The sequence below is a fragment of the Flavobacterium sp. ZT3R18 genome (assembly GCF_007097385.1).
Classification (GTDB): Bacteria; Bacteroidota; Bacteroidia; order Flavobacteriales; family Flavobacteriaceae; genus Flavobacterium.
This window is the reverse complement of the sequence record NZ_VJZS01000013.1, coordinates 57672-115342: the sequence shown is the minus strand read 5'-3', so window position 1 is coordinate 115342 and position 57671 is coordinate 57672. Positions and strand designations below refer to the sequence as shown.

The window sequence follows — 57671 nt, the reverse complement described above, 5'->3', positions numbered from 1 at the left end:
GCCAGGACAAGCTCATCATGCCGGACAGTGGAGTCGTAGCTTTATCCATGTTACCGATTTAATGCCTACAGTGCTTGAACTCACAGGGGCAAATTATCCGAAAAAGTATAAAGGCAATACGATTCATCCTCACATAGGCAAGTCTTTGATACCGGTTTTGAATGGCAATTCTGTTGCTATACACGAGAGTGACGGACAAGGATGGGAACTTTTTGAAATGAAAGCCTACATCAAAGGAAAATGGAAAATACTGCGACTTCCACAACCGATGGGGACAGGAGAGTGGCAACTGTATGATATTGAAAAAGATCCAGCAGAAACCACAGATCTTTCAACACAATTTCCTGACATTAGAAAGAAGTTGATTAATGAATGGAATGATTATGCCCGTAAGAATGAAGTGTATGATCATAAAGGACATTTTGATGCTCTTTACAGAAAAAGTTTTGTTCCTAAAGAGAACCATTAAATATTAATTTTTCATTACTTTATGAGCAAGATAAATTCGATAACCTGTAAAAACTGTGGAAATCATTTCGAAGGCAACTATTGCAACATCTGTAGTCAACGTGCGGAAACTTATCGTATTACTTGGTATGAATTAGCTCATCATTTGCCTCACGCGCTTTTTCATGCTGATAAAGGTTTGTTTTATAGTATAAAAGAATTAGTGCTAAGACCAGGACATTCCATCCGTGATTATATTGCAGGAAAAAGAGTTTATCACTTCAACCCACTTTTGTTTTTGATTCTCATGGGAAGTCTTGCCACTTTGCTTTTTACCACATTCCATTTAAATCCTCCGAATGAAGAAATTGAATTGATAAAAATTGAAAGTTTTAGTGCTACGCTTGCCCATAAATATTTCGCAGCTGTTGGTTTGCAATTTATTATCCTACTAACCGTTACCGACTTTATTTTTTATTATAACAAGAAGTATTCGCTGCCCGAAATAGTAATATCCAACACTTTTCAGGCAGGACAGATAATGGTTTTTACGATTATGATGTTGCCGATTTTACTTGTTCAAAATTACTTTTTTCAAAATTACGATGAAAATATTGAAATGCGTATGCTATTGAAAGCTGTCAGTATTGGGTTCTTGTTTTTTACGCGTTACCAATTCTATGAGGCAAAAGGCAATTACTGGTTGGTAACCAAAATTGCAATTCAAATCATTCTGGTTTCTGTTCTATATAACCAGGTGATTGCAAGAATGATAGTTTGTTTGCAGGGTTAGCAATTTTTCTTTAGAAGAATCTCCGTTCTTCTGTTGTTGATCCTTTAATTAGGATTATATTACCTATTATTGATTTCGTTTTCTTCAATTAAAACTGGGTAAGGCTTGTTTTTGAAAAAAATGAGTTTCCTTTCCAAAATATTGTTTCTTGATTTTAATGGGTTTTGGAGCGGTAATGCAAAAAGACTGTGATTTTTTTCATTATTCTTGACAGTCGAAAATAAAACTTCTTCTTTTTTGACTGTATACAAATTCCCAGTAGTCTAATTTTTTTTCCTCCTCTACTCGCATTTAATGATACTAAAGCACCTTTCCAGTTTTTTAACGGAGCACATAAACGGCTATTTATAAAAATCTTACGTTAATTTAAGAGGTATTTCTTAAATAAAAAGTAAAATATTTTTATATGTAGCGATATATTTAATAAAATAATTCTACATTTGGTCATTTTTTGTATAGATAAACTTACATGTAAATCAGCCCCATTTTTTTACATAATAAACTACCTACTTATTAACGTCTAAAAAGGAGAATTAAGAATTTATTTTATATATATTCTTAGTTTTCTAGAAACTTATTTGGGAATAACCTTGTTATCAAAACAGTAATTTGTTTTGTGGTTATTTTCTTTAATTTAAAATAAATAAAGTGGAGTCTAGAAGCACTTAAAAAACGGGGAGTAACTGAAAATCCATAAGAGTAAGATCAAAATAAAATTTATGAAACTAAAAAAAGTATTATTTGCAATGTTGGTTGTAGCAAGTTCAAACTGTTTTGCACAATCGAATAAAGATGTAAAAGATGTAAAATACCGCAGAAGCTCATTGCATACGATCCTAATCGAGTCAGACAATTTCCCGAAGAAAGAAAGCGTAATTAAATCATATAATGCCGCTCCGTTTCCAGAGAAATATGATAATCACAGCATTGGAGAAAAATCTTTTGATCCAAAAAAATATGGTGCTACTAAGGAACTATCTGATGATGAGATGGCTGTTGTAGTTGCAAAATACCTGAAAGATAATAAGGTAGGGAATAAACTAGTTGCCAAATGGTTTGATAGAAAAGCCAACGGTTTTTTTGATATTGATTTAATTAGCCAAAGAGGATTAATCAGTGCCTCTTTTACAGATATTAAAACCGCTGAGGCTTCTGCCGAAGGGAAAGCATTGTTACAAACGGCTGGTTTAGACTTGATTAACAATACTTTTGTTGTCGTTTCTAAAATGAAATTTTATGAAAATGAGCCTGTTGCAAGAGCAGCGAGAGAAGCAGCTGTACTGGCTGCGGGTAAACTGGGTATGGCTGTTTTACGTGATAAGGCAATGGATGTTGCTAACAAAGGGTACGAGAAAGCTAAAGAAGGTTATTCTGTTTGGACAACTTCTTACTTGTATAAACTAAAATGGGACGATACAACTAGTAATACATTTTATCAAGATTTATGGATAGATGCATCAACAGAGGGTAATGTTGCAGAGAAAAAAGCCAATTTTGATAAGTCAGATTTGTTTCAATTAGAATTTATTGGTTCCGAAAATTCAACGAGCTTGGTTACTTTCTCTCTTTCAGAAAAAAGAACCGAAGCACAAATTATCAATCTTGCGGTTACTAGAAACGTAGATAACGTATATGCTAAACTTCAAAAAAAGTATGACGTTTTCAAAACCAAAGTGCCTTTGTTTACAGGTAATCCTTTGACAGCCAAAATCGGAATGAAAGAAGGTTTAGAAGGCGGAGAGAAATTTGAAGTTTTAGAAGCTAATATGGATCCAAAAACAGGAATTATCGAGTATAAAAAGAAAGGAACTATAAAAGTAGACAAAAATTTAATTTGGGATAACCGTTACAATGCAGGTCTTCCTATTACCGACGAAACAGGAGCTGAAATTAAGAACCCACTAAACGGAACAACATTTGAAGGTGGAAGTAAGTTTTACCCTGGAATGTTGATTAGACAAGTTAATTAATTGCAGATCCTTTCGATTTATCAAAACAGTCAAGGGTTGATTAGTCGAATAGTTTAAATCTAAATCGCTATTATTCAGTGTTTAGTTGCAACGAACATAGCGATTTTAGATTTTTTTTAGAATAATTATGAAATGGTCGTGATTTCAAAATACAAACTAGCATAAAGAATGGCTATAGTTCGGGAACTATTGGGATTCAACAAAAAAACAAAATGCATTATGAAAATTATTAAACACATTTTTGCTCTATTATTTTTAATCGCAGTGTCTAATGTAGGACTTGCGCAATCTCAAAAAAGAGCAGACAAAGACACCGCAGCATGGAGATACGAAATTGAAGCGGTTCAGACAGGAGTGCAAGGGACGTACTTGATAAAAGTATGGTCGTATTCTAAAAAGCCAGAAGTAGCAACAGAGCAATCTAAGAAAAATGCGATTCATGGTGTTATTTTCAAAGGATTTACGGGGACAACAGGAGTTCCTGGTCAAAGTCCTTTGGCTAATAATGTAAATTTAGAAGATGAAAAAGCAGACTTCTTCAAGCCTTTTTTTAGCGAAGGTGGAAAATACATGAAGTTTGTTTCGCTATCAAATGACGGAGCTGTTGCAGCCGAAGACAGAATGAAAATAGGAAAAGAATACAAAATTGGCTTGATCGTAGCCGTAAATGTTGCCGAGCTACGAAAAGATTTAGAAAACGCAGGAGTAATTAAGTCGCTTTCTAGTGGTTTTTAAGGTTTTGAAATTTAATAAAAAAATAAATAAATAGTATAATAATGAAAAGAATAGTTTTAATAGTTGCCTTTTTCTTAGGCACAACAATGACGATTAATGCGCAGGCAAAGAAACCAACGATTATGGTTGTGCCAAGCGATGTTTGGTGTAATCAAAGAGGATTTATGCAAGAATTTGATAATCAAGGAACGTATGTAACGGTGCCTGATTATAAGAGAGCCTTGCAAGAAGATGCAGCCTTGCTGATTGCCATTAGTAAAATTAATGAGTTAATGGCTGCCAGAGGTTTTCCTCTAAAAAACTTAGAATCGGTGCTAAAATCATTAGAAAGTGAAGCCGCAGAAGATGCTATGTTGACCAGCAAAACTAGTGGTGCAGCAATTGCCGAAAGCCCTATCGATAAATTAAAAAAAGTAGCCAAAGCAGATATAATTATGCAAATGACTTGGAATGTAAATAATATGGGGCCAAAACACTCTATAACTTTCAATCTTCAAGGATTGGATGCTTACACAGACAAGCAAGTTGCGGGTGCATCTGGAACAGGAAGTGAGTTAATTGGGTCTAATTTGCCAGTAATGTTAGAGACAGCAGTTTTGTCTCAGATCGATAATTTTAATGTGCAATTAATGAGCCATTTTGATGATTTATTTGCAAATGGTAGAGAAATTGTTTTAAGAATGAAGAAATTTGATTCTTTTGCTGGAGATTTTGAAACAGAATATGGCGGAGACGAACTAGGGAATCAAATCGATACTTGGATGAAAAACAATACGGTAAAAGGACGTTTTAGCGCAAGCGATGCAACGGAGAATATGATGCTTTTTGAGCAAGTTAGGATTCCGCTTTTTGATGCAAATGGAAAAGCAATTGATGCAAAAGGATGGGCAAAAGGACTTCAGAAATACCTAAAAGAAACCTACAAGATTGAGTCTAAATTGATGACTAAAGGATTAGGTCAAGCCTCTATTGTTGTTGGAGAAAAATAATTTTAATAGTAAAATAAGATGAAATCGCCATGACAGCAGTTGTCGCAACCACCAATGAAGATCTGGCGAAGCATACCATATTCCTTTAAAAAACAAATATTATCTACACATGAAAAAAATAATTTCAATTCTATTTTTGTTTGCAATTGTGGCTGTAGAAGCTCAAAATCAGAGCAAAGCTGCCGCTACTACTCTAATCGAACTCAATACTTATATTCCTGAGCAAATAGAGGGTCTTACTGAGATTGCACAAAATAATCTGGAGAATAAATTGTCGCAAATTGTTACTGCCAATGGTATGGCGGTTAGTTCTAATAGCTCTAGATTTATTATTACGGCAAATGTTGTAGTATTGTCTAAAAACATTACACCTACAGCGCCGCCTATGCAAGCTTATACATTGGGCGTGAATCTTTATATTGGTGATGGTATGGAGGGGATTAAGTTTGCTACCCATTCGGTTACTTTAAAAGGAGTGGGAGAAAATGAGACCAAAGCTTATATGGCAGCTATAAAAACATTGAAAGTTAATGATCCTCAATATCAAGTTTTTATAGAAAAAGCCAAAGCCAAAATCGTAGATTACTACAATCGCAAATGTGACATCATTATAAAAGAAGCCAAAGCATTGGCCAGTCAGAGTCAATATGATGCAGCATTGTTCAAGCTATCGACTATTCCAGAAGCCTGTAAAGTTTGTTATGACAAAAGTGCTCCAATTGCGAGAACATTCTACAAACAACAGATTGACTATGATTGCAAAGTAAAATTAGCTGAAGCTAAAAACAGCTGGAATGCCAGTCAAAACGAATATGGTGCTACAGCAGCAGGAGAGTATTTGATAGAAATAGATCCTAAAGCAAGTTGTTATAGCGAAGCACAAGCTTTTACGAATAAAATTGCGGCTAAGATTCTTGCTGATGATAAAAGAGAATGGAACTTTAAAATGAAGGTTTACCAAGATGAAGTTACTGCAGAAAAAGCGGCTTTGAAGGCGGAGAGAGACATTGCTCTTGCTTATGCCAAATCAGAATCGGTTAATTATACCATTGTAGGTTGGTGGTAATATCGATTATGGATTCAATGTGAAACAATTCGGTATTACGTGAGATGTTTTTTCGAATTATTTTATATTGATAAAACAAGCATACTATTTTTAAAAAAATCCTTAATTCTATTTTAATATGGAATTAAGGATTTGTTTTTTCTACGTTTCTTTCACCGAAATGATTTTTACCGGACAGGCTTTGGCAGCGAGTTCGCAACTTTCGACTATGGTGTGGTCGGGTGATTTTAAAGTGTAAAAACCTTTGGCGTTTACACTTTTAATCAACACCGATTTTCCGTCTTTTTTGGACATTTGAAATTGAACGGGTGCCATTTCTACACAATAATTACATCCAATGCATTTGTCTCTTTGGAGCGTTACAATGACCATTAGGCTTCTACTATTTTGTATAATTTGTCGGACATACGAATTCTGAAAGGCAATTTGAAGGTACAATCGTCCCCTTTTGTGGCTTTGTCCGCCGTCACATCATTCACGTACATTTCCTCGATAATCATTTCTTGAGCTCCAGTGCTTGGACCTGTAACTAATATTTTATCTCCAATTTTAATATCGTAGGCTTCAATTTTGAATTGACCTATGGCTGCTTTTGGGAAAAAATGAGTTCCTTTCCCAACATATACTTTCTTTTGAGTCGCTACCGAGCCAGATACATCACTCCATTCTCCTAGTTCCTGACCGAGATAATAACCTGCCCAAAAACCACGATTGTAAACCGTATTTATGGCTTCCATCCAAACGGCAATTTTTTCTTTAGAAAAAGAACCTTCGTAATAACTGTCGATGGCTTCACGATAGGTTTTAATTACGGTTGCAACATATTCCGGAGCACGACCACGACCTTCTATTTTCAGGACTTGAATACCTGAATCAATCACTTGGTCCAGGAAATCAAGGGTACATAAATCTTTTGGAGACATCAGGTATTCATTGTCCACTTCGATTTCAAAACCAGTTTCTTGATCGATAACGGTGTATTTTTTGCGGCAATTTTGTTTGCAGGCACCACGGTTGGCGGAGGAGTTATTCGAATGTAAACTCAAATAACATTTTCCTGAAACTGCCATGCATAAAGCACCGTGACCGAAGATTTCGATTTCTACCAATTTGCCATTTGGCCCTTTGATTTGTTCTTTTTCGATCTGAGCGGTAATGCTTTTTACTTGACGTAAGCTCAACTCTCGGCTCAAAACCATAGTGTCTGCAAATAAACTGTAGAATTTAATGGTTTCGATATTGGTGACATTCAATTGGGTCGAAATATGGACTTCCATTCCGATTCCTCTTGCCATGGCAATCACGGCTTGATCCGAGGCAATGACGGCGGTAATATTAGCTTCTTTGGCTTTGTTCAGCAATGTTTTTACAACCGATAAATCGTGATCGTATATGATGGTGTTCAATGTCAAATAACTTCTGACGTTTTTGGCTTCGCAACGATTGGCAATTTCCTGTAAATCGTCCATCGTGAAATTTACCGAGGCACGAGCGCGCATGTTCAATTGCTCAACGCCAAAATACACAGAATCGGCACCGTTGTCTAATCCAGCTTGCAGGGATTCGAAATTCCCTGCGGGAGCCATTAATTCTATTTTGTTATTTGTTGTCATTTTGATTTGTATTGTCTTCAACGGTTGATCCCGATAATTATCGGGAGTTGGCTATGGTATTGTGTTTGTTTGTGTTTTTCAACTATAGCCCACGGTTTCAACCGTAGGAAACGTATTGTTGGGTATTTTATTTTCAATATTAGGCTTCCTGTATTGTCTCCTATGGTTTTATGATTGTTTGTGTTTTTCAACTATAGCCTCCAACGGTTGAAACCGTTGGCTATAGTTTTGTGTCTACATTCGTTTTAATTTGAAATAATAGAATATGGTTTTATGTTTATATCCATTTTCAACTATAGCCCACGGTTTCAACCGTGGGAAACGTATTGGTTTATCATCCATCGGAATTATTCAATCCATGTAATTTTATAAATTCATCAAATTCATCTTGACCATTTTTCTTAAGATGGTGTTGCTTTTGATTTTTTATATAATTATAAACAATTTCTAACTGGGATTCACTCACTGAATAAGCAGCAAAGCCCGTTTGCCAGGCAAATTTTTCAAGAATTAGATTCTCTCCATTGATAGAATGAGAAGAACTTCCTTTTATTTGCTTTATCACATCTGTAATTGATTTTTGTGGATTCAGTAAAAACAATGCATGTATATGATCAGGCATGCCGTTAATAATTCTAACGGGGCATCCAAGGTCAATTAATTCCTCTCGGATATAATCATATACTTTTTTCTCTATCGAATAATCAATTAATTCTTGACGATTTTTGGTTGCCCAAATAGCATGAATCCATAATTTATTAAAGGAATGTGACATATAAATTAGTTTGAAATTGCTACTAATTTATAACTTTATATAATTTATCCGACAATCTAATTCTAAAAGGAACTTTAAAAGTACAAGTGTCGCCTACTACCCCTTTTGCAGAAGCGATTTCATTGACAAACATTTCTTCAAGGATGAGTTGTTGTTCGCCAGTCGTTGAACCTTTGATTAAGATTTTATCTCCAATATTAATTTCGTTTTCTTCAATTAAAAACTGGGCAATACTTGGTTTTGGAAAAAAGTGAGTTCCTTTTCCAATGTATTGTTTCTTTATTTTTGGTTCTTTTTTAGCAACAGTTTTTGATTTTATCAAATCGCTAAGATTAGGAACAGCTGCTAACGGGTCTTGATTATTCTTGAAAGTCAGTACGTCTGATTTTCCTTTTTTGAAGATTTTATTTCCGTTTTTAATACCTCTTCGAATTGCTTTTTGTTCTTCTTCTGGCAAATGGATTACGGTTATACATTCATCTGAACAGCAGCCTTCCATTTTTTCCTTGCAAGAATCACATTGGATGAAAAGCAAATGACAACCTTCATTGATGCAATTGGTATGCACATCACAAGGTTCTCCACATTGATGGCATTGCGAAACAATATCATCCGTAATTCTTTCGCCCAAGCGATGGTCGAAAACAAAGTTTTTACCAATGAATTTACTTTCCAGTCCTTCGGCTTTTACTTGACGGGTGTATTCGATAATTCCACCTTCGAGTTGGTACACATTCTCGAAACCTTTGTGTTTGAAGTAAGCACTGGCTTTTTCGCAACGAATCCCTCCTGTACAATACATCAAGAGTTTTTTGTCTTGTTTGTGTTCGGCTAATTGTTCTTCGATAATAGGCAATGACTCTCTAAAAGTATCGACATCAGGTCTGATGGCTTTGGTAAAATGACCAATTTCGGATTCGTAATGATTTCTCATGTCGACCAAAATGGTATTGGGGTCTTCAAGTAATTCGTTGAATGCCGCGGCTTTTAGGTGGATTCCGATATTGGTTACATCAAAAGTTTCGTCAACCAATCCATCGGCGACTATCTTGTCGCGGACTTTTACGGTGAGTTTCAAAAAGGAATGATCGTCATGCTCTACGGCAATGTTCAACCGAATACCTTTCATGAAATCGTATTGTTCTATGGTGTTTTTGAATTCGTAGAAATGATCTGCCGGAAGCGATAGTTGGGCGTTGATCCCTTCGTGGGCAACATAAATTCGGCCCAGTACCTCGAGTGGGTTCCATGCCAGAAATAATTCGTTACGAAATTGTGTTGGATTTTGAATTTGCGCGTAGGCGTAAAAAGACAATGTGAGACGTTGCTTTCCGGCATCGTCAATCATAGTGGCTCTTTCCTCTGCGCTTAAAGTGTTGTACAGTTGCATGCTATAAACTATTTTAAGTTGAGAAAATATAAGTTGATTCTAATTTACGGTTCCAATTATTTTGGGAATACGTGTTTGAAATCGGGCGCAAAATTAGTGAACTTTTGGGATTTTCGGGTGTTAATTAGCGGAATATTATGATTTACCAATTTTGATGATGGCCTACGGGTTTGGGTGAGTGATAGCAGCTAGCTATCAAAGCAGGATGAATAGCCTGATAGCAATGTCATTAAGTTAAGGATTTATTTCTAGACTTTTTCTAAATCTAGCTCTCGCAAAGGCGCTAAGACGCAAAGAAAACGGTTCTGAACTTTGCGTCTTTGCGTCTTCGCGAGAAAAAATGGAACTTAACCTTAATTGCATTGAGCCAGACAGCAGGTGCTACTTTCTAATTATTTTTTGTTGCTTCGACTACTAAATCATCTACAGAAACAAAACGGCTGATGTGGCCTAAAAGTGATTCTAGTTTTTCGTCACGCAAAATATCACGGACCTCTGAGCGGGCTTCGGCAATTTTTAGCGAAATGTTTTTAACTTTTAAATCTAAAAAAAGATGTTTTAAAAAGCGTGCACCACCAATATCGATATGAGGAGAGGAATTGAGATCTAATATTATTGTTTTTACTGGATTAGTTTCGCTGTTGATCTTTAACCATATTTGCTCTTTGATGTATTCAGAGTTAAAATACAATATAGCCGATTCGACGCGAACTATCAATATGCCTTCGATATTTTCGTTGTCGGGATGGCGCTCTATGTCAGAATAGCGTTTGGTGCCGGGGATTCTGCCTAAAAAAGCAACGTTTGGGTTTGAAGTTCCTTTTATCAATAACAGTAAAGTTACTATGGCTGCCAGTAAAACTCCCCTTAAGATTCCCCAAATGAGCACTCCGACAAGTGCAATCATGGCAACGTAAAATTCCTGTTTGTTTATTTTATACAGATGTTTCATTTCCTTTAGATCGAAAAGGCCTCTGATGGCTACCAACACAATGGAAGCCAAAATTACTGTTGGGAGATTTTGAAGAAATCCAGTTAAAAATAATAAACAGATTGCAATGGTTGCCGATGCAAATACCAATGAAAGTGGTGTTTTGGCGCCAGCGGTGTCGTTTACTGCCGATTGGGATAATCCGCCTGCAACTGGATAACCCTGACCGAATGCTACGGCAGCATTGGCAATTCCAAGCGCCAGTAATTCTTGGCGTGTATCGATGATGTATCCGTTTTTTTGTGCCAATGTTCTGGCTGCCGAAACACTTTCGATATAGGATAATAGAAAACAGGCCAAAGCGAGCGGCAGTACTCCATCTACATCTTTAATGCGCAATGATGGCAAATGAAATTCAGGCAATCCAGTTGGAATAATCCCGACGGTTTTGAATCCGTGAAGGCCTAATGATGTTATCGAAATGAGCACAATGGACAGAATTACAATTAGGATTGCTATTGGTTTTCCCGGTGCCATTTTTTCACCAACAATTAGAATAATAATGGCGGCAATACCAAAAATAAAAACGGCAGTATTAGTGTCGGGAAGTTGTTGAAAAAGAGTAATTATGCGGTGTAAAAAATTTTCGCCACCACCTTTGACTCCAAATAATTTGGGCAATTGTGTTAAGCCAATCGTTATAGCAGCCCCGGCTTTGAAACCGACCAAAACGGTTTCGCTAATAAAATTGATAATACCACTCAATCGCAAGAGATAGGCAAGTATCGCCATGCAAGCAAATACCAGAGCCGTGAGTGAGGCGATATCTGCCCATCGTTGTACATCGCCATGAGCCATATCAGCAATGGTGGTGCCAATAAGTAAGGAAATTGCCGATGTGGGTCCAATGGCCAGTTGCTTGCTAGTTCCCAATAAGGCATAAAACAATCCGCCAATAAGATAGCCGTAAATTCCATACTGAGGAGGTAGTCCTGCAAGGGTAGCATAGGCAAGCGATACGGGGATTCCATAGGCTGCTAATGTTATTCCGGCAACAAAGTCACTTTTTAGAGTTTTTGTCTTGTATCCTTTAATCCAGTCGGTTGCAGGGAAAAGTTTAGAAGTCATAATTCGAAAATTAAATGATATGTATGTAGCTATTCCGTGATTAGTGAATAGTTCTTAGTGATTAGCTTATTCGTCCTAATTTATCACTCACTTATGGTTATATGTATCGGAAAATAAAATAATTGTATTTACTTTAATTGGGAATCCTCTGTTTCTATTATACTTAAGGGCTAATCACTTTTTACTAATTACTATGAGCTGCGTTAGTCTTTCTCGTCTAGCAATGCTTGTTTGATAGCGTGTAACTCGGCTATTTTGGCAGCACTTACTTTTGGATATTCTAAATCCATTTCATCTAATGCGGTAATTATTGCCGATGCAATGGCGATACGAGCATAAGATTTATTATCGGCTGGAATCACATACCAAGGAGATTTTATGGTCGAGGTGTTCTTTATTAATTCCTCGTAGGCATCCATGTAATCATTCCAATATCCTCGTTCTTTTGCATCAGCGGCATTAAATTTCCAATTTTTATCAGGATTGTCAACGCGTTCTATAAAACGTTCTTTTTGTTCTTTTTTAGAAACGTTAAGGAAAAATTTGAGTACGATGGTTCCGTTTCTATTCAGGTATTTTTCGAAGTTTCGAATGTCTTCAAAGCGATTCTCCCAAATGTCTTTGGTAATTAGTTTTTCGGGAAGTTTTTGGCTTTTCAAAATTGCTTCGTGTACGCGTACGACCAACACTTCTTCATAATAGGAACGATTAAAAATCCCAATGCGTCCTCGTTCTGGTAAATGTTTTTGGCAACGCCATAAAAAATCGTGGTCCAACTCCTCAGGGCTTGGTGCTTTGAATGAGGAAACTTGGCATCCTTGTGGATTGACACCAGACATCACATGTTTGATAGCCCCGTCTTTGCCAGCAGCATCCATAGCTTGAAAAACGAGTAATAAAGACCATTTATCTTGAGCATATAACACATCTTGCATGGCAGCCAAGGCTTCAACACCTATTTGCAAGGTTTGATTTACCAGAGGTTTCCCTTCATCGCCTAAGTTAAACCCGGCTTTGGTTTCATAGTCTTTCAGTTTAAAACCATCGCCATTGCCAACGCAATATTGTTTTGAGAAATTTTTGGCTCGTTGTATCAGTTCTTTTTTACTTAAAGCACTTAGGTCAATTATTCCTTCCTTAAAGTCATTCGAGTCTTTCTTGTTTGATTTAAGCATAATTGGGAATTTTGTTGTTAGTGGCATGGTTGTTGAAAGTTGGTAAGTTCTGTTTTTTTTTGATGAAAAACGGAATTGAATCGACTGTACTAATTTAGTGAAAAAAAATATCAGAAATTGTTTTTATTAGGAATGATGGAGGGATCAGGAGGTTTAATTTGAAACAGTAATAAATTTTCTATTTTTATATTAATTATTAAGAGTTATCCACTTGTTTTTTGTAATTTCCTGCCACTGAAAAGTTTAGTCAATATTTTTGTTTCTATTAATTTAATAATAATTTTATGAATGCACTGAAAAAGATTAGAATTTTACTTTTTGTTTTAGCTTTCTCGGCTTTATGGATTTCTTGTAAAAAGGAAGTAGCACCAGAGGCCAAACCCCTCGAAATTTCGGTTGTAAAAGTGCTGCAACAGGATGTAAGACTCGAATCGGAATTTACAGGGCAAACTTTTGGACAATCGGATATACAGATTAACCCTAGAGTTGATGGTGTGATTGAAAGCCTCAATTTTAAAGAAGGAAATGTGGTAACTAAAGGACAGCTGTTATATACTATAGACCCTTTGCCTTTTCAGGCCAAAGTAAATCAGGCTGAAGGGTCCTTGGCAGAGGTGGAAGCTAGATTGGCAAAAACCAAATCAGATTATGATATGATGGTGCCATTGGCCAAAATGAATGCTGTTAGCCAAAGGGAATTAATAGCGGCAAAATCGGCTTATAATGCGGCAACAGCCTCCATAAAAGCAGCGATGGCAAATTTGCAAAATGCAAAAATAGAATTAGGATATTGTAGAGTTGTTGCTCCAATTTCAGGATTAATAGGGATATCAAAAGTTAGGGAAGGGGATTATGTTCGACCAGGAGCGGCCTCTGTTTTAAATACCATTTCAGACTTAGGAGATGTGCGTGTTCGATTTACGATGAGTGAACAGGAATACCTTCGAATTTTTAGAGAATTTACAAAGAAAAATTCAAGCCTAGTAGGAATAGGGAAGTCAGTTTCATTAGTATTATCTGATGGGTCAGTTTATTCAGAAACCGGTAAAATAAGTTTTGCCGATAGACAAATAGACCCAACTACAGGAGCAGTAACTTTTGAAGCTGCATTTGCTAATCCTGACCGATTAATTCGACCGGGTCAATTCGCTAAAATTCTGGTAGTTACAGATGTTCGTAAAAATGCATTACTTATCCCTCAACGTTCCGTTATTGAAATGCAAGGAATTTTTCAGGTTTATGTGTTAGACAAAAGCAATAAAGTGGAGATGAAAATGGTGCAAATTGGTCCAGCATACAAAGATTCTTATGTTGTTACAGGTGGATTAGTTGCCAATGATAAAATTGCCCTTGGCGGAACTTCCTTGTTGAAAAGTGGTAGTGTTATAGTTCCAAAGGGTATTAACTGGACTCCAGGTAAATCAGAAAATTAAGCAGCGCTAACTAAATAATTTAGAAACATCATTATGGGAGAATTTTTTGTTAGAAGACCAATTGTAGCCATGGTAATCAGTATCATCATTGTGATACTCGGATTGCTGGCATTGCAAAAAACGCCAATATCACAATATCCAGATATCAATCCGCCAGTTGTAAAAATTAGTACCAAATTTACAGGAGCTAATGCTTTAAACGTAGAACAAGCTGTTGCTACTCCAATTGAACAAAAGGTAAATGGAGTAGAGCAGATGCTTTACATGAAATCTACCAACACATCAGATGGAGCTTGTACCATTGATGTTACTTTTGATGTAGGGACCAATTTGGATAATGCCAACATGCTTACCCAAAACCGTCAGGCACAATCGGCTCCTTTTATGCCGTCTAGTGTAAAACAACAAGGGGTAGTGGTAAAAAAATCACTATCGTTTCCGATGATGCTGTTTACCATCACATCTACCAACCCAAAATATGATGCCAAATTCTTGAATAATTATGCGAGCATCAATATAGTAGATCAATTGGCTCGTATAAAAGGAGTTGGTGAGGTTTCTCTTTTTGGAGGAAGCGACTATTCTATGCGTGTTTGGTTAAAGGCAGATGTAATGTCTAAATTGGGAATCACAGTTGAAGATGTAAAAAATGCACTGAACGCCCAAAATATGATTAGCCCCGGTGGGAAATTCGGAGCTGAGCCTGCACCAATGGGAACAGAGTTTACTTATGGTGTTACATTACAGGATCGCTTGGTTACTGAAAAGCAATTTGGCGAAATAGTTGTTCGAAGTAAGGAAGATGGCTCTCAGGTTTTGTTAAGTGATATATCCCGTATTGAATTGGGTACTGAAAACTACAGTTCTACTGCCCGACGAAACAGTTCACCAAGTGCGGTAGTTGCTTTATATCAAATGCCAGGAAGTAATGCGCTTGAAGTGGCTGGTTTAGCCAAAAAAGCAATGAAAGAAATGGCGGAGAAGTTTCCTCAAGACATTGCTTACCAAGAATCCTTAGATACAACACTTGCTATAACGGCAGGTGTTGAGGACATAGTTCATACTCTTTTTGAAGCCATTGTGCTCGTTATTCTTGTTGTATTTATATTTCTTCAAAACTGGCGAGCTACTTTAATTCCATTAATTACAGTACCCGTTTCATTAATAGGAACCATTGCTGTTTTTCCATTATTGGGATTCTCCATAAACACACTTTCGTTATTAGGATTAGTACTCGCAATTGGTATTGTTGTCGATGATGCCATTGTGGTGGTCGAGGCCGTGATGCATCATATTGAAAAGGGTAAATCTCCTCGGGAAGCAACGATACAAGCCATGCGAGAAGTCTCGGGTCCGGTAATTGCCATTGCACTTATTTTGATAGCCGTGTTTGTACCCGTTGCAATGACACCCGGTATCACAGGTCGTTTTTATCAGCAATTTGCCATAACCATTGCAGTATCTGTGGCGTTTTCGGCATTCAGTGCCTTGTCGTTAAGCCCCGCCCTTTGTGCTATGCTTCTAAAACCCACAAAACCAGTAGAAGAACAAACAGGATGGTTGGCTAAGTTTTTTGCAGGTTTCAATAGAGTTTTTGAAAAAGTTACTGGAGGTTATTTAAAAGGTGCCACTTTTTTTGCTAAAAAGGGAGCACGCATTGTCGTTTTACTCGTTGTAATTTTAGCGGCTGTCGCTTTATTGGGCAAAAAGATTCCAATAGGATTTATACCAGAAGAAGATCAAGGCTATGTCTTGGTTAATATTGCATTACCTCCTGCATCCTCTCTTCAGCGTACCGATGAAATTTCAAAAAAAGTTGATGGATTTTTAAAACAAGAAGAATCCATTCTATCTTATACTACAATTAATGGATTTAGTATGCTTACCAATTCCTATCAACCGAACAATGCTTTTATTTTTATATCCTTAAAGCCTTGGGAAGAAAGGGCTGAAACGGCCAAAAAATTGATTGACAGGTTGAATGCGAAATTTTCAACACAAATTACAACAGCAACCGTTTTTGCAATTGGACCTCCAGCGATTCAAGGTTTAGGAGCATCGGCAGGTTTTAGTTTAATGCTACAGGATAGAGGCGGAAACTCTGCGCAATATCTAGCTCAGCAAACACAAGCTTTTATTGCGGCTGCTCAAAAACGCCCAGAAATAAAAAGGATTTATACCACCTTTAATGCTGGGACACCTCAGATAAAGTTAGATATCGATAACGACAAAGCCATGAAATTAGGTGTGCCTGTTTCTAAGGTTACCGAAGTGCTGGGTACTTTTTTGGGAGGAAGTTATGTGAATGATTTCAACCGTTTTGGTCGTCAGTATAAAGTGTATTTGCAAGGTGATGCCGTTGACAGGTTGAAACCTGAAAATTTAAATAAAATTTACGTTAGAAATAATAACGGCGATATGTTGCCAATATCAACTTTGGTTACCGCTACAAAAGTTGCTGGACCTGATTTTACGAATCGTCTTAACTTATTCAGGGCGGCTGAAATAGGAGGAACCCCAAATGATGGGTACAGTAGCTCGCAGGCTATGGACGCATTAGAAGAAGTAGCTAAGGAAACTTTGCCTGCCGATATGAGTTATGATTATATTAATCTTTCCTATCAGGAGAAACATTCGCCAGGTGGAAGTTCAGTGTTTTTAATGGCATTGATTTTTGTGTTTTTAATTCTTGCTGCCCAATACGAAAGCTGGAAATTGCCTTTTAGTGTATTGCTTGGAGCACCTTTGGCGGTATTTGGAGCATTTTTAGGATTGTTTTTGGCAAGAATGGGTAGTGATGCCTATGTGAACAACGTGTTTGCACAAATTGGTTTGGTATTGCTCATCGGATTGGTGGCGAAAAATGCCATCCTTATCGTAGAGTTTGCCAAAGAAGAATATGAGAAAGGTAAACCGCTATACGATTCGGCAATGATAGCGGCAAAACTTCGTTTTCGACCTATATTAATGACAGCTTTTGCCTTTATACTTGGAGTTGTGCCGTTGCTTACGGCTACAGGCGCAGGTTCGCAAGCACGTATCGTAATGGGAATGGCAGTATTCAGCGGGATGTTAATAGCAACAGTTCTTGGAGTGTTAATTGTACCGGGTTTATATGTAATGATTGAAAATATCGGAAAAAAGAAGGTTGAGGTTGTAGCAAAGGAAAATAGTATGGATTCAAAAACTACAGAACATGATGAATAAATTAAAAATAGTAGTTGTCATTCTTACACTTGCAATACTTCCTGTGGGTTGTTTGGTAGTCCCTAAATATGAAAAACCAGCAGACCAAAATGCAGCCAGTTTTCATAATGGATCCGCAAATGTTGATACGTTGGCCTCGGTGGTCAATGTCAAATGGTTTGATCTTTTTAATGATGAAGTTTTAAAAAGGTTAATCTACAAAGGATTAGAAAATAATTATGACATGAAAATTGCCATGGCTCGTATAGAACGTTCCAGAGCAGAACTAGGATATACCAAAACGGATTTATTACCGGCCATTGGATATAGCGGAACAGTAAATAGCAATGAAAAGACTTTTATGCCTTCTAATGTGGCAGCTACTTTGTCTTGGGAATTGGATTTTTGGGGAAAAATACGCCATGAGAATAGAGCGGTTCAAGATGAATTACTGGCTAGCGAGGAAGGTCGTAAAGTCATTCTTTCTAATTTGGTAAGTGACATTGCGGTTGCTTATTTTCAGCTTCGTGATTTTGATAATCAGTTGATTGTAACACAAAAAACGTTGGAAACCAGACAAAAGGCATTTGACATCATTAATCAAAGGTTTTTAGCTGGATATGTTTCTGAAGTGGATAAAGTTCAAGTAGAACAACAAGTAGCAATTGCCGAAGCTGTAATACCTTCAATTAAGAGACAAATAACCGATCGTGAAAATACGATCTCAATCTTGTTAGGTGAGGCTCCCGGTGCAATTGAGCGTGGTAAAACAAATTATGAGCTTCAAGTGGCGAATACTATACCAGTTTCCATTCCGTCTATTTTGTTGAAAAATAGACCTGATGTAAAGCAGGCCGAAATGTATTATATGGCATCCAATGAAAGAATCGGAGTGGCACAAGCCATGCGTTTTCCTTCTTTTAATATTGCAGCTCTAGCGGGTTTTGCCAACAATGACGTGAGTGCTTTATTTAATGGTTCTTCATATTTACAAAATGCAAGTGCTAGTGTTGTAGGGCCTTTGTTTAATTTTGGAAAAAATAAACGAAGAGTAGACATCTACAGACAAATTGCTGAGGAATCAAGACTTTCGTATCAAAAGACTTGTATTGTCGCCGTTGCAGAAGTGGAGCAGGCCTTGCAAAATGTAAGAACTTACAAAGAAGAATGGACGGCTAGAAACAAACAAGTAATGGCAGCAAGGAAAAACTTAGAATTGTCTGATGCCAGATATTACAACGGTTATGTTTCTTACTTAGAAGTTTTGGAAGTGCAACGTTCGTTATTTGACGCCGAATTGAGTCTTTCTGAGTTAACCCAAAATCAATTGAGTTCCATGATACAATTGTATAGAGCATTGGGGGGCGGTTGGAATTAATTTTTTTTGTAAGCATAAAAAAACCACGCAAATTGCGTGGTTTTTGCTTTTATTTTATGCGCTTAGCAATACTCGTTGAAAGCATCTTTTAAGTTCTCAGCAATTGTTTCTGCTGGACGTCCTTCAATGTGGTGACGTTCTAACATGTGAACCAATTCTCCGTCTTTGAACAAAGCAATACTTGGAGAAGATGGAGGAAAAGGAAACATAAATCCTCTTGCAGCTTCAACCGCTTCTTTGTCTACTCCTGCAAAAACAGTTACTAGATTTGATGGTTTTTTTGCATTATCCAAACTCATTTTTGCTCCCGGACGTGCATTTCTAGCAGCACAACCACAAACAGAGTTTACTACTACAAGTGTTGTTCCTGCTGATTTTATGGCGCTTTCTACAGCTTCTACAGTATGTAATTCTTGAAAACCTGCCACTGTTAATTCAGCTTGCATTGGTTTTACCATTTCTTCTGGATACATATTTTTTATTTTAAGTTTAACTTTTAGTGCTGCAAAGTTACAAAGTTTAGTTGCAAGAACTTAATTTGAAGTATAAAGTTTTGTTATAGTTTGATTGCTATTGGTTTATGCCAATTGTATTCATTATTCTTTTAGCTTTTCTAATACCATTAAAAATCCTTTGGCAGGAAGGTAATTGCTTTCTTGAAAAACGATTTCATTTTGAGCATTCAAAACACAAATGGTTGGGTAAGTGGTTTGATTATTTATAGTTACCAGTTCATAGGCTAATTCGTGAATGCCTGTAGTATTGCCATTAGTTTTGAAAACGAATTTTCTAGAATTGAAAGTAATTGTCCGCTTTTCTTCGGCATTCAATGTTATAAAATAGAAGTTGTCGTTAAGCGTTTTAATAACCTCTTTGTTTTTGAAAGTGGTATTTTTCATCGCTTGGCAATACTTGCACCAATCAGTATGGACGAACACTATTATTTTTCGATTTTGATAGCGTTGTAAACTGTCAATTTGTTCGAAAGAATAGGTTTTCAATTGGGCAAAACCAGATGGAATCGCCGCAAAAACAAAGAATACTATGGCAACAATTTTTTTCATCTAATATAAATTATAACGCAACCCAAAGAAACCTCTAATTCCTTGATTTGGCCCGTAAACATAGGTAGTGTCAAAGGTTAATCCATATGGGTTTTGTGGTGTTACCAATACTTTTCCATTCGAATCGTATTGTACATTTTTGTCAAATGGATCCTCAGTTCTTGAAATCAGGAAGGGATTGTTTTGTTTTGGAGTAAAGTTAAGCAGGTTTTTTATTCCGGCATACAATTCAAAATTTTTCCAGCCTGCATAAGTAAATTGAATATTTTGTAAACTGTACCATGGCGAATTTGGATTTCTTGGGTCGGTTTCGCTTAATAGTGGTAGTTTCATCGGACTATATACATTTCCTGTGTAATCAATGGCTAAATTAATTGGATTAATTTTATACGAAACTGTCCAAGTACCGGTGAAATTCTCGGTTAAATAGGGTCTTGTTTTGATGCCTTTTTCTACATTGGAAACATCCATATAAGTAGCACCCAGTATAAATTTTAGTCCATTGGTAAAATTGATGTCCGTATTGCAACTGATTCCTTGGCTCAAAGCATAACCATCAATGTTGTCGTAAATAATTTTGTTTGGGTCAGTAGCATAATCAGATACAATTTTATTACTAAATTGAGTATAAAATGCAGTGGTTTCAATCCCTAAAAACGTACCATTATCAAAATAGACTTTCTTGATATAATTCAAATTGGCATTGACTGATTTTTCAGGATTCAGATTATGAGCAATCTCTACTTGGCGTGATCCAGTTAATGCGGCGTGATCTTCAGTAAACAAGTTGACTACTCTAAATCCCGTTCCTGCATTAAATCGGAGGATGTTATTTGCATTGATTTTTAATTTATAGGCAAATCGTGGCGTAACAATGTTTCCGTGTATGGAGTTGTAATCATATCTCAATCCCAATAATATTTTGTGCTTCTCGCTAAATGCAATTTCATCTTGAACAAAAATACCCGGAAGCCAAGTTTTTTCGGGATTGTTTTCGTTTAAAAGTGCTGTAGATTGTGTATTATCATCATAATAGGTATAACGCGATGCGATTCCTGTAAGTAAATCGTTTTTTCCTATTTTCTTGTCCCATGTAAGTTGAAGGAATGCAATTTTTTGATTCGCAATATAAGAGGTTGTCCCATAGCGACTGTCTTGAAAATGAACGTTTCCTGAAAAAGACAACATTAATTTTTCGGTAGTGGGTAATTGATAAGTCCCCAATAGTTCGCCTCTTTTGGTATAGATACTCTCGCCATAAATTTCATCTCCACCACGGTACTTTTTCTCCCAACGCACATCGCCACCCCATCTGTCCTCATACATACCGCGAACGGCAAGTGTGAATAACCGATTTTGAGCACGATTGAAATTCCATTTGTTAAAAACCGAAATTCTATTTTGTGCGGTTACATCTGTAAAACCATCGTTGTCATTATCAATTTTTTGATTGTAATTGTAGTAATTCAATCCTAATAGCGAAGTTGCTTTTTTACTAATATTAAATTTCACTCCCAAATCGGCATTGGTTTCCAGCCAAGAGGTTGTAAATACATCGGCAGAAAAGAGGGGCGCATTAGTTGGGTTTTTGGTAATAATGTTGATTAATCCACCCACGGCTTCACTTCCGTACAAAGAAGATGCTGGACCTTTTACAATTTCGATTCGTTCTACCAATGAATTCGGAATTCCAGACAGCCCATAAACAGTTGATAAACTACTAACGATAGGCATTCCATCAATCATTACTGAGGTATATGGACCTTCTAGCCCATTGATATGAATGTCGCCTGTGTTACAAACGCCACAGTTGAGCTGAGGTCGTACTCCGTTTACGTTTTGTAAGGCTTCGTAAATACTGGCAGTTGGGTTTTTCTTAAAAAAAACGGGAGTATAGACTTCAACAGGAACAGCACTTTCTAGTCTTTTTATAGCTTTTAAAGTTCCCGAAACTACGACTTCGTTCAGTTCATTATCTTCTGTTTGTAGTTCGAAATTCAGTTGTATTTGTTTTGCTACTTGTATGGAGATGTTTTTTCGTTGGGTTTTAAATCCCGCTGCCGAAACTTCTATTTTGTAATTCCCTTGAGGTACGTCCGAAAAGGCATAAATACCGTTATTGTCTGTTTGTTTTATATAATTCGTACCCAATATTTCAATAGATGCTTTTTCAATAGTAGCAGTTTTATGAGTAATCGATCCAGTAATTGATTTGTTTTCTTGTGAATAGGTAAGCTGAAGAAAAGAGAACGTAATTGTCAAAAATAAATATTTCATTTGTTTAAATTAATTTTTAGGCAAATCTAAAAAAAATATTTCAGAAGTATAAAGTTATTTTATATATTTGTTTTTTAAATGTTTAAAATGTCTAAATCACTAGAAGAAGTACATCAATCGGTCACTACACAAAATAAAACCACAGTATTCAGAAAAATATTAGCCTTTTTTGGACCAGCCTATTTAGTCAGTGTTGGCTATATGGATCCAGGGAATTGGGCTACAGACATAGCAGGAGGTAGCCAGTTTGGATATGCCTTATTGTGGGTGTTATTGATGAGTAATTTAATGGCGTTGCTGTTGCAAAGTTTAAGCGCTCGATTAGGGATTGTTACCCAAAGGGATTTGGCGCAGGCTTCTCGAGAAACTTATTCGAAATTCATTAATTATATTCTTTATTTCCTTGCCGAAATTGCTATTGCCGCCTGTGATTTGGCTGAGGTTCTAGGGATGGCCATCGGTATCAATTTATTGTTTGGAATCCCGCTGATTGAAGCAGTTATGATCACTGTTTTGGATACTTTTTTATTGCTTTTTTTAATCAATAAGGGTATTCGCAAAATGGAAGCGTTTATCATCGTACTCGTTATGATTATTGGATTCTCCTTTATATTCGAAATGATATTCGCACAACCCGAAATGGGGAAAGTGATTTACGGATTGATTCCTTCTTTGCCCAATGAATCGGCACTTTATATTGCCATTGGGATCATTGGTGCCACGGTAATGCCCCACAATTTGTACCTGCATTCCTCCTTGGTGCAAACCAGAAAATTTGACCGAAGTCCAGCGGGAATCAAACAAGCTATAAAGTATAATTTCATAGATTCAACGATTGCCTTAAACTTGGCTTTCTTTGTCAATGCAGCTATTTTAATTTTGGCGGCAGCCACATTCTATAAAAATGGAATGTTCGAAGTGGCCGAAATTCAAGATGCATACCGTTTTTTAGAGCCTTTATTGGGAACGAAATGGGCATCCACATTATTTGCGGTGGCCTTAATAGCTGCGGGACAAAGTTCTACGGTTACTGGAACATTAGCGGGGCAAATTGTAATGGAAGGCTATTTGAATTTACGTATTCAGCCTTGGGTTCGTCGAATCATTACGCGCTTAATCGCTATTATACCCGCCATCATTGTTATTTTGATTTTTGGCGAAAGCGTTACCGGAAAAATGTTGATTCTAAGTCAGGTAATTTTAAGTTTGCAATTGGGGTTTGCTATCATTCCGCTCATCCATTTTGTGAGTGATAAAAGAAAAATGAAAGGATTTCATATTAGTAGAACCACTCAAATTGCGTCATGGATAGTGGCTTTGATTATTGTTTCGCTCAACGCCAAATTGGTTTATTCAGAAATTCAAGGGTGGTTGGAAACTTCGGATAACCCATTAATTCTTTGGTTAACGGTAGTGCCTTTGGCAATTAGTTTCTTGATTTTATTGCTTTATATTGTTTTCGAACCTTTTGTAAGTAAGTCAAAACCAGACATTCAAAACCATTCTCCACATCACTTGGCTTTGAAGTTTTCTCCAACTGGAACGTATTCGAATAAAAATATTGCTGTTTCGGTTGATTTTTCTGCTGCGGATGAAACTGCTTTAAACCATGCCTTCGAATTGGGTGGAATGGATGCCAAATATACTTTGATACATGTGGTAGAAACTGTTGGAGCCATGATGTATGGTGATGAAGCCGATGATCATGAAACCTCCATCGATGAAACACTATTGCAAGAATATAAGGAAATGCTTTCGAAAAAGGGGTTTAAAATTGGGACAGAATTAGGGTTTGGGAATCCTACCAAAATTATCCCAACGATAATAAACAGCGGTAATTTTGATATTTTGGTCATGGGAACTCATGGGCATACGGGCTTGAAAGATTTAATTTTTGGTACCATAGTAGATAAACTACGCCACAAAATTTCTATACCTTTGTTTATTGTAAAGAATTAAATTAGCTATGAGTTTAGAGTGGGTAAATAGATTGCTAAAACAAACTGAAAATTGCTGTTTAGAGTTTAAAGTAGCTAAAAGTGAATTGCCATCTAATTTATTTGAAACTATTTGTGCTATGCTCAATCGTAGTGGAGGAAATATCTTTTTGGGTGTAAATGATGCTGGAGAAATAACAGGTGTAACTGAAAATGCTTGTGGCAAAATGATAACTGATTTAGTCAATTTATCCAATAACCCACAAAAAATCGACCCGCCTTTTATTTTGCATCCGCAAAAGCATATTCTCGACGGGAAAAGCATTATTTACATACAAATACCCGCTAGTTCACAAGTACATAAAACCGCAAATGCTGTTTTTGATCGAAGTGATGATGGCGATTTCAAAATAATTCAACCCAATAGAATTGCCGAATTATACAATAGTAAAAGAAATTATTATACCGAAAATATTATTTATCCTTACCTGAAATTCGAAGATTTTAAAGTAGAATTATTCCCCAAAATCCGGAATCTAATTAAAAGTAATAATCCAGATCATCCTTGGCTGGCATTAACCGATATTCAAATGCTCGAAGTAGCGGGTTTGTGGAAAAGAGATTTTCAAACTGGAGAAGAAGGATATACTTTGGCAGCAGCATTATTGCTAGGCAAAGATGTGGTTATTCAACAAATAGTTCCGCATTATAAAACTGATGCATTGGTTAGAATAAAAGACCTAAACAGATATGATGATCGATTGTATGTGCAAACCAATTTGATTGAAGCCTATGAATTGTTGATGAATTTCATTGCAAAACATCTTCCGGATGCTTTTTATCTAAGGGGTGACCAAAGGGTAAGTTTGCGGACTCAAATATTTAGGGAAATTATAGCAAACATATTGGTGCATCGCGAATATACTAATGCGCAGCCTTGCACAATGGTTATAAAAAAAGACCGAATAGAACTTGAAAACGCCAATAATCCCCACGGTTCGGGTTTGATAGATTCCAATAATTTTGCGCCATTTGCAAAAAACCCCTCTATAGCCAAATTCTTTATCCAGTTAGGTAGAGTGGATGAATTGGGTTCTGGAGTGTTGAATACCAGTCTTTTGGTTAAAGTGTATTCCAAGAAAAACATAAAACCTGAATTTATTGAAGGCACTACTTTTAGGACAATAGTACCTTTGCCAGATTTAGACGAAAGCAAAAGTAATGAAACTGCTAATGAAATGATAAATGAGGGAGCAATCGACAAATCTGAGGGTTCAATTTTGATAACTGTGGGAGTAAACGAAGAAATTGAGGGAACAATTGACAAAACTGAGGGAACAAATGGTAAATCTGAGGGAACAATTGATAAAACTGAGGGAACAAATGGTAAAACAGAGGGAACAAATGGTAAAACAGAGGGAGTGATAAAACAGGAAATAACTGGATTAGGAAAAGTACTCATGAGAAAACTATCGATCATTGTCGTGGCGATTGCTACTAATGAAGGTAAAAGAGTGCCAGATTACGCCTTAATTACTTCATTCACCGAAAAAAGTATCGAACGTTATTTGAAACAATTGAGTAGTACGGGTTTAATCGAATTTAAAGGAGAAGCCAACCAAACAGGAGGATATTATTTAACTCCAAAAATGAAACAAAAATTATTAGAAGCGAATTTATAGTAGGGATCTGAAAATCTAAAATGCTACCTCAGTTCACTATCGCTTGAGACATCAATAGCCAATCAACAATCTAAAATTCAATGACTTTTTCCGAAGAAAATTACCTAAAAGCCATATACCATCTTACCACTCGACTAGATAGTGAAGTTAGTACCAATGCCATTGCCGAGATGATGGAAACCAAAGCTTCCTCGGTAACCGATATGCTTAAAAAATTGGCCGAAAAGGATTTGGTAGATTATAAAAAATACCAAGGGGTTTCGCTAACTGAAAACGGAAAACTGGCTGCCAAAATGATCGTGAGAAAACATCGTTTGTGGGAAGTGTTCTTGGTCGAAAAACTGGATTTTTCTTGGGATGAAGTACACGATATTGCCGAACAACTCGAGCACATCAAATCTGAAAAACTCATCAACAAACTAGATGATTTTCTAGGCAATCCCACCGAAGATCCACACGGCGACCCGATTCCCGATGCATTAGGCCGGATGGTGACTATAGAAAAGCAATTGCTTTCGGAATTAATGGGGAATCAAACCGGAATATGTGTTGGAGTAAAAGACAATTCCTCCGATTTCTTGAAATACTTGGATAAACAACAAATTGGTTTGGGGTCTAAAATTGAAGTTGTGACTAAAGAAACCTTCGATTTATCCCTAAAAATTAAGGTAAACGGAACAGAATTGACTATTTCGAATAAAATTGCAAGTAATTTGTTTGTAAAAGTACTTTAGTTTTGATTAATTTTCGTTTTTTTTGATTCAAGATATTCTACTGAGGTATAATTTATTAAGTTTTCTTTGCTATATTTACATTGTTATCTTTAAAACGTAATAGTATGAAAATAAGAATTTTATCATTTTTAGTTATAGCAATTAGTTTGTCTAGCTTGACTGTTTTTTCTCAAACAGAGGGTGCTAGAGGAGAATTAGGGTTACCTGGTGATAATCTGGATCTTTATGCCGTTTTGGATCTTTTTCAAAAATCAAAAACTATTGAAGACTTTGAAAAGTCATTAAATGATGAAAAAACCAAAATAAATAATCTAGATTTAAACGATGATAAAAAAGTTGATTTTATCAAAGTGGAGACTAAGAAAGATGGAGATGATTATACTTTTATTCTTAGAGATCCGATAAGTAAATCAGATACTCAAGATATAGCTGTTATCATGGTTTCGAAAGACAAAAACAAAAAAGTGTCACTTCAAATTGTCGGCGATAAAGATTTGTATGGTAAGGATTATATTGTAGAGCCTAGTTCAACTGGGAATACAGGTGTTACCGCCAATCCGGCCTATAAAGGAGCAGAACCAGTAACTGTAAATGTGCCAGCCCCAACAACAATTGTAGTGGTAGAACAAGCGCCGATTGTGCAATATGTCTATTCGCCGATGTACGTGCCCTACTACCCTCCGTATTATTATGGTTTTTATCCAGCCTATTTTACGGCATTTTCGATAATGGCTGTGGGTATTTATCGCTCTAATCATTATTATTACCACGGTGGCGGTTACGGGTATCACAATACTACCATTATTCACAATACCAATAATTTTAATAATTATAATAATTCGCATAGAAACAGTTCGAATCGTGTGTCGCACAATAATATAAATTCCTCTAGGGATGGGAATAGAAACTCAGCTTCAACTCGAGACGCTAACAGATCCTCTGCTTCAACTCGTGATGTAAACAGGAATTCTGCTTCAACGCGTGACGCTAATAGTAATAGAGCTTCGGCTTCTACACGTGAAGGAAACAGGAATTCTGCTTCTGCGCGTAACGGCAATAGAGCTTCAGCTTCATCAAGACCATCTTCTTCAAATTCTATGGGTTCTTCTCGTTCTAGTGGCGGAGGGTATAGATCTGGCGGTGGCGGTGGCGGATACAGAGGAGGCGGCGGAAGCGGAAGAAGACGCTAATATCCAGCATAATTAATTTAAAAAGAACGGATTAAACACCTAAAAAAAACCTGATAATAGATTGTTATCAGGTTTTTTTTAGGTGTTAAAGGACTGTCTCAAATAGTTATAGGACTGTCTTTGTAGTAAGAGACGATGTTTTTTACTCATTGGGTAAGTCAGAGGTGCTCATGTCTCTTAGACAAACATATTTACCATCTTTTTTTACAAATAAGCTCATGTAGTTTCCGGAATTTACAATTGCATCAGTAGAATCAGCTATTTTATAATAACCAATTTCAACTACTTGCGCTCCGTCATTTGATGTAAAAACTTCGTTGGTTTTAAATGAAATTTTGTGGCCTACGGAAATGGTATCCCTATGGGCTTTTAAAAACTCAACTATTGCGGCTTTACCCACTATTGGTTGGCTGTTTTGTGGATAAGTTATGGCATCATCAGCATGATAGCCTATGTTTTTTACAATTCCGGCATTGTACGTATCTGCAAATTCATTTTCCTTGGCTTGAATCTCTTCTTTAATTTGGTTAGTGTCTATAACAGCTGCTATGGGTTCTTCTTTTTTGCAGGCAATTAATAATAACAATGCACTTGATACAACTATTCCTTTAATAAACATTTTTTTCATAATATTCAGTTTTTTTAAATTTAGGCATTAAGAGATTGATAATTAATGACATAAATTTAAGATAAATAAATGAAACGGAATGTTTTTTGTACTAGAAATTCGATTAATTAAGATCTATTTTGGGGTTGAATCATAGTAATGGATGCCTTTTTTAGACTTAAAGTGTAAAAGAGAGAAGTCTATTTTATAACTACTGCTCGAAAATAATCTGAAATAAATTTTTAAAAACAGCGAACAGAAGTTGATGCTTAATAATGAAACAAGCTCGTTTTGACAAGAATTGTTAAACGTTTTTAATTTTTAAAACAAATTAACTACACCCGCAATTATCACCACTTCCACAGTTTTTATCTGATTTTTTTTTGAAAAAAAACTTTCGAATCAAAAACGCAAGTGCCAAAATTAGAATAATAAAAGCTATTATTTCTTGAATCATAATACGCTATTTTAGGATTTGAAAAGCAATCAAAGCGACTACGTAAGCTAAAGAACTCATGAAAACAAGTTGACCGGCAGGCCATTTCCAAGAATTGGTTTCTTTTTTGGTTATCGCGAGGGTGCTGGCGCATTGCATGGCAAAGGCATAGAATAAAAGCAATGAGATGCCCGAAGCAAAATTAAATATCTTTTGGCCAGTTATAGGATTCACTTCTTCGGCCATTTTGTTTTTTATGGTGTTTTCATTGTCGCTTCCGCCCACACTATAGATGGTTGCCAAAGTACCTACAAATACTTCTCTTGCTGCAAACGAACTGATGATGGCAATGCCAATCTTCCAGTCGTAACCCAAAGGAGAAATTACAGGTTCTATGGTTTTTCCCATTAACCCAATATAGGAGTTTTCCAGTTTTTGCGAAGCGACAGCATTATTAAACTCAGTTGCGGATAGCGGATTTGCTTTGGTGTTTTCCAGTATTATCTTTTCGGCATTTTTAAACTGTTTACCGGGTCCGTATGAAGCCAAAAACCATAAAATAACAGATATGGCCAAGATGATTTTTCCGGCGCCAAAAACGAAGGCTTTTGTTTTTTCGATAACGTTGATGGCCACATTCTTGAACATCGGCAATTTATAGTTGGGCATTTCAACCACAAAGAATGTTTTGCCTTTTACTTTTAAAATAAGATTCAAAATATAGGCAGAGAAAATCGCCATTCCGAAACCAATAACATACAAAAGCATTAAGGTTAACCCTTGTATGTTTAAAATCCCTAAAACATAAGTGTCTGGAATGACCAATCCAATAATGATAGCATAAACAGGTAGTCGAGCCGAACAAGTGGTAAAAGGAGTTACGAGTATAGTTATTAAACGTTCTTTCCAGTTTTCTATGTTTCGAGTCGCCATAATGGCCGGAATAGCGCAGGCCGTTCCCGAAATTAAGGGTACCACACTCTTGCCAGAAAGACCAAATCGGCGCATAATTTTATCCATCAAGAATACCACACGACTCATATAGCCACTTTCTTCAAGTATAGAAATGAACAAAAACAAAAAGGCAATTTGTGGAATGAAAATCAAAATCCCACCTATTCCGGGTATTATTCCTTGCGAAATCAAATTGGTCAACACACCCGAAGGTAAATGTTCACTAGCCAAGGTGCTTAGAGTAGCAAAACTACTGTCGATAAAATCCATGGGGATTTTGGACCATTCAAAAATAGACTGAAAAATCACAAATAAAATGAGGAAGAAAATAACATACCCCCATATTTTGTGGGTAAGCACGCGGTCTAGTTTGCTACGAAAATCTTTGGCAACACTAGAATCTACTTTTAGCCCCTCTTTCAAGACGTCATTAATAAACTGATAGCGTTTGATGGTTTCTTTTTGTTGCAAGCGTTTCAAATCCGAATGCGATTTGGCAAAAGAGCCATGGATTTCATTGCGTTCCAAATTCAAAAAGTTTACATCTTGCGTTATGACCAACCACAGTTTGTATAACAACTGATGGGGGAAGGCGTGACGGAGACTATTGAAATATTCGACATCAATACTCGAAGCATTTAAGCAAGGTTCGCTTGAAATGGTTTTGTAACTAACAATCAAGTTTTTTAATTCCTCTATTCCGTGCCCTTTTCTGGAACTAATCAGTGCGATTTTGGTTTTTAAGTGTTCTTCAAGATAGGGGATGTCAAGAGTAATGCCTTTATGTTCCATTCTATCGGCCATATTAATGACTAAAATAGTAGGGACTTCAAGGTCTTTTATTTGAGTATAAAGGAGTAAATTTCGTTTCAGGTTCTCTACATCGGTAACTACTAGAGCTACGTCTGGATAGAGTCGGTCATTTTTATTCAGTAAAAGTTCTATAACAACACTTTCGTCAATAGAACTGGCGTTTAAGCTATAGGTACCGGGCAAATCAAGAATATTGGCTTTGATGTTGTTAGGTAGTTTGCAAAACCCCATCTTTTTCTCTACGGTAATTCCGGGATAGTTCCCAACTTGCTGGTTTAACCCTGTAAGTTGATTAAAAACCGAAGTCTTCCCTACGTTTGGATTCCCAATTAGAGCGACGTTGATGTTTTTTAAACTCATTTTTCTTTGTTTTTAATGAGTTCTACTTCAATCTGTTTTGCCGTTTCGATACGAATGGCAAGATGGGAACCATTAATATTCAAATACAAAGGGTCTCCAAAAGGAGCAATTTGAAGTAATTCGACTTCATTACCCGGCAAACACCCCATTTCTAGTAGTTTTAAAGGGATAACATCGATATCAAAATCCAGTATAGTGGCTTTTTGGCCTTTTTTGAGAGAATGTATCGTTGTTTGCAAAGCTTATTTAGATTCAATTAAGATTGCAAAAATACATTTTTTATTATAATTAAAGCTGATAATTATCAGTTTTACTCGTTTTTTTGTTTATCGATGAAATGTGTTTGGAGTGGTGATTATTTCCAAATTGCATCAAAGTCAAAAGTGACTTCACTGTTTTTATCAATCTGAAAAGTAGTTAGGTTAACTTGTTTATAGAGATTGTCAATTAATTCAAATACTTCAATGGTTTCTTTTGAAGAATCGACCATAATGTAATATTTCACCCCTTGTTCCCTGTATAAATCAAATTTGATTACTCGGTCTTTTTTAATAGACGAAGGGGAAATTATTTCTATAATCAAAGTGGGAGGTAATTCTAAAAAATTTTCTGAAGCTTTACCACAAACTATCATAATATCTGGGCGCACAACAGTTTCTTCATTAATTTTCCAGTCCAATTCCACAAATAATTCGCAATTACATTCAACACTATTTTTATCCATAGAATTGGATGCTTGAGTCAAAAGTTTTACTTGCAATTTACTGTGCTTTGGAGAGGCAGACGGTAAAAACTGTAACGGATAACCATCAATTAATTCCCAATCTTCTTTCCAGTTTTTATAATCGTCATAGGTATATCTCGGAAAATCGTATTTAGATTTCATATGTCGATATTTATTGTTTTTTATTGGTTATATGTAATTTGCATATCAACATTGGTTTTTTGCGACCAATTTTCGGTTATGCTCATTTCATAATCTTTGTTTTTACAAATTTAAGAAATTTTCATCACTGTAAATTTTAATTTTTTTCATCGGCAGTAAGCCAATTAATATCTTGTATCAATCGCTGTATGTCTTCTTTTTTGGTTCCATCATAAAAACCACGAACGCGTCTTTTTTGGTCTACCAAAACAAAATTTTCGGTATGCACCATGTCATACAACTCTTCTGGTTTTCCCAATTTTACGGCCAAATAGGATTTTCTGGCCATGGTGTAGATTTCTTTTTTATCGCCAGTGACTAGATTCCACTTTCCGTCAATGACACCGTATTTTTTCGCATAGGCCTTTAATGCTGGAACACTGTCGGTTTCTGGGAAAACGGTGTGTGAAAGCAACATTACTTTTGGGTTGTTTTGGATTGCTTTTTGCACATCGACCAAATTAGTGGTCATTTTGGGACAAATTGAACCACAAGTGGTAAAGAAAAAGTCGGCTACGTATATTTTGCCTTCATACTCTTTTTGAGTAATGGTTTTTCCGTTTTGGTTCACAAAAGAGAAATCGGCAATGGTGTGGTATTTGCTAATGTATTGTACGGTACTGTCCACCAATTCTGGGTTCACATCGGCTGGATTATAAATAGGCAATGTTTTACTGGGTTTTAAAGCCGAATAAAATAAGTAAAGCGTTATAATAGAAAAAATGAGGATGACACCAATATAAACTCGGTATTTTTTTAAAATAGATAACATAATTTTAATTTGGGGCAAAAATACAAAATGGAATGGCTCTTTTGAAATATTTAACAAAATGGAATTATTTCAGTCCTTTTATTTGTGAAATATTATTGATACGTTTGTAATAACTTATAAATCAATAATAAAAATGAATAATCTATTAACCAAACGGCTTATTTTTGCAATTCCTGCATTTATTTGGATTTCAGAAAGCCAAGCTCAAACGGATGTAAAAACAGCAGAACCAGGGATTAATGTTTCGTATATGGATAAAAACACGAAACCTAATGATAATTTTTTCCATTTTGTAAATGGAACGTGGCTAGATAAAACTGAAATTCCAAGTGATCGAACTTCTTGGGGTAGCTTTAACGAGTTGATAAAAAAAACGGACAAAGATGCTATGGCTATTCTGAAAGAAGCTGCAACTAATCCAATTTATAAATCGAATACAGATCAAGGGAAAGCAGTTAATTTTTTTAAATCGATTACGGATACGGTTGCCCGAAATAAGCAAGGAATTGCTCCTTTGAAACCTTATTTGGCAAAAGTGGATAAGGTCAAAAACATTCAAGATTTACAAAAACTTTTAGTAGAGTTTGAGACTTTGTTACCTAGTGGCTTTTTTGGATTGCAAATTGGAGCTGACGAAAAAAACAGCAATAAGAACTCCGTTAGTTTAGGTATTGCTAGATTGGGTATGTCGGATAAAGATTACTACTCTTCTAATGAAAAAGATGCCAAAGAAAAACGGGAGAAATACGAACTTCACGTGGCAAGGATGATGCAATTTATTGGCGAAAATCCAGCACAAGCTAAGGTAAGTGCTGCTAAGATTTTAGCGTTAGAAACAGCATTATCTAATCCTAGATTGGATAGAGTAGAGAGCAGAGACAGTCGTTTGCAATACAATCCGATGACCGTTGCAGATTTGCAAAAAATGACTCCTGCAATCAAATGGGATGCTTATTTTTCTGAACTTGGGTTAAAAAAATTAGATACCATTATCGTTACTCAGCCTAGATACATGAAGGCTTTGCAAACCGTTTTCTTAGAAAATAAAGTCGAAGACTGGAAAGAATACATGAAGTGGACGATTCTTAATGCATCGGTAGGAGAATTATCAACTGATATAGAATTAGCTAGTTTTGATTTTTATGGTAAAACATTAACGGGGGCTATCAAGCAAAGGCCTAGAGAAGATAGAGCTTTGCAAAACGTAAACAGGACGATAGGCGAGGCTCTAGGGAAGTTGTATGTTGAAAAAATGTTTCCAGCCGAAGCTAAAGCAAAAGCCGAGAAAATGATTCAAAACGTAATTTTAGCGTACCAACATCGTATTGAGAATTTGACTTGGATGTCGCCTGAAACAAAAATAAAAGCGATTGAAAAATTAAAAAAAATTACTGTCAAAATAGGTTACCCAGATAAATGGAAAGACTATTCGTCCTTGGTAATTAAAAGTGCTGATGAAGGCGGTAGCTATTTTGAAAACATGAGAAATTTTTATCGTTGGAATTATCAAGAAGATTTGGCAAAACTGTCTAAACCAGTAGATAAAACAGAATGGGGAATGTCTCCTCAAACGGTGAATGCTTATTATAATCCGTCTTATAATGAGATCGTATTTCCAGCAGCTATTTTGCAACCCCCATTTTACAATTATCAAGCAGACGAAGCCGTAAATTATGGTGGAATTGGAGCTGTTATTGGTCATGAAATCTCTCATGGATTTGATGATGCTGGTGCGCGTTACAACGCCGATGGGAATCTTGTAAACTGGTGGACAGACGAAGATTTAAAACAATTTACGGCTTTAGGAACTGCACTTGCAGATCAATACAGCGCATTAGAACCGCTTCCTGGAATTCACGTAGATGGTAAATTTACCCTTGGAGAAAACATTGGGGATTTAGGAGGTATAAATGCTGCTTATGATGGTTTGCAATTGTATTTAAAAGCAAACGGAAATCCTGGGTTGATAGATGGATATACTCCTGAGCAACGTTTCTTTATTTCTTGGGCTACTGTTTGGAGAACAAAAATGCGTGATGAAGCCATAAAAAGCCAAGTAAAAACAGATCCACATACTCCTGGAATGTACCGTGCTTATGTGCCAATTCAAAACGTTGATGCTTTCTATCAAGCATTCGATATAAAACAAGGCGACGGAATGTATATCGCTCCAGAGAAAAGAGTTAAGATCTGGTAAGATTCTATTGAACTTAAAATAAAAATCCCATTTGTCTAGATTAGGCAAATGGGATTTTTTATTAAGCAGATATAAAATAAACAACGACTCCTTAAGCTTCGGGAAGAAAAGGTTAACCATATAAGAAATGTAAGAAAACATAAGTTATTGTTTTTTGCATTCTAGCTTAAACTGCCTTATATTTCTTACATTGTTAAAATTTAATGCTGTCTATTTTAGAATATAGCCTTGCAAACTAACTAATCTCCGTTATAGGTTCATTACTGTTTTTCTTTTTTCGCATCGCATAATTGATCAAATACAATCCGATTAAAGTTACGCTTCCGCCAAATACAATTGCGGTGGTTAACGGCTCTCCAAAAATAAAAGAACCCAAAACAACGGCTACAATCGGGTTGATATAGGCATAGACACTACTCAATTCGGTAGGGAGTTTTTGCAAGGCATAAATAAAAGCAATAAAGGTCAATACCGAACCAATGAGTACCAAATAGGCAATTGACCACCAAGAATTAGCAGGAATTTCTGAAAGTGGAATGCTAGCACCCGTAGCGCCTACAAAGGAAAAAAGGAAAATACTAGAGATAAACATTTGCAATCCCAAACTAAAATACGGGTTGAAACTAGCCGCTTTTTTCTTGGTATATAAAGTTCCAAAAGCCCAAGTAATCGTTGCTGCTATCGAAAGCAGGATACCAAATTGAAAGTCGGGTTGTAAAAAATCGAGTAGGTGTTCATAAAAGATAACGCAAACCCCTCCAAAACAAACCAAAATTCCCAAAACGGCCAATTTAGTAATTCTTTCGCCTTTAAAAATGCTGATAAATACGATCCAAACAGGAACCATCGCTCCAATAATGGCGCCCAATCCACTGCTGATGTATTTCACACCCCAAGTGCTGAGTCCGTTGCTACAAACAAAATTAAGTAAGCTAAGAATGATGATGCTTTTCCATTGATTGCCTTTTGGCCAAGGTGTTTTTTTGAATAAGAAAAAGCTAAGATATAATGCTCCCCCAATAAATTGCCTAATAGCTGCGAGTTGTAATGCTGGCATGTGCTTGACTCCTTCTTTGGAAGCCAACCAAGTAGTCCCCCAAAAAAAGCTTACCCAGCACAAAGCCAAAATGGGTAATCCAATGGCATTAACTCTAGACTTAAAAATGATTTTTATTTTTGTTCTCAATTTATAATTCGGTTTTAATAAAGGCATAACCCAAAACGTTTTCTACTTTGTCACTCAAAATCAGTTTTCCATTAGAAGGTTTGGAGTGATCAAATCGAGGTAAAGGTAAGGCTAATTCGGTTGCTTTTTGTGTATAATAAGTTTCTCTTGAGGGATGAAAAGGACTGACACCGTTGTAGATTTCGTTCCAAGAATCTGTAGCTATGATTTTTAAGATTATCCCAATGCAATCTTCCTGATGGATAAAGTTGATGGGTGCTTCTGGATTATCGAGGTTTTCTTTTCCTGCCAAAAAACGAATCGGATTTCGGTCTTCGCCAATGAGTCCGCCAAAACGAAGAATCGTGGTTTTGAAATTTGGATTGTTTTGCAAAAGTGTTTCGGTTTCTAATAATTGTTTACCGCTTTCGGTATCGGGTTGTGCGGGTGTTTCTTCGGTTATCGTGCCATTGGCTTCGCCATAAACCGACGTTGAACTCACAAAAAGCACGTTCTCAATCGTAGATTTTTCTATATACGGAATCAGGGGTTTTATCTTTTCTACAAATGGTTTCCTGAGCGAAGCCGAAGGGGCATTCGCAGTTGAAGAATCACTATTTTTCCCTCTCAATTGAGGCGGGATATTAATAACCAATGTTTTACTTCCGTTAAAGAAATCTTCAATAGCACCTGTTATCCTTTTGCTGTCAAGCGCCCCTTCGACTGCGCTCAGGGTAATTAAAAAAGGATCAATGCCCAATGCTTTCAATCCAGAAATTTTGCTTTCGGATGTAGTTGAACCCTTTACAGAAAACCCATTTACTATTAAGGCTTTCGCCAAAGGCAAACCCAACCAACCGCAACCTAATAGGCTTATTTGTGTCATTTTTTATTTTTTGATGCTCATTATAAATCCAGAAAAAAGCGCACTTTATCTATGCCTGTTCCACCGATACGATGGTAAAATTGAATCGCCATTTCGTTGAATTTAGGAGTCTGCCATTGTATGTTGATGCAATTTTTATCCATTGCAATCTGTTTTAATTTTTCGATTATAGCTTCGCCAATTCCAAAACCTCGAACTTCCTCTTCAAGATACAAACAATCCATATACATAAAAGTGGCGGCATCCCAAGTCGAAAAATCAAAAGTATAACTCGCATACCCAACGATTGTTTCATTGGCTTCGACGACCAAACAAAATAATTTGGGTTGCTCAGAAAACACAGCTTTTTTAAGTCCGTCTTCTTTTCCAATCGGATTAAAATTGGCTCGTTCGTAGTCAGCATGTTTTTGACATAAATTGACCACTGCATTTACATCCGTTGGTTGGCAATCGCGTATTAAATAGTTCATTGCAAATTGATTTCGGTTTGTAAAAAGCCTATAAAATGATTGAAATAATCTGGGTGTTCCTTTTCAGCCCTAATAGCGATGAAATGTTTTCTTTTCAGCCCGTTTTTGCCAATTTTTATGGCTTTTATAGAGCTGTTTTTTAAATAAGGTTGCAAAGCCCATTTTGCTATAGACATGACGCCCATATCGGCTTTAACCATTTCGATAGAAGCTTCGGTAAGGGGCAATGCCGTTATTTTTTTAGGCGTTATATTGGCAGGCGCCAAAACCAATTGATGAATAGTAACGGTTTCCATCGGTAGCGAATGAATGATTAAATGCTCATTGGCAAAATCTTCGGCAACCACATATTTTTTGTTGACCCAAGGATGATTTTCAGCAACCGCCATCACGATTTCATCTTGAAAAAGTTCCAGATATTTTATTTTGTCGTTTTTGATTTGGTCACTGACTATTCCAATGTCGATTACATTATCCAGCAGTTTTTGTAGTGGATAATGAGTGGCTTCGGTTACAATTTTCAATTCAACATTTGGGTACAAATGATGAAATTGCTTTAAAACAGAAGGCAACCAATGGTAACTGGAAAAGCATTCGGTGCTGATTCTGATTTCGCCAAATTCCCCGAAAACCATTTGTTTGATTTGGAGTTCTGTTTCCGAAATTTTATCGAGAATTTCATTTGCAATTTCATATAATTTCTCGCCTGCTTTGGTCAGAATCAGTTTTTTATTCGTTCTCAAAAATAGGGGTGTACCCAATTGATATTCGGCTTCTTTGAGTTGATGGCTCAAGGCCGATTGCGTCAAATGCAGTTTGTCAATCGCCTTTGTAATGCTCCCTTCTTCGACAATCGTCTTAATCAATCTTAAATGTCTGATTTCCATTTTTGAGAATTATTTTCACAAAGGAACAAAATTTATACTTGCTTTTAGATGAAAAGAATTCATGAAATAGATGAATTCTTTTCGTTTTTATCACATATAAAGTTAACCTAATTTTGGATTATTAAACAACCTAAAAAAATCTAAATGGAAGCGCAAAGAAAACACTATGAAAACAAATTGGCATTCGAAATGGATCCGTCCGATTTGTTTGATGCCTTGAATAATGGCGAAAAGATAATCGCTCTCGATACCCGAAAAGCATTTGGATTTGAGGCAGAACATATTCCCAATGCCATTAATATTCCGCATCGCGAAATGAGTCTGGAAACTACCAATCATTTGGACAAAGGCGTTTTGTATGTAACCTATTGTGATGGAATAGGCTGCAATGCTTCTACAAAAGGCGCTTTGAATATGACCAAATTGGGCTTTAAAGTAAAAGAATTAATAGGCGGAATCGAATGGTGGAAATTTGATGGTTACGCTACCGAGGGAACAAAAGGAAATAAAGCAGGATTGAAATTGGAATGTGCTTGTTGATGGAATGAAATTAAGCGTTAGTTGTTATGTTATCGAAAAATTCTGTAAACAAAAAAGAATTCATAACTTTACGAAAAGATTATATTATGAGTTATACTGACAAAAATATTATAGAAAACTATTCGATGTTATTTGAAGGATTAAATTCATTAACCAAAATTGAATTAATTGAAAGTTTAACTAAATCCTTAAAAAGAGAAAGAACTTCCAAAAAAGATAATTTTTTTGAATCTTTCGGGGCTTTTGGTTCTGAGAAACCAGCAGAAGAAATTGTAAAAGAAATTAAATCCAGTAGAAAATTTAGAAACAAAGAAATTAAATTCTAATGCAATATTTATTAGACACAAACATTTGTGTTTTCTTTTTAAGAGGAAAATTTAATTTAGATGAAATTATCAAACAAAAAGGAAAAGAAAACTGCTTCATCTCTGAAGTAACCGTTTTTGAGCTTCGCTTCGGAGCCGAAAATAGTGACAATCCAACAAAATCACATAAAGCTGTAGACTTGTTTGTAAGCGGAATATCCATAATTCCAATATATAGTTCCGTTAAAAAATATGCTAAGGAAAAAGTCCGTTTAAGAAAATTAGGAAAACCTATTAATGATGAATTTGACTTATTAATTGGAGTAACTTCGGTAGTAAATAAATTGACATTAGTCACAGACAACACGAAAGATTTTGAGAATATAGACGGAATTAAAATAGAAAATTGGTTTCGAAAATAAATAGAACTGCTAATGAGCTAGTGTAAATTGTTTATACTGTTATGTTCAATTCGCTCTCTCTATGATTTTCATTTTATGCGGTCACAATTTGTGACCGCATATTTCTCTAATTCTTTAGTATCACAATTTGTGACGACATCCCTTTTACTTCACTCGCAAACTATCCTTTACCACTGCTAAACTATCTGTCAATACTGGTTTTAACAGCGCCGGATTCACAACCGGCGCAACCACTTTCGGAGTAGGTTTTATTTTTTGTCGAATCACTACGGCATCATTCAAAACAAAAGGCGTTGGCATCATCCAACTTTCTCTCTGGGTCATCGCAAACAGTGGATTGGTCATTAAATCAAAAGAACTCTCCATTACATCCATATCGAGCACGGTCGCTCTGTTAAGCGTAAATTGCAATACCAATGGTTCGTTATTGACCACATAATAGCTCAACAGTTTTTTGCCGTTTCGTTCTAATTCTGTTCCTTTTTGCCCCAAAGTAGTCACACCATTAGCTTTGAAATTGAAAAACGTCATAATTTCATCGGCAAAAATATCATAACGATTGACTTTGCGGTTTGGGGTAATTTTGATCTTCAAATATCTTTTCAAACCCACCACGCTGTCTTGTAGAAAAGTAATGGTTGGTTTGGCGATCGCTTTGTTTGGTGCTTCGGCTACATACGTGAATTCCGAATTGTATTTGCTAAACAACTTTAAATTATTCAATGTTTTTCCATTTTTAGGGTGTTCACCCAAATAGCTTTTCGTCCAAGAATCCAAATTGGTGTCATAAGTCGCCCAATTGGCTTTGTTAGCATCGGCATTATAGAGATACACCAAACTGTTTGATTTGGCTTCGCCCAATTCATAACCTGAGTGGTATTGTGCTTTTGCAAAAAAGACAATGGCAATCAAAAAGAAGAACAAAGACCAGCTTCCTTTTTTGGCGAAAGCCCCAAAAACAGGCAGCAATAATACAAATGCCAAAACAGTCAAAATAGCACTGCCAAACAACACTTTCAATCCTAAACCTACAGGAAACATCTCAATAAACGGAGCAATAATCAACAAGGCAGGGATCCCGCAAATGAGGTTTACAATCCAATTGGATCTTTGGCTGAATACAAAAACCGCAAAAGCAACCAGACCAAAATACACTGGAATAATCAAGAATCCTGCACCACGCAAACTGTTGGCCAGAAAGCCGTTCAGCACAATCCAAAACACTAGCGGAATCACATAATGGTTCATCGTCACTTTTGGCTTGGAAGCTATCTGATAAAAGAAAAAACAAATCGAAAGACTCAGCAACACAAAAGCCGCAATATAATCGTGTCCGTTGTAAGTAAAGCCGTTGAGTAAATCATTGTATTGCGGATTCAACCATAGCAATCCTTTCCAACCGTAATAGGTAATCAATCCCGTAAAAATCAAAGCACCCAAAAACGGAAAAAAACCTTTCATGATTTCATTCCCTTTCAGCATTCTTTTGGCTTTGCCCAAAAACACCAAAACGATTAGCAGACCAGCAGCTATCAGTGTCATCGGCAGTACCCAATCAAAAGGATAGCTGATAAACGTAAACGGAATCGTGAAATAAACTTCATCAGCAGTTGCGTTTACAGCATTCAAATCCGCATTCGAAAAATAATTCAGCAACGGCATCAAATACGAGCCTTGATGTTTCAAGGTACTTTTGTCCAAATGCGCCACATCATCCTGAGCGGTATGGTAATTAAAATGGTCGTCTATAAAAGCAAAATTAAATCCTTGTACATCGCCTTGCTCTCTAAAAATAGTTAAGTCCGTATCATTTGGCAACATTTTGTAAATACTATACATCAACGAATTCGAAACGGGATATACAGCCCCCGCTTTGGCAAATTCCTGTGCCAAACCTGCATTTCCTTTGTTGGTTTCCATCAACATATAACTCGGTCCCGATGAACCACGAGCTTCAAAATTCAATACTAATCCCACTTCCTTAGCCCATTGGTGTTGGGTAACAAAAAGTGCGGCACCATTCAACCCCAATTCCTCTGCATCAGTAAACAAAATGATGATGTCGTTTTTATGTTTGGTTTGGGCATTCAAATAAGCACGAACGCCTTCCAGTATCGTTGCCACGCCCGAGGCATCGTCACTCGCCCCGTGCGAAAACGAATGCGGCGCGCTGTCATAATGCGAGAGTAGGAGCAATGCTTTGCCTGTTTCACTCCCTTTTATGCGGCACATTATGTTTTTAGATTTTACCAAATTCCCCCAATCACTCAACGTAAAACCTTCCTGAATGGTTGTCTCCAACCCCAGTTTTTGCAATTCTTTAATGATATAATTGGCCACAACCTCGTGGTTTTTTGTGCCTACATAATGCGGTTGTTTGGCAATCGCTTTTATATGATCCAGAGCCCGTGAGGTCGAAAACTCAGTGACTTTTTTGTTTTCATCTGCCGACCATGAAGGCATCATTGTTACAAATAGGAATCCCAAAATCAGCACGATAGAGGCGACAACAATAATAGAAGAGAAATTTTTTTTCATTATTTGGGGTATTAAATATCTTTTTTAACTAGTATATAAAAATCATTATCCAAAACCATATAGCCTTGGTCGTATAGGAAATAGTAGGTATTTCCGGACTTGGTATTCAAAATATTGGTAAAAAATTCAAAGTCAAAACCCTTGCTCATCAACTTGGCTCGCGTCGTTTTCGATTTTCCGTCGGCATTCGCATTCAGTTCCGACAAAATTCGGTAATTTTTGCGCAATTTGTTATTGATATTGCGCATATAATTCGTGCTATCCTTATTTATTTTGTTGTTGTAGGCATTCCGACAACCATCGCTACAGAATTTCTTGTCTTCGCGACCCACAATGGGATCTCCACATTCGAGGCAGGTTTTCATAATATCATCGTTTTATGTTCAACATTATTTCTTTTTTTTAGGAGCCAAATAATAGGCTTTAATTGTGGATACGGATTCCTGCTGTCATTCCAATCTTTTTTATCTCGAGAAAAACGAGACAAAAAAGGATTTTCCCTTCCATCAGGGCTATTTAGGATTTATGGTTTTGTATTTTTCTGTCCATTTTTACCACAATATTGTCATTCCGACGGAGGAGGAATCTTCGCAAGTAGCTCCATAATCTAAGTAAAATTATCTTTCTTCATAGAGTCAATCCAAACGACATTACCCATTGTTATTCCTCACTATTTTGTATAAAATCAATAAATTCAATTCCGAATTCTGTTATACCCATATGTCCAAAAGGAAGATTTCCTATTCTGTTCATCCTGTTATCAATCAAAAGTCCTTTTGAAAAGAGCCTTTGTTTATAAAACATAAATTTATTTTCAGATAGACCATAAAATTCAGCTGTCTTATATTTAGCAAATGAAAGAATATGTTCTTTCTTCTTATCATATTTTATTTTGACTTCATCGTAAGGTTTTCTGAATTTTGATTCATTAATAATTATTGTTTCGTTTTTCATTTGTTGCTCTAGTGAAGTTAGACTGTCTTTTAATGAATTCATTTCATCAATTTCTTCTTCATAACTTATTGTGAAATATCTATGATTGTACATTATTTTAATTTCTTCTTCAGTTAAATTACTTATCAAATCTAGGTAGTGATCAATAAGTTCTACATTTTCTGAAGGACAGTTTAATTCCTTTATTAAAATATCTTTAAATCGCAATAATTTTAATTCAGACTTCGTTTGAACAACTCTTCTTAAAACAGATTCGAACAAGTCATTGAAATCTTCTGTTTTAATATTTTCTAAATTTATTACAGTATCTTTTGTGAAGTTTTCTGCTAATATTTCCGTAAACCTATTCAGTCGGTTTTGCTTTATTCTTCCATTGTATTCAAAAAATAATTCATCAAGTGCGGCTCCACCATATGGTATTACACCGAAAATTGATTTTAAGACACTAACTGTAATTTCTTTTTTGTCCATTTTTTGTAATTGTTGAGATCTCCCAAATATACTCAAAATTTCCCATTTACAAACGGTTACAAATATTTACAACCGAAAGTAAGTAGTTAGCAACCGAATAACTTTTAGAAGCCGTCGCATCTTTGCCATGTCGAAATCAAACAAAGCAATGTCAATAGCAATGTCAATTTCAATGACAATTAAAAAAAAATATACACACACTAACATTTAAATTTTACACGCCATGAAAAACAGAGTACAATTAATCGGAAACGCAGGAAATGACCCAGTAATCAAAACTTTAGACGGAGGAAGAAAAGTCGCCAATTTGACCATCGCTACCAACGACAGTTACAAAAACGACAAAGGAGAAAGAGTAGACCAAACCGAATGGCACACCGTAGTGGCTTGGGGAAAAACTGCCGAGATTATCGAGAAATTCGTAACCAAAGGCAAGCAAATTGCCATAGACGGTAAACTAACCCATAGAAGTTACGATGACAAGAACGGAGAAAAACGCTATATCACCGAAGTGGTGGTAAGTGAGATTATGCTACTAGGGAAGTAGGTTCGTTTTACCACCCAAAATTGTCATCTCGACGTAGGAGAGATCTCCACAAGTAGCTCTATAATCCTAGTAAAATCAAAATTTTAAGCCAAAAAAAAAGAGTCCCGAAAATTTTCGAGGGACTCTTTTTTTCATTACTATAACTAATTATTGCGACGGTTCATTTAAAAATAATGCAAACTGCGTAACTGAATGCTATTCAAAGCAATACAAACGGAATGCTAAAAAACTGACCACCGACTACTTAAAATCAAGCACTCTTCTTTAGCAAATCAAACATCGGGCAACGGCTGCAACGCTTTTTTTCGCCTTTCTTGTATTTATCGCAGCAACTCGATTTGCAGTTGTCGGCCACTTTTATTTTTTTAAGGATTTCTTTCTTTTTATCCTTTTTCTTGCTCTTCTCTTTTTCTTTCTTGCTCACTGTGTAAAGAATTAAAAACCAAGGCAAATGTATATTATTTTTATCTATTCTAAATAAATTTTAACATTTTTCGAGCAAAAAAAATCCCCAAAATGGCACTAAAGCATTTTGGGGAAAATATTTATAAGGAGAGTCTTAATTATTTGGCTGGAGTAGCGGTCTTTGTATTGGCTACTTGCTGAATGTCACGGTCAAAAAGATACAATCCACCTTTGTCGTCGCCAATCAAGTTGATTTTGTCTAAAATCGATTTGGCTGTAGCTTCTTCTTCAATTTGCTCGGCTACATACCATTGCAAGAAATTATGGGTGGCATAATCTTTTTCTTCAAACGTAATGTGTACCAACTCATTGATCGATTCCGAAACAAAAATCTCGTGTTTGTAGAGTTCTTCAAACATTCCTTTGAAGGTTTCGTAAGTTGTTTTCGGTGCTTTCAAGTCGGTTACTTGAGCATGACCGCCACGTTCGTTTACATATTTGATCAATTTGAGCATGTGCAAACGTTCCTCATCGGATTGGGCGTACATAAACTGCGCAATTCCCTCCAATCCATTCACCTCGGCCCAACAAGCCATAGATAAATAGGTTTGAGAAGATTCTGCTTCTATACGGATTTGTTTGTTTAGTGCTGTTTCAATATTTTTTAATAGCATGGCGTTTAGTTTTTAGTAAAGTTAAAAAAAAATCATTCACGGATATCTTTTTTTGGATAAAAGCTTTTCTGCAGCAGTACAATTTTATGGAATATCAGGATTTATAAAGCGGATTCGGGGTTAAAACGAACGGTCAAATCCATCAATGAATTTACGCAAGATGTATTGTTTGGCATACGTATCATAATATCCAAAAATGTAATAGTTTTTGAATCGAATGGTGCTTCCCAAAGAAACTTCGGTATGTTCATTTGCAAAACGGGAAATAAAATCTATGGCAAGCGGCTCTTGCTCTTGCTTGGTTTGTTCTAGTTTTTTATCGAATATACTTTCAAAATAAACCGTTGTTGGTCCTGCATTGTTTAGCAAATCATAGGCGATATCTGTAGAATTTGCCTCAACTTCGGCATTTATTCTTGTCGAAAGATCGGCATAATTGGTTCCTGTGTTGCTCGTTCCACCCAATGTGATCAAGATAGTTTTTGGTGTTTTGTACACCGTTAATCCCGTATTCATGTACAATAGGCGTTGCAGAAACTTGGCTGTGTTTTTTATTTCTCTTGGTTTTTGACCGTCAATTTGAATGTATAAAGGAGAGTTTTTAAAACCAACAGTGTCGGTTTTTGAAACTTGATAACTTTTGATGATTTCGTTTGATTTGTAATCTTTTATTTCAAACAATAACTCGTCTTCATTGGAATTAAGTTGGTATATTTTATTTTCATGATAAAAAGAATTGGCTAATTCCATTTGTTTTTTTGTAGCGGGTTGTAGAAACTTTTTTTCTTGAATTTCAAAAGTGCTTAAGTCAATGTCGAATGCCTGCGTTTCATTAAAATTATGATCCAAAGTGAGCAGTAGGCGGTTTTTCAATACATACAATTTGGTTTTTTGAGTGCCTTTGAACAATGGATTGAATTGATTGGTTTCTATTTTTTCAATTGGGCAGACTTCTAAGATCTGATTCAATGTTAAGATCTCTGTTTTTCTATTTTGAAATTTAAAGGAGGAGAAATCCAGTATCTTCTCTTCTTTTTTTCCGTTTTTAAAAATATACAGTACTAATTTTTGTTCTAGATCTCTTTGTGAAAGGATATAAAAGGTGTTGTTCTCTTGAAATTGGGTTACAATCGATTCATTAGAAAAAGAGAGGTAATATTTAAAAACAGCGGTGGTTTTGGCATTCAAATCATATTGAACAGCCATTACTTTTTTTAAATCTTCGGATGACCAATAAAGAGTTGGGTTCTCCTCGTCATTAAAACTGTATCCAGCCAATAATTTATAGTCTAAATCGGGACGGGTTTGCGTATATTGATTAGAGAGGAATAAAGCACTATTGTATTTTAGAATTGTAACGGTTTCTTTGTCGGAAGCAAATACAAAGAGATCGTGTGTAGTAGTGTTTTCGGCATTTACAATTTGCCTGTATTCTTTAGATTTTTTTAGTTCTAATAGATAACTAGTCAATACCGTTTGGCTAAAAAGCAGGGAACTTTGTAATAGGATCAAAAAAGGGATTATTTTTTTCATGAGTTTCTGATTGCGGGCTAAAATTAATTGGGTCAATCCGAATCCAAAAATACAGAATCCATTTTTATTGATTCATTATTTCTTGAAAATAATCCACCATTTGTCCCACATGCAGGGCGTCCATCAATCCGTGATGTACATGGACAGACATAGGCATTGTTCTTTTTCCGTCTTCGGAAACCATCATTTTGCCAAAAGAAACTTTGGGGCAACTATCCGGAAAGGTCATGTTACGAGCGTGCGAAAGTGAAGTGAAATTCAACCAAGGGATTGCCGAAAAGTGAATGACATTATCCTCATTAAATTGCCGAGTAAATAAACCGGTTGTGTTTTGAATACGCTCAATTTCGATTAATGCGGTTTGTTCAAAAAGCGTATAATCGGGATGGTATTCGATTAAAGAGAATCCAAAAGTACCATCGGCACGGCTTATCGTTGCCGATCCGTCTATGCGATCATGAATGTAGATGTGGGTGTTCGAAATACGGTATCTGAAACTTTCAAAAGTATTTACTGCTGTTAAGGTTTTGTGTAAATAATAAACGAAAAAGGAAGTGCCTAGCGTTTTAGACTTTTCATACGCTTTGGTACAGTCGATAGTTACAGTTGCTCCAAAAAAAGGTTCTTGCATTTGCTTGAAAAAAAGGAAATGTTCTTTTCGATTCCAATTGTCTAAGTCTAAAAGTGTTTTCATATGTAGATAATATTTTTTTTGTCGGAATATGGTATCGCCAGATCTTCATTGGTGTTTGCGACAAATGCTGTTATGGCGATTTCATAGTTTTAGTATTTTTTGTTATCAAATGCTACAGTTGCGGAAACCTTTTCAACGAAGTGTGTTTAAATTTAAAAACCTAGCTAAAATACTAAATAAAAAGTATTCTAACCAGATTTTATATGTTATTAAAAGCTTTTTTTATAACTCCAATAGCGTTAAAACTTCTGTTATTCTCTCAAATGCCTGAAAGTTTTTGTGCTCCACTTTATGATCTATTTTTTCATGTGCCCAAGTGGTGTGAAACGGAATGTGAACGGCGTGTCCGCCAATAGCCAAAACCGGTAAAACATCCGATTTTAAGGAATTACCTATCATAAAAAACTCGTTGGGCTGTATCTCCAAGCGTTTGATCAAATCCGAATAATCGACTTCTTGCTTGTCTGACATCACTTCGATATGATGAAAATAATGTCCCAAACCTGAATTGTGTAGTTTTCGGCGTTGGTCCAGTAAATCCCCTTTGGTGGCAACCACCAATTTGTATTTTCCCTGCAACGCTTGTAAAGTTTCCTCGACTCCATCCAACAAAACAATAGGTTTTTCGAGTAGTTCTTTTCCATATTGAATGATTTTCTCAATGATCTCGATAGGAATGGTGTTGTTTGAGATTGTCATCGCCGCTTCAATCATCGAAAGAATGTAGCCTTTGATGCCGTAACCGTACAATTTGAGATTGTCGATTTCGACCTTGAAAAGCTCTTGTGAAATCCCTTGATGCGAAAGATAATCTTCCATCAAACCACAGAATTTTTTCTCGGTTTCATCAAAGTAGGTTTCGTTGATCCATAAGGTATCGTCGGCGTCGAAGGCAATTACTTTTAGGTTCATTTTTTATTTTTTTTAATAATGGTTTTAGAAATTGTTACGTTAAAATTATAATGGTTAGTCGTTGTTGCGTCAAAATCATAATGTTTAGACGTTGCAGTGCAACGTCTTCTGCTATGTTGATTATAACGAATATAATAATTTTTAACGCCTCTGCAAAACGTTCGTACATATAAACAAAAGAGACGTTGCAGTGCCTTGATGCGATTGTTGATGAAAACAAAAGAGACGTTGCAATGCCTTGATACGATTGTTAATCAAAACAAAAGAGACGTTGCAGTGCAACGTCTCTACGTAATCCTGATATGAAATATCTTAATTTATCGTCTCCCCATTCCCAACACCATCTGCATCTGGATTCACAAAAACCAATTTCCCTTCGGCATTGGTAGTCATCAAAATCATTCCTTGACTTTCTACTCCGCGAAGGTTTCTTGGTGCTAGATTTACTAGAACAGTGACGCGTTTTCCAACGATGTCTTCTGGTTTAAAACTCTCGGCTATTCCAGAAACTATGGTACGAACATCAATTCCGGTATCTACTTTTAAAATCAAAAGTTTGTTGGCTTTTGGCATTTTTTCGGCTTCCAGAATCGTTCCCACACGGATATCCATTTTGGCAAAATCCTCAAACTGGATTAAGTCTTTTTGAGGCTCGGCAACTTTGTTCTCGGCTTTGTTGGCAGATTTAGTAGCTTCTAGTTTGTCAATTTGTTTCTGGATTTCCTCGTCTGTGATTTTACCAAATAGAATGTCTACTTTTTCAGTTTCTATTTGATGATTTACAGCAATCAATTCATTAGAATTGACTATGTCATTCCAACCAAACTGATTTTCTAATTTTAAACACCTCTTCAATTTACTAGCTGTAAACGGCAAAAAAGGTTCTGCTAAAACACTCAAGGCTGCAGTGATTTGCAAAGCCACATACATTTGTGTTTTTACTCTTTCGGGATCAGTTTTTGCTTTTTTCCAAGGTTCTTCATCCGCCAGATATTTGTTGCCTAAACGAGATAAGTTCATCAATTCTGTCAATGCCTCTCTAAAACGGTATCTTTCTATAGAATTTGCAATTACCGCAGGATAAGCTTTTATAGCATCAAGAGTTTGTTCGTCGACTTCATTAAATTCATTTGGTTGAGGAACAAAACCATCATAATACTTTTGGGTCAAAACTACCACACGATTCACAAAGTTTCCTAGGTTGTCTGCTAATTCATTGTTGTTTTTCGACTGAAAATCTTTCCAGGTGAAATCATTGTCTTTGGTTTCAGGAGCATTCGCTGTCAAAACATAACGCAAAACATCTTGCTGATTCGGAAAATCTTCCAAGTATTCGTGCAACCAAACCGCCCAGTTTTTAGACGTAGACAATTTGTTTCCTTCCAAATTCAAAAACTCATTTGCAGGTACATTGTCTGGTAAAATATAGCTTCCTTCGGCTTTTAGCATCGCTGGGAAAATCACACAGTGAAAAACAATATTGTCTTTCCCAATAAAGTGAACCAACTTCGTATCTTGATCTTTCCAGTACGGTTCCCAATCTTTTCCTTCGCGTTCTGCCCACTCTTTGGTAGATGAGATGTACCCAATTGGCGCATCAAACCATACATATAATTTTTTTCCTTCGGCACCTTCAACTGGCACGTCAATCCCCCAATCCAAGTCACGGGTTACCGCACGAGGCTCCAATCCACCGTCGATCCAAGATTTCACTTGTCCGTACACATTCGGTTTCCAGTCATTTTTATGCCCAACAAGTATCCATTCTGTTAAGAAATCAGTATATCTGTCCAAAGGCAAAAACCAGTGTTTCGTAGATTTTAAGATAGGAGTTTCTCCCGTTATAGTCGATTTTGGATTAATCAAATCGGTTGCGTTTAGCGTAGAACCACATTTTTCGCATTGGTCGCCATAGGCTTCTTCGTTGCCACATTTTGGGCAAGTTCCCACCACAAAACGGTCAGCCAAAAACTGATCTGCTTTGGCATCATACAATTGTTCCGTTACTTCTTCAATAAAATCGCCTTTGTCATACAATTTCTTAAAGAATTCAGAAGCGGTATCGTGATGAATTTTCGCCGAAGTTCTAGAGTAATTGTCGAATGAAATACCAAAATCAGAGAATGATTTTCTAATAATTCCATCGTATTTATCAATTACTTCCTGTGGCGTTATGCCTTCTTTTTTAGCTTTCATCGAAATCGCAACGCCGTGTTCATCGCTTCCGCAAACAAACAAAACGTCTCTTCCCTGCAAACGCAAATAGCGTGAATAAATGTCCGAAGGCACGTAAACCCCCGCCAAATGCCCAATATGTATAGGCCCGTTCGTATAAGGCAATGCCGCTGTAATGGTATATCTTTTTGGATTCTGTATCATGTGTTGTTAGTATTGTTTTTTTATTTGTCACATGTAATTCGCCTAATACAACTGGATGTAACAACCAATTTTCGTTAGGCTCATTTCATGATGCTTTTTTATTGAGTGCAAAAATAAGCAATAGAATTGAGAGTTGTATGGTTTTTATTAGGAGCTAATCCCGCTATTCGTTACAAATATATTCACTGAACTCCGCTGTAAATAAAATTATGTGAAGTAATCTTTTTGTTTTTAAAGAAAAAACAAAAAGGATTTCGATTCTCTAAGGAGACTAGTAATTGTTTAAATACCAAAATAATAATATAAATACTATCAATAATTATATAACAGTCTTTAGGCACTCTAAAGTTAATTTAGCCATTATTAATTTTAAATAAATAAAGCATGAAAACTAAAAACATATTATTTGTATTAGTATTAAGTATCGGATTATTTGCTACGTCTTGTAATTCTAGTGATGAAAACGAAGGAGACACAATAGCTCCTATAGAAGGGAAATGGAGTATTGTCAAAGTTGGTACCAATAATAATGGTGTAGAAACATTGGCTGATCCGCCACAAAATGTGAGTGGTTGTGACCATGATTTTATTAATCTAAAGATTGATAATACATTAACTTCAGGAGATTATGATTCTACTGTTAGTCCATGTGCACTAACAACTGTGTCAGGAACTTATTCCAAAGGGGATAGTAAAGTAACAACTGTTATAAATGGTACAACCATAACTTATGATATTGTTAATCTTACACTTACTGAGTTAAAGCTAAAGAACGGTAACGCTATCTCTGTTTACATCAGATAATTAAATTTATTCAGGTGTTAGATTCTGCATCTTTGAGATGTAGGATGAAACGGAAATGACTTTTTAAAAGTCATTTCCGTTTTTTTTATGGATTGAATTGTTAAAAATAAAAAGTTGTGTTTGTATTTATCTGAAGCTATTTCCCGCTATCCGCTTCAATCTTTCTATTTTTAAAGGAAAAATAGAAAGGATTTCACTACTATCGGGGCTAGGGATTTGGGGTTTCAAAACGGTTTTGTAATAATTTAACCTGTCCATTTGTTTATATTTGCAATCATAATTCTAGAAGATTATAAATTGTGGCAAAAGGACCTGAAAAAAACACTAAAAATAAGGCTTTGCATACCAAATTGCTAAATCGAAAGAAGACTAAACTTCAAGAAGAGAAAAAAGAAAAAGCACTACGCTTGAAAGCTTTGGTTGCAAAAATGAATCAGAAAAAAGAAGAGTAGCGAATTCGATATTAGATAGATCGCTTTGCATTTAATTTAACTGAAATTTGTAAAACAATCATATGCTTTCCAAAATATTCTTGAAAACGAAAATAGTATTAGAGGGTGAATACTGTGCGAAGTGTCTTGATTTCGTAGCAGTTACAATATACTTTTAAATTTATTTTCGCCTAACATTGTCGCTCCGAGGAGCTATCGGATCTTTTATTGTTAATTTTACGGACAAGTATTTAAAATAGTTTGTGTTGTTGGATTAGATTGATTATCGTAAAGATTTAAGCTAAATCCAGTTTTTGACAAGTAATTTTTTAATGCACAAAAGTTCGATAGTTGAGAATTATCATTTATGCTAAAAAAATTAGTACGTGATGTGTTTTCAAACTTTTCCAGACCGTCTAATGAGGTAAGGTTTTCATTGCGATATATAGAAATTCTATATCCATACACATTTCTGAGGCCTTCTAATCCTTTCAGGTTTTTTAGCGAATTATTATAAATTATGCTTAATTCTCCTTCATCTAAAGAACCTGTTAGGGTCTGAACATTTTGTAAACCCTCAAGAGACAAAAGATTGTTGTTGTATTCGATTTTTATTTTAGATTTAACGTTACCAATTTTTGTGAGATTTTTTAAATTATAATTATTTTCAATAAATAAATAATCTATTACAACAGCATCATTCAGACCTGTTAGTGATAAAAGATTTGGATTGTTTTTAATACTTAGATATTCAGTAGTTTTTAGATTTGATAGCCCATTTAAATCAATTAAATTTGGATTGTTATGAATGTTTATGTAAAAACTAATATTTTCAATATTTTCTAACCCTTTTAAATTTTTAAGGTTTTGGTTGCCATCAATCTGTAATTGGCCAACTTTTTTTAAACTATTAAGACCCGTTAGTGATTCTAAGGATTCATTGTACATAATATAAAAGGATTCCCAAGCAATAGTCTCCAAGCTACCTAATCCCGTTAAATTTTTTAATTTTGGATTACTTGTTATACTAATTCCGTATAAGAATTTTAGTTTGTTTAAACCATTGAAGTTCTCTAAGCTCTTATTGTCTTCAATAATAAGCGTACCCCATATTGCAAATAGTTTATTTAATGAATTGAAATTTTTTAAATTATTATTGGATTTAATATAGAGATCTCCTTTACAAATTTGTAAATTATCTAAACCTTTTAAGTCTAATAAATTTTGATTGAGTCTAATATCAAGAAATCCATTAATTGATTGTAGATTTTCTAATCCTGATAGATTCGTAACTAAAGAATTTGTAATAGAAAAACTTTCCGCCTCAATAATTTCTAAATCTTTCAAGGAGCTTAAATCGGTAACAGTCCCCGTGATTTTAAATTCGGCTATCCATGCTTTTTTTATTATGCTAGTATAATGGTGTGATGTAAATTCTAAAAGCTCAGCTTGTGTAGATATAGTCTTTTTTTCAGTTAAATAATAAGGATTGTCCTTTAGAGTGGTATGAATTAATTGATCACCATAATATATATTACTTTCAGTTTTTATATATGATTTAATAAAAAGCTTTTTATTTGCTATGAGATTTGCTATTGTGCTTTTAAGAGTGTTATTGTCATTTGCGCTCAATACCTTTACCATCTTTTTGTTTAAATTTGGTTCAGATATTGTATCAATAATAAATCCGGATTCAATTATTTTTATTTTTTTATCATTTGTAAAGCTTCCATTTAACTCGAAGCTGTATGTGTTTTCATTAGTTATTGATGTAGCATTTATTTTGATTTTTTCAACAGGAATAGTAATAATGTCATCATCTTTTGAACATGAAGAGATTAAAATAAATAGTAGAAGATAGTGGTAAAGCTTCATAAATTGGTTGTTAGTAAAAATTAGATCGTATTAAAGATAGAAACTGTTTAAATGTTTTTTTTTAAATTGCAAATATAGTAATACTTTTCTTTTTAATTTTTAAAACTTAAATCTGAAAAGTATATTGATAACTAGATAATTTGTGCAAATTATTCTCAAAAAATATACTCCACTGTATCAGTTTTTCCTTCAACTTTCCAAATCCGCACTATCGGTTGGATGTGTAATCCGTTTTTACGATCCGTTTATTTATATTTGTAAGCGTAATTAAAGAAGAGTATAAATTATGGCAAAAGGACCTGAAAAAAACACTAGAAATAAGACTTTACATACCAAATTGCTTAATCGAAAGAAGACTAAACTTCAAGAAGAGAAAAAAGAAAAAGCATTACGGCTGAAAGCTTTAGTTGCAAAAATGAATGAGAAAAAGAAAAATAACGAATCTAATGACATATAAATCATATTGTTTTTCATTTCTGTTTTAATTTAACTGAAATTTGCAGCAAATATTCAAAACACAAAACCTATGGAATTCGGCAGAATAATTATCTCGGAAACAGCGATGAACAGTGAAAATCCCCAAGATGTGATTCACTCTAATATTTCGGTAATCAACTTAATGCGTGAGGAAGGCGTGAACGACGACTTGATTCACGAAGATGCTTTGATGAGTTATTATTTGGATTATTATTTCTCCCAATATACTACTGGTAACTTTGCACAATTTGTGCATAGTTCAGGTTGGGATAAAGAGTTGAACGAGCTAATAGAAGAAGGTTTGGCATTAATTGGTGCCGAAAAACATTTGGAATTTTTCCAACAGCAAAGCAAAAAAGTAAAACTAATGAGCAGTGTAAAGCTCAATAAATTCCTGAAAGGAAAACTAGAAGGCGTAAATCCCACAAGAGATTTGCTCAATAACGACACTTTTTTCGAAATAAATGAAAATCTGGTTACTTTGAATGCCAATTTTTTAAAAACACACCCCGATTTCGAAGTGCTTTCTGTAGACGATATGTTTGCTGCTTTAGAAGAATTTGTGGGTCACGAGATTAAAAGAGAATAGTTTAGTTATTTCGCAAAGACACACGAAGAAAAACCACGAAGTCACGCTAAGAATAATTTAAAGAAAAAAGAAAACTTAGAAAAACCTTTGTGAATCTCCGCGTCTCTTTTGTGCCTCTTTGTGAAATTATCTTTAACCCTTCACAAACTTGAATTTCTTCTTGCCAGAATTGGTAACAACACTAATAAAATAAACCCCTGCAGGCAAAGAAGTAACATCCCAAGTAGTTGCAGAGCTTGTTTCTTTTATTTTTTGACCAGCCATATTGTAAATTACCGATTTTTCGATTGCTATTCCGTTTGGTAAGTCAAGGGAAAGTACATTGGAAACTGAATCTAACGAGAGTCGTATCGCATTCAGATCAAAGCTTTTTTGACCCAAAGTGACTGTGTTTTTCTTTGAAATAATATTTTTGTTAGGGTCGAAAGTTAGACTTGTAATGATAAAAGGCACGTTTTCGGTAAAACTCTCTCCATTAACGGTATTGTTCAAAACTAGATCCAATTGTTGTCCACCTGTTCCGAAAACACGAATGGGCACTGGCATTTCAAAAAAGGAAACCGAAGGATCCGACTGCGTTTGATTAATAATAAATTTGGCCTGCCCCCCTTCTAAATTTTGTGCCGAAATAGTATAAATAGGATAGCCTTGATGGTACACCCAGTCATTAAAGAATTCGGTGAGACTACTGTCGTAAACCGCTTCAAGATGCACTTGCAAGTCTGGAGTTTTGGCATATTTATAGGCAAGATTGGTGTCTTTTAAATAATTTTTCACTCCTTGAAAAAACAAAACATCTCCCATTTTAAAACGAAGCATATTCAAGACCATGGCACCTTTATCATATGTTAATATGGAGCTGAAAATTCTATTGACATCGGTAAGTTCGGCATCGGTCAAGTACACCGCTCCATTGGTTTGGGAGGTAATGCTGGTGATCATTCTTGCTTTTTCGTTTGCAAAAGCAGTTTGACCGTCAAAATTCTCTATTACCAAGGCAGCAACATAAGTGGCAAATCCTTCGTTGAGCCAAATGTCTTTCCAGCTGCCGCAAGTGATTTTGTCGCCAAACCATTGGTGTGCCATTTCATGAGCAATTAGACTTCTACTAAAATTATTCATAAAAGAAACCGTAGTATGTTCCATGCCACCCCCCCAACCAAATTGGGCGTGGCCGTATTTTTCGTTATGAAAAGGATATATTTCAAAAAGACTTTCGAACAAATTCAGAATCAATGGGGTTTGATTCAATTGCGTTTGCACCGATGCTAAAGTCTCTGGATAGATGTAGTTGATAATCGGGTATTGGTTGGGAGCAGTTCCTCCGGTTTGGTTGTACACGCTATAATTCGTTACCGCTATGGCAATCAGATAGGCCGGAATAGGATACCCATGATGAAAATGTGTGGTTTTATTGCTTCCATTAATTATTGGTGCCGATGGTTCAACGCCATTGGCGACACTCACATATTGAGAGGGAGCTGTAATATAAAGATCGATAGCATCTACTTTGTCGTTTAAATCTTGTTTGCAAGGCCACCAATCCCTTGCACCATAAGGCTCGGATAAAGTATATAAAACGGGCGAAGTATCGTGGGTTGCTTTGATAAAAGCTTGTTCTTTTCTTATTGGAGGAGCACCAGAATAGGTAATAACAACGGTTGCGGAAGTTCCTGAATTAACGACAGTTGGTAAGGTAATAACCAATTCGTTGTTGGCGTTTTGCACAAATGGCAATGGCAAGCTGTTTAGGGTAACATAACTTACAGTCAATTGATTGGTCAAATCGAAAGTGACCGTAGAAAGATGGGATAGTGCTGTAAAAGTAGTCGTCACTTTTCCAGAAATAAAATAATTCGCAGGATCTACCGTAAACTCAAGTTTATGATAGGTAATATCATAGTTTTGGGTATTCGGATTAGCAACCAAACTCATTTTTTTGGAAGCCATTTTCATTTCGGTAGCTGCAATTGCATCCAGTTGAATGTCGCTTTTTTGTGCTGAAACAATAAAAGGTATTAATAAAAGTATATAAAGTAATTTTGGATTCATTATAGATTTGATTTTCATGTAAATATAATGAGTTAAGATTGAATTGTAATAATTTTAAACCCAAAAAAACCACCTGATTTTCTCAGATGGTTTTTGTGAAATAGTGCATTCTTTAGGGATTTTAGAGTTTAAATGTAACCCCAAATTTGGCACCACTAGTTGCTGAACCGCCACCTAGTTCAAGATTAATACCAAATTTATCGGTAAAGAAATAACGACCACCTACTTGAAGTCCAAGATTTAAAGGGTCGTAGCCTGGATTATAGTCATTGTTGTCATAATTCCAAATATAAGCCGTAAGACTGGCACCAGCATAAAAATCAAATTTACTTGGAATGTCTAATATCCTATTGAAATGATAATTCCCATTAGCTCCAATTCCTATTGCAGAGTTATGATTGTAATTATTGTTGTTGTAATAGTATGGGTCATTATTCGTTTGAAAAGAGATTTGACCTCCGAGAGTAAAATCTTTAGCGATTCCATAATCTAAACCAAAATAAACTGGAATTCCCCAACCTGAAGTTCCGACACCAGCATTCAATTGTACTCCACCTTCTTCAAGCGGACTTTGTGCAAATACACCATTTGAGATAAAACCAAAGGCGATTATTAGAATAAGTTTTTTCATGAGTTTTTATTTAAATTTCTATACAAACGTACCGTTTTTAAAATAATTGTCTGTTGTATTATAAATGTTTTTA

The 57671-nt window shown here is 35.7% G+C and carries 53 protein-coding genes (1 of these 53 only partly in view); 22 read left to right on the top strand and 31 right to left on the bottom strand.

Features of this window, described 5'->3' with window-relative positions; all coding sequences use genetic code 11:
- The 6 genes from FNW52_RS14275 to FNW52_RS14250 all read left to right on the top strand — a co-directional run.
- Positions 1-469 carry the 3' portion of an arylsulfatase gene (locus FNW52_RS14275; protein ID WP_143378124.1) on the top strand. The gene continues 1241 nt to the left of window position 1, outside the view, so 469 of the gene's 1710 nt are visible here — the last part of the coding sequence; its start codon lies beyond the left edge, outside the window; its stop codon occupies positions 467-469.
- A 21-nt stretch (positions 470-490) separates the two neighbouring features.
- Complete coding sequence (locus FNW52_RS14270) at positions 491-1240, top strand: DUF3667 domain-containing protein (protein ID WP_143378123.1); 750 nt, start codon at positions 491-493, stop codon at positions 1238-1240.
- A gap of 719 nt (positions 1241-1959) precedes the next feature.
- Positions 1960-3210: a hypothetical protein gene (locus FNW52_RS14265; protein WP_143378122.1), complete on the top strand. Its 1251-nt coding sequence runs from the start codon at positions 1960-1962 to the stop codon at positions 3208-3210.
- Between the two features lie 219 nt (positions 3211-3429).
- Positions 3430-3945 (top strand): hypothetical protein, encoded by a 516-nt coding sequence (locus FNW52_RS14260; RefSeq protein WP_143378121.1) that lies wholly within the window; start codon positions 3430-3432, stop codon positions 3943-3945.
- 41 nt (positions 3946-3986) lie between these two features.
- The gene (locus FNW52_RS14255; protein WP_143378120.1) at positions 3987-4934 is read left to right on the top strand and encodes a DUF6175 family protein; all 948 of its coding nucleotides are present in this window, start codon (positions 3987-3989) and stop codon (positions 4932-4934) included.
- Positions 4935-5043: 109 nt separating this feature from the next.
- A complete protein-coding gene (locus tag FNW52_RS14250; protein ID WP_143378119.1) occupies positions 5044-6000 on the top strand; it encodes a hypothetical protein in 957 nt (318 codons plus the stop codon).
- Between the two features lie 141 nt (positions 6001-6141).
- On the opposite strand, the gene FNW52_RS14245 is transcribed toward FNW52_RS14250, so the two are convergent.
- From FNW52_RS14245 to FNW52_RS14220, 6 genes are all read right to left on the bottom strand, one after another.
- Positions 6142-6372: a ferredoxin gene (locus FNW52_RS14245; protein ID WP_143378118.1), complete on the bottom strand. Its 231-nt coding sequence runs from the start codon at positions 6370-6372 to the stop codon at positions 6142-6144.
- Entirely contained in the window at positions 6372-7613 is a 1242-nt protein-coding gene (locus tag FNW52_RS14240; protein ID WP_143378117.1) for a peptidase U32 family protein, read from the bottom strand. The genes FNW52_RS14245 and FNW52_RS14240 overlap by 1 nt, the downstream gene beginning before the upstream one ends.
- A 334-nt stretch (positions 7614-7947) precedes the next feature.
- Positions 7948-8388, bottom strand: a complete 441-nt coding sequence (gene tnpA / locus FNW52_RS14235) for an IS200/IS605 family transposase (RefSeq protein WP_143378116.1) — start codon at positions 8386-8388, stop codon at positions 7948-7950.
- A 22-nt stretch (positions 8389-8410) separates the two neighbouring features.
- Positions 8411-9778: a rhodanese-related sulfurtransferase gene (locus FNW52_RS14230; protein ID WP_143378115.1), complete on the bottom strand. Its 1368-nt coding sequence runs from the start codon at positions 9776-9778 to the stop codon at positions 8411-8413.
- 388 nt (positions 9779-10166) lie between these two features.
- Complete coding sequence (locus tag FNW52_RS14225) at positions 10167-11837, bottom strand: SulP family inorganic anion transporter (RefSeq protein WP_143378114.1); 1671 nt, start codon at positions 11835-11837, stop codon at positions 10167-10169.
- Between the two features lie 203 nt (positions 11838-12040).
- Positions 12041-13012: a polyphosphate kinase 2 family protein gene (locus FNW52_RS14220; protein ID WP_143378113.1), complete on the bottom strand. Its 972-nt coding sequence runs from the start codon at positions 13010-13012 to the stop codon at positions 12041-12043.
- Positions 13013-13296: 284 nt separating this feature from the next.
- Between FNW52_RS14220 and FNW52_RS14215 the strand changes: the two genes are divergently transcribed.
- The 3 genes from FNW52_RS14215 to FNW52_RS14205 are packed head-to-tail and all read left to right on the top strand — an operon-like array spanning position 13297 to position 19009.
- A complete protein-coding gene (locus FNW52_RS14215; RefSeq protein WP_143378112.1) occupies positions 13297-14445 on the top strand; it encodes an efflux RND transporter periplasmic adaptor subunit in 1149 nt (382 codons plus the stop codon).
- A 33-nt stretch (positions 14446-14478) separates the two neighbouring features.
- Positions 14479-17652: an efflux RND transporter permease subunit gene (locus FNW52_RS14210; RefSeq protein ID WP_143378111.1), complete on the top strand. Its 3174-nt coding sequence runs from the start codon at positions 14479-14481 to the stop codon at positions 17650-17652.
- The gene (locus FNW52_RS14205; RefSeq protein WP_143378110.1) at positions 17642-19009 is read left to right on the top strand and encodes an efflux transporter outer membrane subunit; all 1368 of its coding nucleotides are present in this window, start codon (positions 17642-17644) and stop codon (positions 19007-19009) included. Before FNW52_RS14210 ends, FNW52_RS14205 begins: the two co-directional genes overlap by 11 nt.
- Positions 19010-19071: 62 nt before the next feature.
- On the opposite strand, the gene FNW52_RS14200 is transcribed toward FNW52_RS14205, so the two are convergent.
- From FNW52_RS14200 to FNW52_RS14190, 3 genes are all read right to left on the bottom strand, one after another.
- Positions 19072-19482: a BrxA/BrxB family bacilliredoxin gene (locus FNW52_RS14200; RefSeq protein WP_143378109.1), complete on the bottom strand. Its 411-nt coding sequence runs from the start codon at positions 19480-19482 to the stop codon at positions 19072-19074.
- A gap of 123 nt (positions 19483-19605) precedes the next feature.
- Positions 19606-20073: a thioredoxin fold domain-containing protein gene (locus FNW52_RS14195; RefSeq protein ID WP_143378108.1), complete on the bottom strand. Its 468-nt coding sequence runs from the start codon at positions 20071-20073 to the stop codon at positions 19606-19608.
- A complete protein-coding gene (locus tag FNW52_RS14190) occupies positions 20074-22350 on the bottom strand; it encodes a TonB-dependent receptor (protein WP_143378107.1) in 2277 nt (758 codons plus the stop codon).
- Between the two features lie 87 nt (positions 22351-22437).
- Here FNW52_RS14190 and FNW52_RS14185 point away from each other — a divergent pair, with 87 nt between their 5' ends.
- The 4 genes from FNW52_RS14185 (at position 22438) to FNW52_RS14170 (ending at position 27893) form a co-directional block, all read left to right on the top strand.
- On the top strand, positions 22438-24309 hold the full coding sequence (locus FNW52_RS14185; RefSeq protein WP_143378106.1) for an Nramp family divalent metal transporter: 1872 nt from the start codon (positions 22438-22440) through the stop codon (positions 24307-24309).
- A 7-nt stretch (positions 24310-24316) separates the two neighbouring features.
- Entirely contained in the window at positions 24317-25969 is a 1653-nt protein-coding gene (locus tag FNW52_RS14180) for an RNA-binding domain-containing protein (protein ID WP_143378105.1), read from the top strand.
- Between the two features lie 80 nt (positions 25970-26049).
- The gene (locus tag FNW52_RS14175; RefSeq protein ID WP_143378104.1) at positions 26050-26703 is read left to right on the top strand and encodes a metal-dependent transcriptional regulator; all 654 of its coding nucleotides are present in this window, start codon (positions 26050-26052) and stop codon (positions 26701-26703) included.
- A gap of 104 nt (positions 26704-26807) precedes the next feature.
- A complete protein-coding gene (locus FNW52_RS14170; protein ID WP_143378103.1) occupies positions 26808-27893 on the top strand; it encodes a hypothetical protein in 1086 nt (361 codons plus the stop codon).
- A gap of 142 nt (positions 27894-28035) precedes the next feature.
- On the opposite strand, the gene FNW52_RS14165 is transcribed toward FNW52_RS14170, so the two are convergent.
- The 6 genes from FNW52_RS14165 to FNW52_RS14140 all read right to left on the bottom strand — a co-directional run bounded on the left by FNW52_RS14165 (position 28036) and on the right by FNW52_RS14140 (position 32760).
- Positions 28036-28521: a DUF4440 domain-containing protein gene (locus tag FNW52_RS14165; protein WP_143378102.1), complete on the bottom strand. Its 486-nt coding sequence runs from the start codon at positions 28519-28521 to the stop codon at positions 28036-28038.
- A gap of 310 nt (positions 28522-28831) precedes the next feature.
- The gene (locus FNW52_RS14160; RefSeq protein WP_185965990.1) at positions 28832-28957 is read right to left on the bottom strand and encodes a FeoB-associated Cys-rich membrane protein; all 126 of its coding nucleotides are present in this window, start codon (positions 28955-28957) and stop codon (positions 28832-28834) included.
- A gap of 6 nt (positions 28958-28963) precedes the next feature.
- A complete protein-coding gene (feoB, locus tag FNW52_RS14155) occupies positions 28964-31063 on the bottom strand; it encodes a ferrous iron transport protein B (protein WP_143378101.1) in 2100 nt (699 codons plus the stop codon).
- Positions 31060-31302 carry a FeoA family protein gene (locus FNW52_RS14150; RefSeq protein ID WP_143378100.1) on the bottom strand — a complete coding sequence of 81 codons (243 nt, stop codon included), beginning with the start codon at positions 31300-31302 and terminating at the stop codon, positions 31060-31062. Before FNW52_RS14150 ends, feoB begins: the two co-directional genes overlap by 4 nt.
- Positions 31303-31418: 116 nt before the next feature.
- Positions 31419-31949: a Uma2 family endonuclease gene (locus FNW52_RS14145; protein WP_143378099.1), complete on the bottom strand. Its 531-nt coding sequence runs from the start codon at positions 31947-31949 to the stop codon at positions 31419-31421.
- Between the two features lie 136 nt (positions 31950-32085).
- Positions 32086-32760 (bottom strand): SCO family protein, encoded by a 675-nt coding sequence (locus FNW52_RS14140; protein ID WP_143378098.1) that lies wholly within the window; start codon positions 32758-32760, stop codon positions 32086-32088.
- Between the two features lie 133 nt (positions 32761-32893).
- On the opposite strand from FNW52_RS14140, the gene FNW52_RS14135 reads away from it, so the two are divergent.
- The gene (locus tag FNW52_RS14135; protein ID WP_143378097.1) at positions 32894-34957 is read left to right on the top strand and encodes a M13 family metallopeptidase; all 2064 of its coding nucleotides are present in this window, start codon (positions 32894-32896) and stop codon (positions 34955-34957) included.
- Positions 34958-35192: 235 nt separating this feature from the next.
- Here the strand turns inward: FNW52_RS14135 and FNW52_RS14130 are convergent, their stop codons facing one another.
- Genes FNW52_RS14130 through FNW52_RS14115 form a run of 4 tightly spaced genes read right to left on the bottom strand, consistent with a single transcriptional unit; the run spans position 35193 to position 38365 of the window.
- Positions 35193-36143 (bottom strand): DMT family transporter, encoded by a 951-nt coding sequence (locus tag FNW52_RS14130; protein ID WP_255515603.1) that lies wholly within the window; start codon positions 36141-36143, stop codon positions 35193-35195.
- 1 nt (position 36144) lies between these two features.
- Entirely contained in the window at positions 36145-37008 is an 864-nt protein-coding gene (locus tag FNW52_RS14125) for an SDR family NAD(P)-dependent oxidoreductase (protein ID WP_143378095.1), read from the bottom strand.
- Positions 37009-37028: 20 nt separating this feature from the next.
- Complete coding sequence (locus FNW52_RS14120; protein WP_143378094.1) at positions 37029-37478, bottom strand: GNAT family N-acetyltransferase; 450 nt, start codon at positions 37476-37478, stop codon at positions 37029-37031.
- The gene (locus FNW52_RS14115) at positions 37475-38365 is read right to left on the bottom strand and encodes a LysR family transcriptional regulator (RefSeq protein ID WP_143378093.1); all 891 of its coding nucleotides are present in this window, start codon (positions 38363-38365) and stop codon (positions 37475-37477) included. The genes FNW52_RS14120 and FNW52_RS14115 overlap by 4 nt, the downstream gene beginning before the upstream one ends.
- A 144-nt stretch (positions 38366-38509) precedes the next feature.
- Between FNW52_RS14115 and FNW52_RS14110 the strand changes: the two genes are divergently transcribed.
- The 3 genes from FNW52_RS14110 to FNW52_RS14100 all read left to right on the top strand — a co-directional run bounded on the left by FNW52_RS14110 (position 38510) and on the right by FNW52_RS14100 (position 39632).
- Positions 38510-38905, top strand: a complete 396-nt coding sequence (locus FNW52_RS14110) for a rhodanese-like domain-containing protein (protein WP_143378092.1) — start codon at positions 38510-38512, stop codon at positions 38903-38905.
- A gap of 86 nt (positions 38906-38991) precedes the next feature.
- A complete protein-coding gene (locus FNW52_RS14105; RefSeq protein ID WP_143378091.1) occupies positions 38992-39231 on the top strand; it encodes a hypothetical protein in 240 nt (79 codons plus the stop codon).
- Positions 39231-39632 (top strand): type II toxin-antitoxin system VapC family toxin, encoded by a 402-nt coding sequence (locus tag FNW52_RS14100; RefSeq protein WP_143378090.1) that lies wholly within the window; start codon positions 39231-39233, stop codon positions 39630-39632. Before FNW52_RS14105 ends, FNW52_RS14100 begins: the two co-directional genes overlap by 1 nt.
- 144 nt (positions 39633-39776) lie before the next feature.
- Here the strand turns inward: FNW52_RS14100 and FNW52_RS14095 are convergent, their stop codons facing one another.
- From FNW52_RS14095 to FNW52_RS14085, 3 genes are all read right to left on the bottom strand, one after another.
- Positions 39777-42170 (bottom strand): M20/M25/M40 family metallo-hydrolase, encoded by a 2394-nt coding sequence (locus FNW52_RS14095; RefSeq protein ID WP_255515602.1) that lies wholly within the window; start codon positions 42168-42170, stop codon positions 39777-39779.
- Between the two features lie 11 nt (positions 42171-42181).
- Positions 42182-42535, bottom strand: coding sequence for a DUF2116 family Zn-ribbon domain-containing protein (locus tag FNW52_RS14090; protein ID WP_143378089.1), 354 nt, complete (start codon positions 42533-42535; stop codon positions 42182-42184).
- Between the two features lie 295 nt (positions 42536-42830).
- Complete coding sequence (locus FNW52_RS14085) at positions 42831-43595, bottom strand: hypothetical protein (protein WP_143378088.1); 765 nt, start codon at positions 43593-43595, stop codon at positions 42831-42833.
- A gap of 223 nt (positions 43596-43818) precedes the next feature.
- On the opposite strand from FNW52_RS14085, the gene FNW52_RS14080 reads away from it, so the two are divergent.
- Positions 43819-44142: a single-stranded DNA-binding protein gene (locus FNW52_RS14080; RefSeq protein ID WP_143378087.1), complete on the top strand. Its 324-nt coding sequence runs from the start codon at positions 43819-43821 to the stop codon at positions 44140-44142.
- Between the two features lie 250 nt (positions 44143-44392).
- On the opposite strand, the gene FNW52_RS20780 is transcribed toward FNW52_RS14080, so the two are convergent.
- The 6 genes from FNW52_RS20780 to metG all read right to left on the bottom strand — a co-directional run bounded on the left by FNW52_RS20780 (position 44393) and on the right by metG (position 50739).
- On the bottom strand, positions 44393-44566 hold the full coding sequence (locus FNW52_RS20780) for a hypothetical protein (RefSeq protein WP_185965989.1): 174 nt from the start codon (positions 44564-44566) through the stop codon (positions 44393-44395).
- A gap of 139 nt (positions 44567-44705) precedes the next feature.
- A complete protein-coding gene (locus FNW52_RS14075; RefSeq protein WP_143378086.1) occupies positions 44706-45221 on the bottom strand; it encodes a ferritin in 516 nt (171 codons plus the stop codon).
- Positions 45222-45341: 120 nt separating this feature from the next.
- Positions 45342-46754: a hypothetical protein gene (locus FNW52_RS14070; protein WP_143378085.1), complete on the bottom strand. Its 1413-nt coding sequence runs from the start codon at positions 46752-46754 to the stop codon at positions 45342-45344.
- Between the two features lie 64 nt (positions 46755-46818).
- Positions 46819-47448, bottom strand: coding sequence for a chloramphenicol acetyltransferase (locus tag FNW52_RS14065; protein ID WP_143378084.1), 630 nt, complete (start codon positions 47446-47448; stop codon positions 46819-46821).
- 222 nt (positions 47449-47670) lie between these two features.
- Positions 47671-48360 (bottom strand): HAD family hydrolase, encoded by a 690-nt coding sequence (locus FNW52_RS14060; RefSeq protein ID WP_143378083.1) that lies wholly within the window; start codon positions 48358-48360, stop codon positions 47671-47673.
- Positions 48361-48672: 312 nt separating this feature from the next.
- Positions 48673-50739 carry a methionine--tRNA ligase gene (gene metG / locus FNW52_RS14055; protein ID WP_143378082.1) on the bottom strand — a complete coding sequence of 689 codons (2067 nt, stop codon included), beginning with the start codon at positions 50737-50739 and terminating at the stop codon, positions 48673-48675.
- 384 nt (positions 50740-51123) lie between these two features.
- On the opposite strand from metG, the gene FNW52_RS14050 reads away from it, so the two are divergent.
- On the top strand, positions 51124-51543 hold the full coding sequence (locus tag FNW52_RS14050) for a lipocalin family protein (RefSeq protein ID WP_143378081.1): 420 nt from the start codon (positions 51124-51126) through the stop codon (positions 51541-51543).
- Between the two features lie 299 nt (positions 51544-51842).
- The gene (locus tag FNW52_RS20775) at positions 51843-51995 is read left to right on the top strand and encodes a hypothetical protein (protein ID WP_185965988.1); all 153 of its coding nucleotides are present in this window, start codon (positions 51843-51845) and stop codon (positions 51993-51995) included.
- Positions 51996-52211: 216 nt separating this feature from the next.
- On the opposite strand, the gene FNW52_RS14045 is transcribed toward FNW52_RS20775, so the two are convergent.
- Positions 52212-53849, bottom strand: coding sequence for a hypothetical protein (locus FNW52_RS14045; RefSeq protein ID WP_143378080.1), 1638 nt, complete (start codon positions 53847-53849; stop codon positions 52212-52214).
- A 286-nt stretch (positions 53850-54135) separates the two neighbouring features.
- On the opposite strand from FNW52_RS14045, the gene FNW52_RS20770 reads away from it, so the two are divergent.
- Positions 54136-54306, top strand: a complete 171-nt coding sequence (locus FNW52_RS20770; protein WP_185965987.1) for a hypothetical protein — start codon at positions 54136-54138, stop codon at positions 54304-54306.
- Between the two features lie 69 nt (positions 54307-54375).
- Positions 54376-54915 (top strand): hypothetical protein, encoded by a 540-nt coding sequence (locus FNW52_RS14040; protein ID WP_143378079.1) that lies wholly within the window; start codon positions 54376-54378, stop codon positions 54913-54915.
- 132 nt (positions 54916-55047) lie between these two features.
- On the opposite strand, the gene FNW52_RS14035 is transcribed toward FNW52_RS14040, so the two are convergent.
- Together FNW52_RS14035 and FNW52_RS14030 are read right to left on the bottom strand one after the other, a co-directional pair.
- A complete protein-coding gene (locus tag FNW52_RS14035; RefSeq protein WP_143378078.1) occupies positions 55048-56967 on the bottom strand; it encodes a M1 family aminopeptidase in 1920 nt (639 codons plus the stop codon).
- A 121-nt stretch (positions 56968-57088) separates the two neighbouring features.
- Positions 57089-57598 (bottom strand): hypothetical protein, encoded by a 510-nt coding sequence (locus FNW52_RS14030; RefSeq protein ID WP_143378077.1) that lies wholly within the window; start codon positions 57596-57598, stop codon positions 57089-57091.
- Positions 57599-57671: the final 73 nt, after the last annotated feature.

Excerpts from the sequence above, each read along its gene's own strand:
- FNW52_RS14270 (WP_143378123.1), top strand. The coding sequence starts at position 491 with ATGAGCAAGATAAATTCGATAACCTGTAAAAACTGTGGAAATCATTTC.
- FNW52_RS14265 (WP_143378122.1), top strand. The coding sequence starts at position 1,960 with ATGAAACTAAAAAAAGTATTATTTGCAATGTTGGTTGTAGCAAGTTCA.
- FNW52_RS14260 (WP_143378121.1), top strand. The coding sequence starts at position 3,430 with ATGAAAATTATTAAACACATTTTTGCTCTATTATTTTTAATCGCAGTG.
- FNW52_RS14255 (WP_143378120.1), top strand. The coding sequence starts at position 3,987 with ATGAAAAGAATAGTTTTAATAGTTGCCTTTTTCTTAGGCACAACAATG.
- FNW52_RS14250 (WP_143378119.1), top strand. The coding sequence starts at position 5,044 with ATGAAAAAAATAATTTCAATTCTATTTTTGTTTGCAATTGTGGCTGTA.
- FNW52_RS14245 (WP_143378118.1), bottom strand. The coding sequence starts at position 6,372 with ATGGTCATTGTAACGCTCCAAAGAGACAAATGCATTGGATGTAATTAT.
- FNW52_RS14240 (WP_143378117.1), bottom strand. The coding sequence starts at position 7,613 with ATGACAACAAATAACAAAATAGAATTAATGGCTCCCGCAGGGAATTTC.
- tnpA (WP_143378116.1), bottom strand. The coding sequence starts at position 8,388 with ATGTCACATTCCTTTAATAAATTATGGATTCATGCTATTTGGGCAACC.
- FNW52_RS14230 (WP_143378115.1), bottom strand. The coding sequence starts at position 9,778 with ATGCAACTGTACAACACTTTAAGCGCAGAGGAAAGAGCCACTATGATT.
- FNW52_RS14225 (WP_143378114.1), bottom strand. The coding sequence starts at position 11,837 with ATGACTTCTAAACTTTTCCCTGCAACCGACTGGATTAAAGGATACAAG.
- FNW52_RS14220 (WP_143378113.1), bottom strand. The coding sequence starts at position 13,012 with ATGCTTAAATCAAACAAGAAAGACTCGAATGACTTTAAGGAAGGAATA.
- FNW52_RS14215 (WP_143378112.1), top strand. The coding sequence starts at position 13,297 with ATGAATGCACTGAAAAAGATTAGAATTTTACTTTTTGTTTTAGCTTTC.
- FNW52_RS14210 (WP_143378111.1), top strand. The coding sequence starts at position 14,479 with ATGGGAGAATTTTTTGTTAGAAGACCAATTGTAGCCATGGTAATCAGT.
- FNW52_RS14205 (WP_143378110.1), top strand. The coding sequence starts at position 17,642 with ATGATGAATAAATTAAAAATAGTAGTTGTCATTCTTACACTTGCAATA.
- FNW52_RS14200 (WP_143378109.1), bottom strand. The coding sequence starts at position 19,482 with ATGTATCCAGAAGAAATGGTAAAACCAATGCAAGCTGAATTAACAGTG.
- FNW52_RS14195 (WP_143378108.1), bottom strand. The coding sequence starts at position 20,073 with ATGAAAAAAATTGTTGCCATAGTATTCTTTGTTTTTGCGGCGATTCCA.
- FNW52_RS14190 (WP_143378107.1), bottom strand. The coding sequence starts at position 22,350 with ATGAAATATTTATTTTTGACAATTACGTTCTCTTTTCTTCAGCTTACC.
- FNW52_RS14185 (WP_143378106.1), top strand. The coding sequence starts at position 22,438 with ATGTCTAAATCACTAGAAGAAGTACATCAATCGGTCACTACACAAAAT.
- FNW52_RS14180 (WP_143378105.1), top strand. The coding sequence starts at position 24,317 with ATGAGTTTAGAGTGGGTAAATAGATTGCTAAAACAAACTGAAAATTGC.
- FNW52_RS14175 (WP_143378104.1), top strand. The coding sequence starts at position 26,050 with ATGACTTTTTCCGAAGAAAATTACCTAAAAGCCATATACCATCTTACC.
- FNW52_RS14170 (WP_143378103.1), top strand. The coding sequence starts at position 26,808 with ATGAAAATAAGAATTTTATCATTTTTAGTTATAGCAATTAGTTTGTCT.
- FNW52_RS14165 (WP_143378102.1), bottom strand. The coding sequence starts at position 28,521 with ATGAAAAAAATGTTTATTAAAGGAATAGTTGTATCAAGTGCATTGTTA.
- FNW52_RS14160 (WP_185965990.1), bottom strand. The coding sequence starts at position 28,957 with ATGATTCAAGAAATAATAGCTTTTATTATTCTAATTTTGGCACTTGCG.
- feoB (WP_143378101.1), bottom strand. The coding sequence starts at position 31,063 with ATGAGTTTAAAAAACATCAACGTCGCTCTAATTGGGAATCCAAACGTA.
- FNW52_RS14145 (WP_143378099.1), bottom strand. The coding sequence starts at position 31,949 with ATGAAATCTAAATACGATTTTCCGAGATATACCTATGACGATTATAAA.
- FNW52_RS14140 (WP_143378098.1), bottom strand. The coding sequence starts at position 32,760 with ATGTTATCTATTTTAAAAAAATACCGAGTTTATATTGGTGTCATCCTC.
- FNW52_RS14135 (WP_143378097.1), top strand. The coding sequence starts at position 32,894 with ATGAATAATCTATTAACCAAACGGCTTATTTTTGCAATTCCTGCATTT.
- FNW52_RS14125 (WP_143378095.1), bottom strand. The coding sequence starts at position 37,008 with ATGACACAAATAAGCCTATTAGGTTGCGGTTGGTTGGGTTTGCCTTTG.
- FNW52_RS14120 (WP_143378094.1), bottom strand. The coding sequence starts at position 37,478 with ATGAACTATTTAATACGCGATTGCCAACCAACGGATGTAAATGCAGTG.
- FNW52_RS14115 (WP_143378093.1), bottom strand. The coding sequence starts at position 38,365 with ATGGAAATCAGACATTTAAGATTGATTAAGACGATTGTCGAAGAAGGG.
- FNW52_RS14110 (WP_143378092.1), top strand. The coding sequence starts at position 38,510 with ATGGAAGCGCAAAGAAAACACTATGAAAACAAATTGGCATTCGAAATG.
- FNW52_RS14105 (WP_143378091.1), top strand. The coding sequence starts at position 38,992 with ATGAGTTATACTGACAAAAATATTATAGAAAACTATTCGATGTTATTT.
- FNW52_RS14100 (WP_143378090.1), top strand. The coding sequence starts at position 39,231 with ATGCAATATTTATTAGACACAAACATTTGTGTTTTCTTTTTAAGAGGA.
- FNW52_RS14095 (WP_255515602.1), bottom strand. The coding sequence starts at position 42,170 with ATGAAAAAAAATTTCTCTTCTATTATTGTTGTCGCCTCTATCGTGCTG.
- FNW52_RS14090 (WP_143378089.1), bottom strand. The coding sequence starts at position 42,535 with ATGAAAACCTGCCTCGAATGTGGAGATCCCATTGTGGGTCGCGAAGAC.
- FNW52_RS14085 (WP_143378088.1), bottom strand. The coding sequence starts at position 43,595 with ATGGACAAAAAAGAAATTACAGTTAGTGTCTTAAAATCAATTTTCGGT.
- FNW52_RS14080 (WP_143378087.1), top strand. The coding sequence starts at position 43,819 with ATGAAAAACAGAGTACAATTAATCGGAAACGCAGGAAATGACCCAGTA.
- FNW52_RS14075 (WP_143378086.1), bottom strand. The coding sequence starts at position 45,221 with ATGCTATTAAAAAATATTGAAACAGCACTAAACAAACAAATCCGTATA.
- FNW52_RS14070 (WP_143378085.1), bottom strand. The coding sequence starts at position 46,754 with ATGAAAAAAATAATCCCTTTTTTGATCCTATTACAAAGTTCCCTGCTT.
- FNW52_RS14065 (WP_143378084.1), bottom strand. The coding sequence starts at position 47,448 with ATGAAAACACTTTTAGACTTAGACAATTGGAATCGAAAAGAACATTTC.
- FNW52_RS14060 (WP_143378083.1), bottom strand. The coding sequence starts at position 48,360 with ATGAACCTAAAAGTAATTGCCTTCGACGCCGACGATACCTTATGGATC.
- metG (WP_143378082.1), bottom strand. The coding sequence starts at position 50,739 with ATGATACAGAATCCAAAAAGATATACCATTACAGCGGCATTGCCTTAT.
- FNW52_RS14050 (WP_143378081.1), top strand. The coding sequence starts at position 51,124 with ATGAAAACTAAAAACATATTATTTGTATTAGTATTAAGTATCGGATTA.
- FNW52_RS14045 (WP_143378080.1), bottom strand. The coding sequence starts at position 53,849 with ATGAAGCTTTACCACTATCTTCTACTATTTATTTTAATCTCTTCATGT.
- FNW52_RS20770 (WP_185965987.1), top strand. The coding sequence starts at position 54,136 with ATGGCAAAAGGACCTGAAAAAAACACTAGAAATAAGACTTTACATACC.
- FNW52_RS14040 (WP_143378079.1), top strand. The coding sequence starts at position 54,376 with ATGGAATTCGGCAGAATAATTATCTCGGAAACAGCGATGAACAGTGAA.
- FNW52_RS14035 (WP_143378078.1), bottom strand. The coding sequence starts at position 56,967 with ATGAATCCAAAATTACTTTATATACTTTTATTAATACCTTTTATTGTT.
- FNW52_RS14030 (WP_143378077.1), bottom strand. The coding sequence starts at position 57,598 with ATGAAAAAACTTATTCTAATAATCGCCTTTGGTTTTATCTCAAATGGT.